Here is a 41,110-nt window from a genome sequence, read left to right on the forward strand (position 1 = left end):
GAACCGGATCGCCCTGACCCTCGTCGCGCTGCTGTTGCCCGCCGCTGCGTCGGCGCAGACCCTGCAATGCTCGGTCCCCGCGCAAATCGAACGTCCGCGTCCCGACCTGCCGACAACGTCGCAGCCGCGCCGCATCCTTCCGATCGGCAGCTACACGCTGGCCATCACGTGGAGCCCCGAATATTGCCGGACGCGGGGCGACGATGCACGCAACGCCTTCCAATGCGGCGGCGGCAACCGCTTCGGCTTTACTCTGCACGGCCTGTGGCCCGATGGCGAAGGCAAGGACTGGCCGCAATATTGCACCTCGACGCCGATCCTGCCCGAAGCGGTGATAGCGAAGAATTTGTGCGTCACCCCGTCGGCGCAACTGCTCCAGCATGAATATGCCAAGCACGGCACCTGCATGGGCGTGTCGCCCGCCGCCTATTTCGACGAATCACGCAGCCTGTTTCAGAAGCTGCGTTTTCCGAACATGATGGCGCTGTCGCGGCGGCCAAACCTGACCGCCGGGCAACTCGCCGCCGCCCTCGCCCGCGTCAATCCGGGGATCACGACGCAATCGATGCGGATCACCACCAACAAGCGCGGCTGGCTCGACGAAGTCTGGCTCTGCCTCGACAAGCGTCGCCGCTATACCGCCTGTCCGGCGCATCAGGGCGGGGTTACGCCGGGCACCCGGATCAAGATCTGGCGCGGCGGACGGCAGGCGGCGTAATCAGCCCTCGACCGTTGCCGTCGCCGGATGGTAGCGGTCGAGATGCTTGCGGATGATCCGCAGGTTGCGGGTGTTCGACCGGAAGAAGAAGTCGGGCACCGCGCCGACGATCGGGATCAACCCCAGCGCCCAGTCGGTGCCGACATTGCCCGCCATGCGCGCCATCTGCCACCGCGACATGCCGAGGTTGCGCGCTTCCCACAGCATATAGCTGCCCATTGCCGCGCCGATGAAGCTGCCGACCACGGGAATCAAGTTCAGGAGGAAGTCGAGCCCGACCGGATGGTTGGTGCCCGGAATGGTCATCGACCGTTCCATCAGTCGCTCGATCGCGACCACTCGGCGGCGTACGGCCTCCGGATTCTTGTCGAGATGTCCGGCGATCTGTTCGAACAGTTCGGGGGAGATGCGGGTCGGCTTTGCCATGCCCCCTATCTGGTATCGCCGCGCAGATGGTTCAACGGATGGACGCCACGCGGATTGGTCTGGAACCCGCGCAGCCGCGGCGCGACCAGCGACCAGCGCCACGGCCGTGCGACGGCCACGAACGCGACATCCGCCGCCAGCGCCGCATCCGCTGCCGCCAGCCGCTGCGCGCGTTCGGGAAGCGACGTCGCATTGCGGGCCGCTGCGATCAGCGTCATCGCATCCGGCGCGCATCCCCGACACGCCGTCGCCAGATACCAGCGTGCGCTGTCATAGGGCGCGACCCGGTCGACCAGCACCAGGTCGGAAGGCGCATCGATCCCGACCCGTTGCCCGCGCACCCCGATGCGCGCCAGCGCCGCCGCCGTCCGTCCCCAGAGCAGCGTCGCGCCGGGACCATCGGGCAACGCGACGCGCACCGTCACCGGCTGTCCCCATGCGGCGACCTGCGCACGGGCGGTCTGCCAGCGTTGCGCCTCGGTCAGATTGCGCCAGGGCGGCAGCGCCGGTGCGCCCGCTGAATCGAACGCTTCGGGCAGGACGGTATCGGCACCGCTCCAGTTCGCGTCGATCGCAGCGGGCAGGTCGGCGGTCTGGATCGCCATTGCCACCGCGGCGCGGTTGAGCGGCGCGGCGAGGAACCCCTCGCGACCGACGATCGCGAAACCGAACAGCCCGCGTGCTGGGTCGACGCGGATATCGGCCGGCCGTAGCCCTGCCGCCGCGACGATCGGCCAGTCGGCGAACGCGCCTCCCAGCACCAGATCTCTGCGTTTCTCACTGAAGCGCGCCACCGCCAGCGCCGCGCGCACTCCGTTCAGTCGCACCTCATCCGCCGGAACCGGCGCCGGCGCATCGGGGTCGACCGGCGCGCGTAGCCGCACCCCCTCACCTGCCAGCCGCCGCATCGGCCCGCTACCCTGCGCCCCGCGCATCACCGCCAGTTCGGGCTGGGCCAGCAGGGTCAGCAATTCGGTATTCGGGCGTTTCAGCCGGACCTCGATCACCTGCGGCGTCATCGCCACGATCTCGTCGATCGATCGCAGGAACGGGGTCAGCCGATGCCCCGCTTCGACCCGAACAGCGCGGCGCAGAGCGGCAACGACCTGATCGGCAGTGACCGGCCGCCCGTCGCTCCACGTCGCATCGCCCAGGCGGAAGATATAACTGCGACCGTCATCGACCATGTTCCAGCGCTCGGCGATCGCCGGCTCGACCTGTCCAGTCGCATCGAACCGGACCAGCCCCTGCGCTAAAGCGCTGCGCAACAGCACACGTTCGGTATTGCCGCTGCGGCCATCCTCGATCGCGTCGACCACCACGGGCCGCTCGTCCGTCCCACGATCGCACGCGCCAACCGCAAGGAGCAATGGAGCAAGGAGGAGCAACCGGGTCATGCCCGCCTCATGCCATGAAAAGCCGGCGGGCGGCCAGAGCGTGGTACGGACGGCGGGACTTGAACCCGCACTCCCGATGGGAAGCGGATTTTAAGTCGACGGCAGCAGAGTTGCAGAAAGCTACGAACATTACCGATTTGTTCGATATTACATATGCTTATACGGGTTGGCAGCAGCGTTACGCTTACGATGAATTGCGCGAAAGAACGAAGAATCGCAAAACACATTGCACCGGAATTACCATCATTCTGGATGCTCAACGGGTAGGAATCAGCGGGTTCAGCCTTTTCTGGGATAAAGCGCACGCAGGACGCACCGACTAAGAATTGGTTCGCTCCTTATTGACCTGATGAGTAAACATAAACAATATCTCGCGATTCATCGTTAGAACTTAGCGAATACAATACGTATAAAAGTAGTAAATATGTAAGTATGCCTCAATCATTACTAAACGCGGCCTTCTATCACCTTTTGTTTGTGATACAACCTACCAACATATCAATATTACATTTCAATTTGCTCACCTTCGCCTGCATCGTAATAGTTTAAACTCATCTTTTCCCTGATCGATTCTTTTATAGGAAACTTAGCATTCTCATTCCAAAAGTATTCTACCCGGTGTAACTTTGTATACGTATTATACTTATCTCTATGGGTTATAACGACAAGTCCGCTTAGCCAATTTAGCTTATCGTTTCGAAATATCCTTTCGATATTTGCTTGCAAAAACTTATTTAAATTGAAGAAATCTACGCCTGACCGTATAGATAGTAAAATTGGTACGTTACATTCTTTGACCTGACGATACTTTTGTTCGATGGCTCTTTTTAATGATTTGAAAATTTCATTGTTCAACTCTCTTGTGTGCAGCATTCTAGCTTCAATAGCAAACAGGCCCGCGTGTTCTTTGGTTGGATAATCGTACCCTAAACTTTCTACGCTTTCTCGATCTGCAAGTTTCCAACTGACCCTTAGTGGTATAGAAGCTTTGGCGTCTTTCGTAATTTGCCCGGACGGGTTTTCGGCAATTTTGTGCGCTATACGATTTACAGCCCAACTATCTAGTTGCAGATTTTTATCAGCAGGCAATTCAAACTTTACGTACCTAAGTAATTGATTTTGCTCTATTTGTTTACGTATTGCATGGTCAAGCGCATCAAATGTTTTAGAAATCGCGGTAAATTGGGAAGGTGAGAAGCTTGTCGCCTCGATCGCGATATCGCCCAATCCTGTTCTAATAGCAAAGTCCGGCGAAGGAGAGGGCTGCGACATTTTGCGCTCTTCCTCGCTTACTAGCGGCTCCCAGCTAACTAAATCGAATCTCTCGCCAAAAAGAAGACCCGTTTGTATTTCGTAGTAATGCTCGTAGAATGAACTTCTACTTTTTAGATTAATCAATTGCTCTATTTTACTAGAATATATTTGCAGGCTTCTTTTTGTAATGTGTCTATGCAGTATATAAGTAGTTTGAACAATGTCTATAAATTCTACGCGGCTGATATAATCAGCACTATCCCTCAAACCCAGTAAATATGATTTTGAAAAACCCGTGACATCTATTTCTAAGTTACTGACCAGTTCAGCCAAAGAAGAAACAGCTTCACTGTAATCCTTTTCGATATCGCCTTTCAAATCCACTTCTTTGATGAGTTCAATATCGTTTGTACCATTGCTATACGTCATTATTAGTCACCTAAAAATGATACATGCCTTTTGCTTGTGAAATCATTATTCAATTCGTATAAGTATATTTACTGTTCAGCTGGCTATGATGTCACCCTGCCTTGCAAGCGATGCAATATGTTTCGGATCATCAGTTCTACCAAAAACCCGTGTTCGTGCGAGGTACTATTGATCAAACGTCATTGGTGTTCGCCCGCCCAACAGGTCGGATTTTGTAAAGAAAACGGTCGATTCCGATACAGTGGGTAATCCTGTATCGTAAAATAGACTCGACACGGTTTCGATACGCTGACAGTATCGATGCAGGAAATCGATACGGAGTCGGGTCATGGCGCGGGTGTTTGGGTACTGCCGGGTAAGCACGGTCGATCAAACGACGGATAATCAGGTTCGCGAGATTGAAGCTGCTGGGTTCAGCATGGATACCCGTAGGATTATAACCGAAACCATATCGGGATCGGTCGCTGCCATGGAGCGCAAGGGCTTTGCCAAGCTGGTTGATCGGTTGGAAGCCGGTGACGTGCTTGTCGTAACTAAGTTGGATCGCCTAGGCCGCAATGCGACGGACGTTAGACAGACCGTTGATAGCCTTTGCGCGATTGGGGTCCGCGTACATTGCCTCGCGCTTGGTGGCGTTGACCTGTGCAGCCCCGCCGGTCGCATGACGATGCAGGTTATTGCCGCCGTGGCGGAGTTTGAACGCGATCTACTGATTGAGCGTACCCAAGCCGGGTTGCAACGCGCCAAAATGGAAGGGAAGTCCCTAGGACGCCCTAGGAGCCTTAATGATGTACAACACAAGGAAATCCTAGCGCAACGTGCCGAAGGTGTCTCCTTAGGCGTCCTAGCCGGTCGGTATGGGGTTACGCGGGCGGCGATTCAAAGGGTCGAAAAGCGGGGAAGCTAAAGGCCCATTGCGCTTATGGCGATCCTACCGCACTCATAGGGCGTAACCTTCTAAGTTGAAACGCAGATTGTTCATACGATCGTAAGAAAGGTTGGCTGCTAAGTGAGGAAACCGTTTTGCATTGTGATGGCGGCTTTGGTCGTCGGCTGTTCACCGCCTACCGTCGTGTTCGAGAACACAACGACTGTACCGGAAGTCGACGATGGGGTCGCAGCCTGTGTAAAGCGCGGAGTAGCCTATTTTAAAGAGATTGGATCGTATCCAACTTTAAAAAGTGCGCCCAATGCGGGAAAGTCGGCGGATGACGTTGCTTTGGAGCGGTGTGTTCGAACCACAACCGCATTCTAGAGGACGCAAGGGTTTATCCTTGGGAGAAGCAGTTACAAGGGTTTAGATATGTGCAACCGCTATTCCCTTTCCGTCCCTGCCGCTTCCCTGTTCCCTAGATACAACGCCAAGGAAGCCGCTAACCCGGTAGCGTTGCCAACCCCCGAACTATTCCCCCGCAAACCGGCTTATGTAATCCGCAACGCCGATGGCGTTCGCACCCTCGACGTTATGGCTTGGGGTTTCCCGATGATGACGAAGGGCAAGAGCGGTAAGGACGTTCGAAAGGACGTGACAAACGTTCGCAACTACACGTCGCCCTTTTGGCGTTCGACCTTGGCAAACCCATTGCGACGGTGCCTTGTGCCCTTCTCTGCCTTCTCCGAGTACGGTCAAATTCGTGGCGACGACGGCAAGCTACCCTTGCATTGGTTTGACGTACCATCGCAGCCAATAACCAGTTTTGCAGGGATATGGCGTCCGACCGACGAAGGCGCGGTGTTTGCTTTCCTGACAACTGAACCGAATGCGATCGTAGCCCCTATCCATCCAAAAGCGATGCCGGTGCTATTGCATCCAGAAGACGAAGAGCGTTGGCTAACGGCTCCGATGGAAGACGCGCTATCGTTGGCCGAGCCATTCCCGACGCAGCTTATGCGCGCGTTATCCTGATTTCTCGCATAAATTGCTACTCCGCAACGGCTCGATCGTACCGCCAGTGACAAAGGCTCATTGAAGCATGATTCTGAAATTAGCGGCACTAGCAAGCGCTTTGCTTGTTGCAGAAGCAGAAGAAGCGCAAACACGCTCACCACCGGTTGGATTTGGCGATTTTCGGCTTGGGGATGATTTCACAGCCGTGATTAGAACGGCCAAGCCCTCAACGTTGAACTCGTATTCTCTCGCAATTTGCGAACGCGATATGGCGATTACCGGATGTCTTTTGGGACCATCATCAAGAGAAGCCCCCGCCTACGTTCGCGACGCAATTCCTTACACTTACACGTTTAGCTTTAACAAATTGGGTAAGCTGACTGATATCGCCATCACGTTTCGACGCGAAGGTAAAATTACTGGCAATCAGTGTCTCAATATTCTTTCGACAACTGTTGATTGGGCGTCGAGTGATTTTGGTGAATTGCGGCGTCGGGGGCTACCGAGCAAAGAGACCGAAGATAGCGACCGACTTATCAAACTTACGACACGGGAAGGACGATCTTTCTGGAAAACCAAAACTGATAAGGATGGAAACTTCCTTTCAGAGTTTCTTTTTTCTAATGCTGATAGTTGGCTGAAACGCGTAGCTAACGGTAAGGAGGAACTGTACAGCCCGACTGCCTATACAAGCATTTTGGCATCATATATTGTTGTAAACAGCAAGCCGTACTGCGACGTTTCGCTTACTATAGCAGATGCTGATACCATCGAGCGCCGCGACATGAACCCGTATGACGAGTAACGCTATCGTTGAACCGTCAACGAAGCGTAGCGCTGAAACGTCGCGCTAAGGGAGGCTGGCCCGCGCCTGCAATTCGACGTCGGAGCGGACCGCGTGAACTCGGGACACCATTCCTATCACAGCAGATGCGGGTCAGGCTTTGAACCCAAATCACCTTGCGAATTGTTCCCCTTTCGTTCTACCTCGCTGTAGGAGGAAACGCCATGTTGGATTCGCAGGAAATCGTTGCAGCCGCCATCCTATCGGCACCGGGTTGGGTGAAAGTCGGTATAACCGCACCCGATGCCAAGATGCGGGTACAAGCAGCGGAAACGCTTGCCGCGCATCTTGCCGAGTATGCTGGCGAACCGTTGCCCAAACAGGATCGCAACCAACTGCCGCTCCCGCTGTGAGCCATGGTCCAACCAATCAGGTATCTGACCGATCCCAAGGACGGGACCGTTCAAGCTGAATGCCGCGAATGTGGCCGCGTTGCCCTGTTCTCGCCCTACGATTTACAGCGACATTGGGCGCGGAAGGGCTGGCGGACGGATTGGCCCGAGTTCGCGCTACGGTTGAAATGCCAATGCGGCGTGCGAAACCCGAAAGTCACATGGTCGCCATCCGCTCCGCCGCCCGACGATGACCCGCCACCGCCACGGCCACGGCCACGGCTTGCGCGACCGAAGGCATCGCAGCATTGGAAGCCTGCGGGTATCGATCAAAGCGAATGGGATAGAGCAAAGGATGATCGGGAGCGTCGTCGGCTAGTTCGCCGCGCCCGTGGCTGAACTCGATATTTCAACAATATGCATCGTCGCAAAAGATGGATTCATCGGTATAAGCTACGCTCTCCGCGAGCAATTTGTTCGCTTATCAATGAAAGCGGTATGTTCGTTCATTTGCTCCTTCCATAGATCGAACGGCAAACCAGTTTCGGGTAGTCCAACGTCTAAGTATACTGCTTTAGTTCTGGGATCGTACAAGAAGTCTTGAAAACCGACATAACCACCAAGTCGGTTCTTGGCGTTTATCTCACCAGTAAGGCAATCACCAGCCGTTGAAAAGTTCCGGTACTGCGCAGAAGCGGGATCGGAAAGCTGTCGAGCAACTGCCGACTGACCGGCTTCGATTAGGCTGCTATCGACATACGACTTGGATTTGTCACCTTCATAAACTTGAAGGTATATAAGAACTGACACCACAAATCCAATTGCAATGACTGCCGCAACATTTTTCCAAACGTGAGCCTGCCTTGGACTATCCTTATCGACAGAGGAAGGGGCAGGCCCGCTCGTCGCCGCTTGGTCCGAAAGCCGTAACCCACAAAAGCGGCACACCTTTGCTTCTGCTTTGATCGTTTCCGCACAATCTGGACAAGCAATTTCATCTACCATGTGTACGCCCCCTGCTTTGGCGCTTTCCACACGGTTTCTGTGTAGCGGTCAATAGCTGCGACTGCCGCCGAATGGCGGCGAAACCATCATCCCGGAACAAAGGCTTTGCCGATACCCGCTATCGGGCGCTGGTCGCGCGGCTGGTCGACGCCCGGAAGGCAGCCGGGTTTAGTCAGACTGCGCTTGCCAAGCTTCTTGGCAGGCATCAGCAGTTCGTCAGCCGGTACGAAATCGGGGAGAGGCGGCTGGATGCGGTCGAATTCATTGACATCGCCCGAGCGTTAGACCTCGATGCCGGAACGCTATTATCGGAAGTACCGATATCGCGCTAATCAATAGTCGAACGTGACCTTATAGAAATGACGAACCCTTAGAAAAAAACGTCTTTTCAGTCATTGTAGTCCGACCTGACGACGGCACATTGATGCGATCCTCTCACCGGGCCGGATGTTCCATGGAGTACGGATCAAGTGCATCACCCTTACTATAGATACTATGGGATTGAATACCGCTAGAAGCCCCGTAGAAGCCCGTACAGCACACGCCGGAGTCATTGGCTACTTAGTAGCCAAAATTGCAACTTGGCTCTGTAGGTGCCATTTACGGGGCATAGCGGGCATATAACCCTGGCCCCCAACCTCACTTCGACTTAAGCTTCGGCTTTACGCCGATCCGTCGTTCAAAACAGCGGGACAGGACATCATAAGCGATCGCCGCATCGGATTGCTTACAAATAATCGAATCATGCACCGGTAACGCGACCACACCGTGGACAGTGCATAGTTCGTGGACAGCATCGACAACAGCTTGGCTTTCCTCAAACTGCAAAATGCCCCAATTGATGCCCTCGCTGCCGATCTTATCGAGTGCCGGAAAATACGGAAGCACTGACTTCTTCATCAGCTTGATGGGCCAGTCGCTACCGAGTTTTCCGGTATACGCGCCTCCCTCGGCGAGAACGCCATCTTTCAGCCTGTTAGGCTTTGCCTTCGTTCCGTCGCGAGCATAGTCCTTGATAGCGTCGCTAGGCCAATTACCCAGCGGCTTGCCGTTTCCCAACGACGCATTCACGTAAAGCTTTACGATCGCGCGCGGAACACCGGGGACCGCATACAGGTCACCAGTAGCGGGTACAGGCAAACCCAGCCTCGCCATGGCGATGGTTAGATGGCTTGACGAAATATCCAACTCAACGACGCGTTCACCGTCAATCGTCATCTTCGAACGCTCGTCGCCACTCAATTGTTGATAGCCGCCGCCGATCGAGAAAAGCCGCCCGCCCCTGTCGTAATCTACGCCAGCTAGGTCGCCTTGGTTGAAGATACGCCGGAAGCTGATGTGGACAGCACTGATAGTAGCACTGGCAATCACCGCGTTGATCTCGTCCACCTGTCGCGCAAACGCCGTGACCTTTGGATTTTCGTGATCAACCTTCATCTTTTTACCGACGATCTTGTGTCCGAATACTCCGGGTCGCCGCTTTGTCGATGCGCGCAGTTGAATTAAGTGACCGATATCCGAACAGAGCGGAGCATGACGGAAGTGCGCCTGGAAATCGCTACCATCAATCCCGTAGGCCTTCGCCAGATCAAAGAACGCCTTCGTCGGGTGGAAGCGAGTAGCCTTGCCCTTGAAGCCAATAGCAAAATCCATCCGCCCCGGCTCGACAGTTAGCATCCCTTGCTCGACTAACGCCCTATATGCCTTCTTGAACGGTCCATAGCGCACGACGCCGTCAGCAAACGTCGTAGCCCCAATAGACCGGTAAAGGTATGCATCGGGGCTTTCATTCGCTGCACGCATCAAATCGGCAACGATGATGCCGAGCGCCCTTTGCGCCGGACCTTTTGCCCCACGGTTCGACTGCTGAAAGCCTGCGACTAGCTTTCCGACAAAGGCCTTAGCAGCATCCGAGTAAGGTTCATGCATTAGCGCCATAAATAGGCCGTCGTCATCGCTCCTGCCTTTGCCGGGGGAGGCATCGTCATCGGTCGTGCGCTCCACACCGGGACGAACGCTAGGCACGCCCTTGCCAAGATTAGCCATCATCGAAAGTACGCGCGCCTTAAGCTTTTCGCTTTCAGTCTCTTTCATTCTTCGATCCAACGCGAGCAGCATCGCTTTGAGGTCGGCATGAATGAACCGTTCTCAAATCGATACTATAATGGGAAAAGGGAAAAGGGTTGAGCGGGGGGGGGTGTTGTGACTGGTTGGTGTTTTTTTCTATGTATACTAATTAAGTTTGTCTTTGCTATCGAGCCATAGGAAAAGACAATCCAATAATAACTAACTACCCATATCTTAAATTATATTTACTGTTGTGAACCTATTATAATGCATTCGTTAACATAAGCAGCCATTTTATCACTATTTTACATATATAAAGATTTGTGATAATCCGCACGACAAGTAACTTAATAAAAAAATCAAATATAGGACGGAGCAAGGCACTTTACCGTTACTATTTCTAAAGACATATGGCGTCAGAAACATACCTTACGCAGTTTCGGTCAAGGGAACATACAAACTCACGCTGTGAATTTTTCAATCACCTTGAACGATACTTATGACCATTCAGCATATTCTAATCTGCAATAGAAAGTTCATTCCCGCTGTCCGATGAACGCTTTAAGCGCGGATAGCCGGTAAAAGCGCCGCCCTCCGACCTTAAGGCTCGCTGGACCAATGCCTCGCCGATGCCAGTCAGCTAACGTCGATTGGGCGACGCCAAGATATTGTGCAGCCTCCGCTCGCGTCAGGCGACCTTCGACGCCCTTTACAGCGTCTCCCAGACCGATTTTAGGCATACCCCGCTCCTCCGTTAATCGAGAGCAACAAAATATGCTCAATCCTTGCCTCGTCAAGCACTTGCTGGATTCTAATTTGCTGTCCTGCAAGAATTTAGAAAGTCTAAAATTTATGAATTTGAAATTACTGTGATTTTCACGCTTCGCCGAGTCAAATTTATTTGTTTTCGTACCAGAAAGTAATTTACGAGAAGTACGGTGTATTCGAATCATTGACTCCCCAAGCACCATCGACATCATGGCCTACGAAAGGAGCATGGTGTGTCTCTCAAATTTACTCGCCTCACACGACCGGAAATCAAACGGCTGACGGCAGGTGCATCCATCAACGAACACGGCATCACAGTGACCGGGTTGAGGGGCGGCGATGTCCGGTTCGCCGTAAATATCATGGTGGACGGGCGTCGGATTCACCACGCCATTGGGAAGGCAAGCGAGGGGGTCACTCGTAAGCAGGCGGAGGACGCTATCGAAGTGTTTCGCACCCGCGCCCGGGAAGATCGCCTTCGTTTGCCGACAGGTCGAAAGACGCACCGCATGTTTGAGGAAGCCGCCACGGGCTACCTTCAACGGTTGGAACAAGGCACCGGGAAGAACCTGCCTGCGAAGCGCCGACAGCTTGTCACGCATTTGATCCCAGCATTCCGCAAGCACCGGGCGGACAAGATCACCACGCAAATGGTGCAAAGCTATGTGCGGGATCGCACGTCCACTGGTGCTGCACAGGCGACGGTGAACCGCGAACTTGCCACCCTTTCACACCTCTTCAAACGCATGATTGAATGGAAGTGGATCAAGGCGGAGGATGCTCCGGTAGTGTCCAAGGGTGCGGAGCCGCCCAAGGCAATTACTGTCCTTAGCGACGCGGATGCAGCGTCCCTACGGAATGCCGCGATCGGGGATCAAGACGGACTGCTCCACCTGTTTGTTGAATTTGGCTTGGGCGCAGCAATGCGACACGGCGAAATTCTACGCGTCCGGTACGATCAGATCGATTTTGACGCTCGGCGAATTTACCTTGCGAGGGCAAAAGCAGGAGCGCGCGTACAACCCATTACGCCAAACCTCGCCGCCCATATTGCCGCTGCACGCGAGCGAGCGACGGACAAGGCAGGATGGGTCTTCCCGTCGCAGCGCAAGGGCGCAGACGCAACGCATCGCCTTAGTATGGCAAAGCAGTTCAAACGGGCCGTGGAGCGCGCGGGCCTATCCCCGCGACGGGTCACACCGCACGTCATGCGACATACGGCTATCACCCGGGTGGTGCAGGCAGGCGTTGACCTACCGACGATCCAAAAAATTAGCGGACACAAAACGCTGCTTATGGTCATGCGCTACGTTCACATCCACGGTACCCACATCGACAACGCCATCAGTGCGCTCGACGCTTGCCTCTCCGAGTCGATTACACCGGAATTACCACTGGTTACCCAAACCACCCTCCACGATCGAGCCGCTTAACGCCAAAAATGGCTGAAAAGCGGGCCTACGGACGGCGGGGGTCGAACCCGCACTCCCAAAGGGAAGCGGATTTTAAGTCCGCTGCGTCTACCGATTTCGCCACGTCCGCGTGGGGGAAGGCGCGTTCCAAGCGGATCGACGCTTCCCCGTCAAGCCGCTGCTATCGCAACGTCTGGATGATTCCCGAGAAATCGGTCGCGGCATGGCCTTCCTCGACGAAGCGGGCATAGAGTTCCGCCGCCCGTGCGCCCATCGGGGTGTCGGCCCCCGCCGCGGCCGCCGCCTGCATGGCGAGGCGGAGGTCCTTGAGCATCAGCGCGGCGGCGAACCCGCCCTGGAACCCGCGATCGGCGGGCGTTTCCGGGCCGACGCCCGCCACCGGGCAATAGCTGGTCATCGACCAGCATTGCCCCGAACTGACCGACGAGATGTCGTAAAAGGTCTGCGCGTCCAGGCCCAGCTTCTCGGCCAGCGCAAAGACTTCACAGGTCGCGATCATCGATGCACCGAGCAGCATGTTGTTGCACATCTTCGCCGCCTGCCCCGCACCGTTCGCACCGGCATGGATCACCGCCTTGCCCATATCCTCGAGGAACGGCGCAGCCTTGGCGAACGCCGCCGCGCTGCCACCGACCATGAAGGTCAATGCGCCGGCATTGGCGGCGGCGATCCCGCCCGATACCGGTGCGTCGACCGCCTGCAACCCTTTCGCACGGGCGGCTTCGGCCACCTGTCTTGCGGTATCGACGTCGATCGTCGAACAATCGATCAGCACCGCGCCGGTATCGACGACATCGAACAATGCCTCGGCATAGATTTGCGCGACATGCGTGCCGGCGGGCAGCATCGTCACGACTGCCTGTGCGCCGCTCGCCGCCTCGATCGCATCGGCGACCGGCAGGCACCCCGCCGCCTTCGCCCGCGCCAGCGCGTCGGCGGACAGGTCGAAGGCGCGGACGTCATGCCCCGCCTTCGCCAGATTGGCCGCCATGCCGCCGCCCATATTGCCGAGACCGATGAAGCCGATCCGTGCCATGCTGGTCTCTCCTACCGCCCGGCCCAGTTGCCGGGCCGCTTTTCGACGAAGGCGGTCATGCCTTCCTTCTGGTCGGCCGTGCCGAACAGGCCGTGGAATAGGCGCCTTTCGAACTGGACCCCTTGCGCCAAGGTCGTATCGAACGCGGCGTTGACCATTTCCTTGTTCGCCTTGACCGCCAGCGGCGCCATGGCGGCGATGGTCGCGGCAGTCTTCACCGCCTCCTCGACCAGAGCGTCGGCGGGGACGATCCGCGCGACTAGGCCGCAGCGCTCGGCCTCCTCAGCGCCGATCATGCGACCGGTCAGGCACATCTCCATCGCCTTGGCCTTGCCCACCGCGCGCGCCAGCCGTTGCGATCCGCCCATGCCCGGCGTCACGCCCAGCTTGATCTCGGGCTGACCGAACTTCGCGGTATCGGCGGCCAAGATGAAGTCGCACATCATCGCCAGCTCGCAGCCACCGCCCAGCGCGAAACCGGCAACGGCGGCGATGACCGGCTTGCGGGTGCGGGTGAAGGCGTCCCAGCCGCTGAAATGGTCGCCGCCATACATGGCGGCGAAGTCCATTTCCTGCATCTCCTTGATATCCGCCCCGGCGGCGAACGCCTTGGCCGATCCGGTGATGACCACGCAGCCCTGCCCCGCATCGGCATCGAACGCCCGCATCGCATCGAGCAATTCGGACAGGATCTGCGCATTCAGCGCGTTCAACGCCTGCGGCCGGTTGAGCGTCACCAGCGTCACCGCGTCGCGCTTCTCGACCAGGATGGTTTGATAGTCGGGCATGCTATTCCCCAATCAATATGGCTGCCATTCGTCCGCTTCGCCGAGCGGTGCGAAGATCCGGTCGATCATATGATCGCTGACCGCGTCCGGCGTTGCCGGGTTCCATTTCGGCGCGTGATCCTTGTCGACGATCACCGCGCGGACCCCCTCGACGATGTCGGGCCGCTGGACGATGCGGGTGACGACCGCATATTCCTGCCGCATCTCGTCTTCGAAGGTCGGCATGGTCTTGCCGTCGAGCAGCAGTTTCAACGACACCTTGCACGACAGCGGCGAACGCTGGTGCAGCGTCGCCAGTTGCGTGCTCGCCCAGTCCGATCCGTCGGCTTCCAACGCCGACAGGATTTCCTCGAAATCGTCGCTTGCGAACAGGCGGTCGATCGCCTCGCGCTGCGTCAGGATTGCCGCTTCGCCGGGCGTGGTCGCGTGGTCGGCCAGGATCGTCTCGGTCGCGAGCGGATCGGCGGCGATGGCACGCTTGATGTCGTCCAGCGCGCCGGCCGGCAACAGATGCGTCGCGAGGCCGAGCGCCAGCATCTCGCTCCCGTCCAGCCGCGCGCCGGTCAGCGCCAGATATTGCCCGATCCGGCCCGGCAGCCGCGACAAATACCAGCCGCCGCCGACATCGGGGAACAGGCCGATCGCGGTTTCGGGCATGGCGAAACGGGTGTTCTCGGTCGCAACGCGGACCTTGCACGGCTGCGAAATGCCGACGCCGCCGCCCATCGTCACCCCGTCCATGACCGCGATGGTCGGCTTGGCATAGGTGAACAGCCGGTGGTTCAGCCGATATTCGGTCGCGAAGAAGGCGCGTGCCGCCGCGCCGTCACCGGCGCTGCTGTCGGCGATCAGGCGGATGTCGCCGCCCGCGCAAAAGCCGCGTCCCTGGGCGTGATCGATCAGGATCGCATGGACCGACAGGTCGTCGCGCCATGCCTCCAGCGCGGCGAGCATCGCCTCGCACATGTCGAGGTTGAGCGCATGGAGGGCTTTGGGTCGGTCGAGCCGAATGCGACCGAGATGGTTGTCGACAGAGGTAAGGATCACCCCAAATCCTCCCCGCTGGCGGGGAGGGGGACCAGCGAAGCTGGTGGAGGGGGCGTGCCGCAATCGTAGCCTTGGCGGAGCAGGACGCCCCCCTCCACCATGCTGCGCATGGTCCCCCTCCCCGTGCCCGGGAGGATCTTCACTTCACCAGCTCCCGCCCCACGATCATCCGCATCACCTGGTTCGTTCCTTCCAGAATCGAATGCACCCGCAGGTCGCGCCAGAAGCGTTCGATCGGATAGTCCATCAGATAGCCATAGCCGCCATGCAGCTGCAGCGCCTGATCGACCACCTTCGATCCGGTGTCGGTGGCGAAGCGTTTCGCCATCGCGGCGAAGCGCGTCTTGTCGGGGGCGTTCGCGGTCACCTTGGCAGCGGCGGTGTAGAGCAGCGCGCGTGCCGCCTCCAATTCGGTCGCCATGTCGGCCAACGTGAACTGCGTGTTCTGGAAAACGGCTACGGCCTTGCCGAACTGCTGGCGCGCCTTGGTATAAGTGATCGCCTCGTCGAGGCAGCGCTGCGCCCCGCCTAGCGAACAGGCGCCGATGTTCAAGCGCCCGCCGTCCAGCCCCTGCATCGCGATCGAAAAGCCCTGCCCCTCGGCCCCGACCAAATTGGCGGCGGGCACGCGGACGGAATCGAGGATGACCGCCCGCGTCGGCTGCGAATGCCAGCCCAGCTTGCGTTCGTTCGCGCCGAACGAGACGCCGGGCATGTCCCGCTCGATCAGCAGGCACGAAATGCCCTTCGGCCCGTCGCCGCCGGTGCGGACCATCACGAGGTAGACGTCGTTGTCGCCTGCGCCCGAAATGAACTGCTTGGTGCCGGTGACGATATAGTCGTCGCCGTCGCGCACCGCCTTGGTCTTCAGCGCCGCCGCGTCCGATCCCGAGGACGGCTCGGTCAGGCAGTAGCTGGCGAGCTTGTCCATCGTCACGAGGTCGGGGAGGAAGCGCGCCTTCAGTTCGGCCGAGCCGAATGCGTCGAGCATCCACGCCGCCATATTGTGGATCGAGATGAAGGCGGATGTCGACGGACAGCCATAGGCCATCGCCTCCATGATCAGCGCCGATTCCATGCGGCCGAGTCCGATCCCACCCGATTCCTCGGACACGTAGATGGCGGCAAAGCCCAGTTCCGCCGCCTGCTTGATCGTGTCGCGCGGGAAGATGTGCTTCTCGTCCCATTCGGCGGCATGGGGGGTGATCGCGTCGGCGGTAAAGCGACGCGCCAGTTCCTGAATCTCACGCTGGTCGTCGGTCAGATCGAACGGGTTCACGCTTCACTCTCCACTATCGCTTCGGCCTCGATCTCCACCCGCCATTCGGGACGGAGAAGTGCGGCCACCACCAGCATCGTCGCGGCGGGCCGCACGTTGCCGAACAATTTCCCATGTACCTGCCCCACCGCCTCGGCATCGGCCGGATCGATCAGGTACATGCGGGTGCGGACGACATCATCGATCCGGCCGCCCAGTTGCGCGATCGCCTGCGCAATGATGGCGAAGCAGCGCTGGGCCTGCGCGGCGGCGTCGCCTGGCGTGCTGCTGCCATCCGGTTCGACCGGCGCGGTGCCCGACACGAAGATCCGGTCGCCCACGCGCAAGGCGCGCGCGAAACCGATCGTCGCTTCGTAGGGGGACGCTGAAGCGCTATGCCGACGCACCATCATTTGCCCTCATGCAACACGCGCTGCCGGAACAGCGGATCGGCGATCGATAGCGTATTGCGTTCGTACCAGCGCGGTGCCGGCACCCCCTTCTCCCACGCAACCGCTTCCAGCAAATTGCCCTGTGCCGATAGCGTATCGGGATGCAGCTTCGCGATCGGATCGCGATAGGCGGCATCGGCGGTCACGATAGTCCAGCCCTTCGCCCGCAGCGCCGCGACCAGATCGGCGATCCAATAGGCGGCAAGGTCGGTTTCGTGCAGCAGCATCACCTGCACCGGCCGCCGTCCCAGTGCCTGTTCGGCCAGACGATCGGCGAATTCGGCGGACTCGACATGCGTCTCGACATACAGGTCGCGTAAGCCGGCCATGTCGATCGGCTTGCCGGCCTTGCGCGCTTGCGTGGTCAGGTTCTCGATATTCCAGTCCGATCCGTCGACCGTGACATAGCCGTTCGACAGCCCGCGTGCGGCCAGCCCGGTGCGGACCGCGTCGCGCTTCGTCTTGTCGGTGCCACCTTCGTCGAGGAACGGGAAGCGATACCATGGCCGCAGCCCGCGCCGCCCCTTCAGCCAATCCCCCGCCCGGTCGATATCGGCCAGATAGGCTTGCGCCGTCATCGATTTCAGCGCCGGATGGGTGAAGCTGTGATTGGCGATCACATGGCCGGCGGCGACATAGGCGGCAATCCGCTGCTCCCCGCCCGCGCCGTCGGGAGCGGCAAGGTTACCGGGCACGACGAAGAATGCCGCCTGCCGCACCTTCGCCTTGCGCAAGCCCGCGATGATGCGGGCCGTACGCTCCTCGGGCGTCAGGAACGGCCCGCGCGCACGCGGCGCGTCGTCGAACGTCAGAGCGATCCGTTTCTGGGCTTCGGCCGGCATCGCCACCAGCAACGCCGCCAGAACCGCCACCAGCCACCGCTTCATACCGATCACCCCATCGTCGGAATGACGAACGCGTCCTGCATTCGGGCAGCACCACCATCCTCGGCCTGGGTGCCCAGCGCCGATCCGTCGGGCCAGCGTTGGGTGATCGTCTTCACCTTGGTCCAGAAGCGCACGCCTTCCTCGCCATGCTGGTTCACGTCGCCGAACGCGCTGCGCTTCCACCCGCCGAAACTGTGATAGGCGACCGGCACGGGGATCGGCACGTTGATGCCGACCATACCCACGTTGACGCGCGCGGCGAATTCGCGCGCGGCATGGCCGTTGCGCGTGAAGATCGCGACGCCGTTGCCGTATTGATGTTCGCTCGGCAGGCGGACGGCGCTTTCGAAATCGGGCGCGCGGACGATCTGGAGCACGGGACCGAAGATTTCCTCGCGATAGGATTCCATCTGCGGCGTCACATGATCGAACAGCGTCGGGCCGATGAAGAAGCCGCGCTCATGCCCCTGTAGGCTGAACCCGCGCCCGTCGACGACCAGTTCGGCACCTTCGTCGACACCCTTGGCGATCCAGCCCTCGACCCGCGCCTTGTGCTGAGCATTTACCACCGGGCCGTAATGCGCATCGGGATCGGTCGATACGCCGACACGTAGCGCCTCGATCGCGGGGATCAGCTTTTCGCGCAAGCGGTCGGCGGTCTTGTCGCCGACCGGCACCACCACCGGCAGCGCCATGCAGCGCTCGCCCGCCGAACCGAAGGCCGCACCGGCAAGGTCGGCGACGACCTGATCGAGATCGGCGTCGGGCATGACGATGCCGTGGTTCTTGGCCCCGCCCATTGCCTGCACGCGCTTGCCGGCCGCGACGCCGCGTTTGTAGACATAATGCGCGATGTCGCTCGACCCGACGAAGCTGACCGCGCCGATCGCCGGATGGTCGAGGATCGCATCGACCACCGTCTTGTCGCCATGCACGACCTGCAGGATGCCGTCGGGAGCGCCCGCTTCGAGCAGCAGTTCGGCAAGGCGCACCGGCACCGACGGATCGCGTTCGCTGGGCTTCAGGATGAAGGCGTTGCCGCAGGCGATGGCGACGCCGAACATCCACATCGGGATCATCGCCGGGAAATTGAACGGGGTGATGCCCGCGCCGATGCCGATGGGTTGCCGCATCGAATAGACGTCGATGCCGGGGCCGGCGCCCTGCGTGTAATCGCCCTTGAGCAGATGCGGTACGCCGCAGGCGAATTCGATGACGTCGAGGCCGCGCTGGATATCGCCCCGGGCATCGGCGACGACCTTGCCATGCTCGCTCGACAGGAGTTCGGCGAGCGAGTCCATGTTGGACTCGACCAGTTGCTTGAACGCGAACAGGACGCGGGCGCGCTTCTGGGGATTGGTCGCGGCCCAGCCGGGTTGCGCCGCCTGTGCGGCCATGACCGCGCGGTCGAGATCGGCCGCCGTGCCGAGGCGAACATGCGCCTGTACCTCGCCGCGATTGGGGTCGAAGACGGCGCCGGTCGCACCGTCCGCATTGGCCGAACCGCCCGCGATCACATGATCGATGACCCGCATATGCTCTCCTGTCGGTCGCGGCGGCCGGTCTGATGCCGACTCATCCGCGTGTAATTTTATTGCTTTTGGCATAGGCGCACAGAGGGGGCAATCGTCGGAAGTTGGCGAAGGTGCCACGTAGCGGTTGACTCCAACCAATAATTAATATGACAAATAGCGAAATTATTATTGGGAGGTTGGGAATGGTATGGCGGATCGTCGCACTGCTGCTTGCGGCGCTGTTTGCGGTGCAGCCGGCCGTGGCGCAGGAGGTGCTGGATACCGATCCCAATTTCCTGGCGCCGTCCAAGGATCCGAAGCGGATGGCCAACGGACTGGCGGTGACGCCGCCAATGGGTTGGAACAGCTGGAATAAATTCGCCTGCAACGTCAACGAACAGGTGATCCGCGCCACCGCCGATGCGATCGCGGCGAACGGAATGCGACAAGCGGGCTACGAATATGTCGTCATCGACGATTGCTGGCATGGCAGCCGCGACGCCAATGGCTTCATCACCGAGGACCGGCAGCGCTTCCCGAGCGGGTTGAAGGCGCTGGGCGACTATATCCATGCCAAGGGATTAAAGTTCGGCATCTATTCGGACGCGGGCACCAAGACGTGCGGCGGGCGGCCGGGCAGCCAGGGGCATGAATATCAGGACGCGATCCAATATGCGCGCTGGGGCGTCGATTATTTGAAATATGACTGGTGCTCGACCGGCGTGCGCAATGCCGAGGAAGCCTATGCCACCATGGCGGACGCGTTGAAGGCGAGCGGACGCAACATCTTGTTTTCGCTGTGCGAATGGGGGAATTCGCGGCCATGGCTATGGGCGTCGAAGATCGGCAACATGTGGCGCACGACCGGCGACATCACCGACAAATGGGTCGGCCGGCACGGCCATAGCTGGGGCGTGGCGTCGATCGTCGACATGAACGAACCGCTCTGGCCCTATGCCGGTCCGGGGCATTGGAACGACCCCGACATGCTCGAAGTTGGCAATGGCGGGCTGACCGACGCCGAATATCGGGCGCATTTCTCGCTCTGGGCCTTGATGGCGGCGCCACTTATCGCCGGCAACGACGTCGCCACCATGTCACAGGCCACGCGCGACATCCTGCTCAATCGCGAGGTGATCGCGGTCGATCAGGATACGCTTGGCCAGCAGGGTCACCGGGTGTCGCGCGACGGCACCAGCGAGGTGTGGGTCAAGCCGATGGCCGATGGCGGGCGGGTGTTGCTGTTGTGGAACCGCGGCGAGGCGCCGGCGCGGATCACGGCGGAGTGGACCGCGCTGGGCTTGCCCGCGTCGGTGCGGCTGAAGGCGCGCGACCTTTGGGCGCATCGCGATCTGGGGCGGCTGGCTGGGCGCTATGCGGCGGAGGTCGCGCCGCATGGGGTGGTGATGGTACGTTTGCTGCCCTGATTTGGCCGGTTCGATCGAGCCTCGCGAGGCCCCAGCCTTCGCTGGGGCGACGATTGGGTCAGCGACGTTTCCATACATCCGGCCGCGCATCGATCGCGCTGCCGATCGCGGCGGCGATCTTGGCGTCATCGGTGAGGTCGGGGTGATAGTGGCAGCCGCCGAAATTGAGGCCGGTGACCGGCACGACCGCGAGGCGGGTTTCGCCGGTGGCGCGGAGCTTGGTCGCGACCTGCTGTACTTCGCGGGTGATTTCGCCATCGGCGAGGTCGGTTGCCCATAGCACGAAGAAGGCGTTCGGGTCGCGACGGCGCAGGCTTTGGACGAAGGCGACATAGCGCGCCTCGTAATCGGCGTGCAGCGCGGCGCGGTCGGCCCAGCGTTCGCCGGGTTTGAGCGGGGTCGAGAAGTCGTTGGTGCCGAGCGCGATGACGATGACCTGCGGACGCCAGTTCGCGTCATCGGCGGGCGTCTTCGCGTCGAACAGCGCATAGGGATAGGCCTGCGGCACGGTCGGCGCGGCGAAACCGCCATAGTTGCGGACGATGCCGCGCCCGGAAATGGCGTTGACGCAGGTGTCGGCGGCGTAGCGTTGGCCGAGACGGCCGGCGATCCCCTGCGACGTGTCGGTGGTTTCCCACACCTGCGCCTCGGTACAGTCGCGGCTGGTCGAGGTGTTGCCATAGCCGACGGTGTGCGAGTCGCCGATGAACTCGATGCGGCGGGCGGCGGCTTTCGGGGCCGGCAGGGGCGTGGTGCCGGTCGGGGCGAAGAGGCCGCCGAGGGTGGTCGCGCCGGCCTGCGATTCGCTGACCACGGCGATGCGCAGGCGGTGGCGGCCGGCGGTCGGCGCGGTGATGCGGTAGCGGTCGGGTTTGGGGCGGACCAGTGCGACCGGGGCGCCGCCGTCGAGGATGATGCGCAGCGATACGTCGCCGGGGCCGATATTCAGGTCGACGGCGCGCCCCCTGAACGCGGCGTCGAGATAGGTGCCGGGCCATTGGCGTTGGTAGCCGGCGCCGGTGGGGACGACGCGGCCGCCGATGTGGAGCGGGACCGGCCGGGTTGCGGTTTCGGTGGTGGGGGTAATGGTCTGGGCCGGAGCAGTGGCGGGGAGGGTCAGTAGCAAAGCGGCGATCAGGGGGCGGGACATGGTGGCATCCTCGTAGCTTGGCGTACCCCGGTATAGGCAGGGGTTCAGGGTTTCTTACAAAGACCGTTGTTTTGCTTGGCTCTGGGCCCCCGCCTGCGCGGGGGCACGGGTCGCATGGAAGACCGAGGTTATGGCAGGAGCCGGTTGATGCCCCAGCCTTCGCTGGGGCGACGTAACAGTGCAGGGTTCGGGCGGATTTTAGGCCATCCGCGCGAGCACCGCGCCATGTTGCGGCAGCGTCGCGACCGCCGCTGCCGTCGCGCTGCGCATCTGGCGGATGGCGGGCAGCAGGCGTTCCTCGTCGAGCGCGTCGGCGATCGGGTCATAGCCGACCGGTTCGACCCCCTGCCCCAGCAGCACCGCGACCCAGCTGGGCATGGCGAACAGTTCGTCCTCGTAGCGGAAGATGCGGCCCTTTTGCCGGAACAGGTCGATCTTGCGCGTCAGGCTGTCGGGCACGTCCATGGTGCGGACATGGTTCCAGAAGGGGGAATCGTCGCGCGCGGTGGCGTGATAGTGAAGGATGATGAAGTCGCGGATCGACCGGTAATTGTCGGCCATCTGCCGGTTATATTCGTCGCGCTCGACGGGGGAGAAGCCGCGATCGGGGAACAGCGCGAACAGCTTGGATATCCCCTGCTGGATCAGGTGGATGCTAGTCGATTCGAGCGGTTCGAGGAAGCCGCCCGATAGGCCGATCGCGACGACATTGCCCGCCCACATCGCATCGCGCCGCCCGGCGGTGAACGACAGGCGGCGGGGCGCGGCGGTGGGCGCGGCGTCGAGGCGGCTTAGCAGCAGCGCTTCCGCCGCATCGTCGTCCAGATAGCGGCTGGCATAGACCACGCCGTTGCCGGTGCGATGCTGGAGCGGAATGCGCCATTGCCAGCCGGCGGGATGCGCGGTGGCGCGGGTATAGGGCAGGACCGGTTCGGCGCGTTCGGTGGGGACGGCGATGGCGCGGTCGCAGGGCAGCCAGTGCGACCAGTCCTCGAACCCCACGCCCATCGCTTCGCCCAGCAACAGGCTGCGGAACCCGGAGCAGTCGATGAACAGGTCGCCTTCGACCAAGCGGCCATCGTCCAACCGGACGGCGGCGACATGGCCGTTGTCGTGATGGTCGACGGCGACGATGCGCCCCTCGATCCGGGCGACGCCGTCCGCCTCCGCCCGGCGGCGCAGGAAGCGGGCGTAGAGCGTGGCATCGATATGATAGGCATAGGCCATGCCCGACAGCGGCGAGCGCGGATCGGGGTGCGGCGGGCCGAAGGCATTGGCGCGCGCCGCGACCGTGGTCGGCGAATAGTCGCCGATCGGGCCGATCCCCTCCTGTCGCTTCAGCTTGGCCCAGAGCTGGTGGAAATTGACCCCTTCGATATCGCGGCCGAAATTGCCGAAGGGGTGGAAATAACCGCTATCGGCGCTGTGCCATCCGGCGAATTCGATGCCGAGTTTGAAGCTGCCGCGGGTTTCACGCAGGAATTCGGCTTCGTCGATGCCGAGCAGCTTGTTGAAGTTCAGGATCGACGGGATCGTCGCCTCACCCACGCCGACCGTGCCGATTGCGTCGGATTCGACCAGGGTGATGCGGCGCCGGCCATCGTCGAGATAACGGCCACAGGCGGCGGCGGTCATCCAGCCGGCGGTGCCGCCGCCGATGATGACGACATGGGCGATGGGATCGGTCATGATGGAAACTCCAGCGCGGCGAGGCGCTTGGCAAGCGTGTCGATCGCGCGGGCGGCTTCGGCGGGCGAAAGCGACTGCGCGACCGGATCGGGACGTTCGGGGCGTATGCCCTGACCCAGCAGCAGCGCAAGCCATGCGTCGCGGGGGACCGTTTCCTCGTCGGCCGTGACGACATGGCCGCGCCGGGCGAACTGGGCGAGCAGGGTTTCGAGCGAGGGCGGGCGGACGGCGTGGCGTATGCCGTGCCAGAAGGGGCCGGTGGTGCGCCCGCCGGCGTGATAGTGCGCGGCGAGGAAGTCGCGCAGCCGGTCGGCGCGTTCGTTGGCGCGGCGGTTCACCTCAGCGATCAGCAGCGGCTCGGGGGTGCGCGCGGGCAGCAGTTCGCGGATCAGCGCGATCTGGGTGAGCGCGAGGGTGAAGCCGAGCAGGCCGAGCGGGCCGGGCTGGGCCGCGGCGTCGCCAATGGCGAGGATGCGGCCGGCAAAGGGCGCGGTCAGGCGGCCGGGGGCGATGGCGATGCCCTCTCCGCCCGCCTGCGCCTGTGCGGTGACGCCGGGCCAATGCGCGCTCCAGCCGGTCGGGGTGGCGCGGTAGCGGTCGAGCGGGCCGGGATCGGCGGTGGCTGGCGACAGGGTCAGGCGGGTGGCCGGTAGCGCTTCGCGCCAGTCTTCGAACGCGGTGTCCTGGCGAAGCAGGCGCGGCGGGCCGCTGGCATCGATCAACAGGTCGGCCGTCAGGTGCGTGCCGTCCTGACAATGCAGCGTGTCGGCGGCAAAACCGGCAAAGGGGGCGGTCAGGCGGATGCCGGCCTGACCGGCGATCGCCGCCAGTGCCTGGGTCAGGCGGGCGGGGTCGATGTGGAGCGCGGGTTCGACACGCGGGTCGGCGATGCCGGCGCCGGCGGCGACGCAGGCGGGGATCAGGTCGTGGAAACGATGCGGGCTGCGGGCGCGGAGCCACAGCGCGTGGAGGCGGCCTTCGGGCAGGGTCGCGGCGCTGTCGTCGCCGATCAGCCAGGGACGTCCGTCGCGGCTCCAGTCGTCGAAGCGGGTGGCGAGGCGGGCTCGGGCGACGCCCTTGGCGAGCAGCCGGTCCGGAGCGAGGCCGAGCGTGGCGAGCAGGTCATGGGTAGCGGGGAGCGCGAGGGGGAAGCGATCGGCGAGCGCATCGGGCGCGACCGATGCCGGGGTCAGGGTGACGCTGGCGTCGGGCAGCGCCTGCGCCAGCGCGATGGCGGCGAGCAGCGCGACCGGGCCGCCGCCGACGACCGCGACCGAGCGCAGCGCTTCGCGGGTGTTGCCGGTCACCGGCCGAGTGCCCGGTCGTGGCTTGGCATCGCCGCGACCCGGTCGGCGATCGCCTGCGCCAGCGATCCCAGCGCGCGGTCGAGGCCGGCGGCGTCGGGGCGGTCGGCGCGCGGATCCCAGCCGGTCGGCAGCACGCGCTGGCCGAGATAGACCGCGACCCAGCTGGGTTCAAGGAACAGGCCGTGGCCGTATTTCGCGACTTGGGCACTGGAGCGCCACAAAGCGAGCTTGTCGGCGAGGGTGTCGGGGACGGTCATCGTGCGGACATGGTTCCAGAAAGTGGAATCGTCGCGCTCGGTGGCGTGGTAATGCAGGATCAGGAAGTCGCGGATGCGGTCATATTCGGCATCGATCGCGGCGTTGAAGCCGTCGCGATCGGCATCAGCGACGCGGCCGTCGGGGAAATGCTCGATCAGCGACGTGATCGCCGCCTGCACCAGATAGATGCTGGTCGACTCGAGGGGTTCGAGGAACCCGGAGGCGAGGCCGACCGCGACGACATTGCCCGCCCAGCTCCGCCGCCTGCGCCCTGCCCTGAACCGCAACATGCGCGGGTCGGCAAGGGGTTCGCCGTCGAGATTGGCGAGCAGCGTGGCGGCGGCTTCGTCGTCGGACACATGGCCGCTGGCATAGACATAGCCGTTGCCGACCCGGTGGCGCAGCGGAATGCGCCAGCGCCAGCCGGCGGGCATGGCGGTGGCGCGGGTGAACGGCTCGATCGTCTCCGTCGGGCTGTTGCACGGCACCGCCACCGCGCGGTCGCAGGGCAGCCAGTGCGACCAGTCCTCCCATGGTTCTGCTAGCGCATCGCCCAGCAGCAGCGAGCGGAAGCCCGAACAGTCGACGAACAGGTCGCCCTCGATCCGGCGGCCATCGTCGAGGGTGACGGCGGTGACCGTATTGCCCTGCCGGTCGGTGGCGACGATGCGCCCTTCGATCCGCTGCACGCCGCGTGCTTCCGACCAGTCGCGCAGGAACGGGGCGAAGCGGGTCGCGTCGAACTGATAGGCATAGCCGAACGAGGTCGTCGGGTCGGTGGGATCGCTGCCCGGCCGTTCGAAACGGCGGCGTTCGGCGGCGACCACCCCGGCGGAGAAGGCGCCGATCGGCGGCACCGCCCTGGCTCGCGCACGGCGGAGCCAGTAATGGTGGAAGGCGACCCCGGACAGCGGGCGACCATAGGTGCCGAACGGATGGATGTAGCGGTCGCCGATCCGGGCGAAGTCGCGAAACTCGATGCCGAGCTTGTAGGTCGCCTCGGTCGCGGCCATGAATTCGGCTTCGTCGATGCCGAGCCGTTCGAGATACAGGCGCAGATGCGGCAGGGTCGCCTCACCCACGCCGACGATGCCGATCGCTTCGGATTCGATCAGCGTCACCTGGCACGCGGCGGGCAACAGTCCCGCAAGGCCGGCGGCGGTCATCCAGCCGGCGGTACCACCGCCGACGATCACCACCCGAACCTTGCCTCCTTCGCCCGAATCCATGCTGTCCTGCCTTCGCAACTGTCGCCGTCGTGCCACAGTGGCTTGCGGATTGTCCTTAATTAAAGCAACTTGCAATATTTCTATTGTGTTGCTGAAATCCGGCAACTAGCGAGAGCAATCGTTCACGATTGTCGAACGTATAAGGTCGAGTCCCGCGGACGGGACATTCGGGGAGAGGAAGCGTGATGGGGAAGCAATTCGCCATGGATGGTTTGAATACGCGCAAGCGGCTGGGCACGACGGCGTCGCTGCTGGCGCTAACGGTCGCGGTGCAACTGGCAGCGACGGGCGCGATGGCGCAGACGACGGTCGCACCGGCATCGCGCGACGACCAGTCCAAGCCGCAGACCGACGCGCCGCAAACCGACAATTCGGTGCCCGCCGGTGCCAGCGCGGGCAAGCGCCCGGTGTCGGGCAGCATGTCGATCGACAACCAAGTCGCCCCCGACCAGTCGAACGTTACGGTAGCCGATACCCAGACCCCGGCAGCCGATGATGCGGGCGGCGATGACATCGTTGTCACCGGTCTTCGCCAGTCGCTCGCCAATGCGCAAAGCATTAAGCGCAACGCTGACACCGTTGTCGACGCGATCACCGCCGAGGATATCGGCGCGCTGCCCGACCGGTCGGTCAACGAAGCGCTGCAGCGCGTGCCGGGCGTCGCGATCACTCGCTTCGCCGCCGCCACCGACACCGCGCACTTCTCGGTCGAGGGATCGGGCGTCACCATCCGCGGCCTGTCGTACGTCCGTGGCGAATTCAACGGCCGCGACAGCTTCGGCGTCAGCGGCGGTCGCGAGATCGGCTTCAACGACGTGCCGACCGAACTGGTCGGATCGGTCGAAGTCTACAAGAACCTGACCGCCGACATGATCGAAGGCGGCATTTCGGGTTCGGTCAACATCAATACCCGCAAGCCGTTCGATACCAAGGAAACACTGGTCTATCTGTCGGCCAGCGTGAACTATGGCGACTATAACGGTCGCAGCGAGCCGGCGTTCGTCGGCCTGTTCTCCAAGCAATGGGACATCCCGAGCGGCGGCCGGTTCGGCATTATGGCCAGCGCCAGCTACAACCGCCAGCGCAGCCGGTCGGACTCGGTATTCTATTCGGCGTTCCTGCCGCGCTACAACGACGACAAGAACGGCAACGGCGTACAGGACGCGGGCGAGGGCCGCATCCTGAACGCGGGCACGCCGTACCAGTCGACGCTGTTCGACCGCTATCCGGTCCCCTCGGGGCGCGAGCTGGTCTATGTGCCGCTGGGCGCGGGCATGCGCATGCAGGAATTCGACCGCAAGCGCGTCGGCTATTCGGCGGCGGCGCAGTATGAGAATGCGGCACGCAACCTGCTGGTCACCGCGCAGTTCCTCCGCGCGGAATCGGCGCAGACCTGGCTCGACCGCACCGTCGAACCCAACGTCTATTACGCCGATGCGAACGCCATCTTCCCGCAGGCCGGCACCCAGCCGACCTATGACGATGACGGCCTGTTCACCAGCGGCACGCTGATCCGTCAGGGCGGCGGGCAGTACACCACGCTCGGCAACCGCTATTTCTAGACCGACGGCTTCACCCAGGACCAGTCGCTGAACGTCAAGTTCGACCCGACCGATCGCCTGCACCTGAATTTCGACGGACAGTATGTCTATTCGAAGGCGCGCGATTCCGACGACGTGGTCGAACTGGCCAACTTCAACGGCGTGTCGATCGACGGGCGCGGCGACGTGCCGCAGATCAACCTGATCCCGGGGAACGGCCAGTCGGTGCGCGATTATTTCGCCAGCCAGACCAACACCTATATCCGCGACGCGATGAACAACCGCACGCATTCGGATGGCGACGAATGGGCGTTCCGCGCCGACGCGCAATATGACGTGTCGGACGATTCGTTCCTGCGCAAGGTCCGCGTCGGCGGTCGCTATTCGACCCGCGACCAGACGGTGAAGGCCAACGACTACAATAACTGGGGCGCGGTGTCGGACACCTGGACCTCGGCGCTGGCGACCGTCGACAAGTATCGCGACAGCATGACGCCGGTGAACTTCGCCGACTTCTATCGTGGCGAGGCGGTGCAGCCGCCGACGGCATGGGGCATCCAAGACGGCATCCTGACCGACCATGACGCCCTGACCGCGCTGCTGCGGGCGGCCACCAAGCAGGGCGGCGGCGGCTACACCCCGCTGGAGGATCGCGGTACCGCCGCGGCCCCGCTGGTCGACGGCTATTTCCGTCCGAACGAAGTCTATCGCATCACCGAAAAGACCTATTCGGGCTATGCGCGGCTCGACTTCGGCGTCGACAACATCGGCGGCGGCGAAGCCAATCTGTCGGGTAATATCGGCCTGCGCTTCGTCCATACCGAGGACCAGTCGTTCGGCGGCGTCGCGTTCCCGAACATCGCCAACACGATCGGCAGTTCGGCGAACGTCGCGGCCTATTGCGCCTCGGCCAACCCGAACAACACGATCCGCCCGATCTGTACGCTGACCGCGGCCCAGCAGGCGGCGATCGTCGCCTTTTCGAACAACGGGTCGACGACCGACGTCGCCGCCCAGAAGTTCGACAAGTGGCTGCCGAGCCTGAACATCAAGTTCCAGCCGAACAACCAGCTGCTGTTCCGTCTGGCGGCGTCGAAGGCGATTTCGCGCCCGGGCTTCACCGATCTGCGCAACTTCGTCGGCCTCGCCCCGTCGTCGTCGAACACGACCAGCATCTACGGCTTCAGCGCCAATTCGCGGAACCCGTTCCTGCGGCCGATCGACGCGAAGCAGGTCGACCTGACCGCCGAATGGTATTTCGCCAAGGTCGGATCGCTGACCGCCGCGGTCTTCTACAAGCAGTTGTCGAACATCATCCTCGACAATTTCGGGTATAGCCGCAGCTTCACCAACAACGGCCAGACCTTTGCCGCGACGATCAACGGCCCGGTCAACGTGCCCGGCAACGCCAATATCAAGGGCGCCGAACTGTCGTACCAGCAGACCTACGACTTCCTGCCGGGCGCGCTGCGCGGGCTGGGGACGCAGGCGACCTTCACCTATATCGAGCCGGGCAAGGTCCCGAACGCGGTGCCGGACAACCGGCCCGAGGACGGCAATCGTCCGCCGCTCGACGTCGCCGGTCTGTATGACGGCCTGCCGCTCGCGCAGTTGTCGAAGTACAATTTCAACGTCTCGGCCTTTTACGATCTGGTCGGGGTCTATGCGCGTATCGCGTATAGCTGGCGGTCGAAGTACCTGCTGACCAACCGCGACTGCTGCTTCCCGTTCCTGCCGGTATATGCCCAGGCGACGGGTCAGGCGGACGCATCGCTGTTCTACACCGTCAACCCGCAGTTCAAGATCGGCGTGCAGGTCCAGAACCTGTTCGACGCGACGACGCGGACGACGTTCGTGCTGAACGACGAAGGGCAGGAAGCGCCGCGTTCGTACTTCAAGAGCGATCGTCAGTTTCAGATCTCGGCCCGCCTGACGCTCTGATCCGGTTTTCCTTCCTTCGGGAAAGCACCTCAAGGGCCGCGACCGGTGTCGCGGCCCTTTTTGTTTGGGGAGGTTGCCGCTTGCTGCGTTGTTCCGGTGAAGGCCGGACCTTCGCGAAAGTCCGCTACCCGTCCCCGCACCCTGCCGTACCCCCGCGCAGGCGGGGGTCCAGAGCCGAGCAAAACAACGGCTTGCGCATGTCGCCCTGGGTCCCCGCCTGCGCGGGGACACGGAAGGGCGGGCGCTCGCGGCGGTCTTGCGCAACAAGCATGACGAAACGGCCATTCCCTCCCGAATAAACAAAAACGATATTCATTTATTGACAGCGCCGTACCGGCCCCGCAGTCTGACAAGGATCGACAAGAGGCGCGCGGCACGACCGGCGCCGGGGATGAGGGAAAGACATGACGACGATCGCACGGCGCGGATTCATCGGATCGGGCGCATTGCTCGCCGGCTGTACCATGGCCCCGCCCCTGTCGCGGCCGATTGGCGCGCGCGCGACCGGCTTCGTCCGGCGCAACGGCATGCGGCTGACGCTGGAGGACCGGCCCTATCGCTTCGTCGGCGGCAATATGTGGTATGCCGCCTATCTGGGCGCCGATGCGCTCTATGGCGATCGCGCGCGGCTCGAGCGCGAGCTCGATGCGCTGGCGGCGATGGGGGTGACCAACCTGCGCGTGCTGGCGTCGAGCGAGGAAGGGCCGCTGAAGAACTCGATCAAGCCGGGGTTCCGCGGACCGGGCAAGGAGTACAATCAGACGCTGCTGGCGGGTCTTGATTACGCGCTGGCGGAGATGGGCAGGCGCGGCATTCGCGCGGTGCTGTACCTGACCAATTTCTGGGAATGGTCGGGCGGCATGATGACGTATCTGTCCTACGTCAATGGCGGCAAGTATCTGGATATGAACGATCCGGCGCATCCGTGGCCGGCATTCGCGAACTTCAACGCGCAATTCTATGGCAATCGCGCGGCGATGGACCTGTATCGCGACTGGATCCGCACCGTCGTCGGCCGCACCAACAGCGTGACGGGCAAGCCCTATGCCGACGACCCGACGATCATGGCGTGGCAGCTGTCGAACGAGCCGCGTCCGTCAGGTGACAAGGCGCATGCGAACCTGTCGCAATTCTACGCCTGGGTCCGCGACAGCGCGCAGCTCATCAAGTCGATCGATCGCAACCATCTGGTGTCGACCGGCAGCGAAGGGTTGAAGGGCTGCCTGGAAAGCGCGGAGATCGTGCTGGCCGAACATGCTATTCCCGAAATCGATTATCTGACCGTCCATATCTGGCCCAACAACTGGGACTGGGTGAAGCAGACCGATCTTGCCAGCACCGCCGCGCGCGGCGAGACGCTGACCGACCAGTATATCGCCGACCATGTCGCGCTCGCCCGGCAGCTGGACAAGCCGATGGTGATCGAGGAATTCGGCTATCCGCGCGACGGCGGCAGCAACGATCCGGCGGTGGCGACGACCTATAAGGACCGCTTCTACGGTCGCATCTATTCGGCCGCGATCAAGGACATGCGGGACGGCGGGCCGATCGCGGGCACCAATTTCTGGGCATGGAATGGCGAGGCGCGCGCCGTCCATCCCGACTATCGGTTCCAGGACGGCGACCGCCAATATATGGGCGACCCGCCGCACGAACCGCAGGGCTGGTACGGCATCTTCACCGGCGACAGCACGATCCGGCTGGTGTCCGACCATGCGAAGGCGATCGCCGCACTGCCGGCGTGATGGCGGCGGGGCGGTCTTGCACACCGCCCCTTCCCCGGCGCAGACTGGCGACGTTCCTGTCGGAGAAGTCCATGCGCCACCTGTTCGTTGTCCTTGCCGCGTCCGCCCTGCTCCCCGCCGCCGCATTGGCGCAGGATGCACCGACCTCGCCTGCGGGTAAGGAGGCGCTGGGGCTGCTCACGCGCGGCATCGCGTTCAAGACGGTGCAGGGCGAAGGGCAGGTGCCGGCCTATGCCGCCTATCTGAAGCAGCAACTGGTGTCGGCGGGCTTTGCCGATGGCGACGTGACCTTCGTGCCGATCGGCGAAACCGGCTATTTGACCGCGCGTATCGCCGGGCGCGACCGCAAGGCGAAGCCGACGGTGGTGCTGGGCCATATGGACGTGGTCGCGGCGGACGCGAAGGACTGGACCCGCGATCCGTTCACCCCGGTGGTCGAGGACGGCTATGTCTTCGGGCGCGGCAGTCTCGACAACAAGGCGAATGTGTCGCTGGTCGTCGCGACGCTGATGAAGCTGAAGCGCGAGAAATGGGTGCCAAAGCGCGACCTCGTGCTGGTGCTGACCGGTGACGAAGAGACCGAGATGAAGACGACGCAGGCGGCGGCCGACGCCTTCGCCAATGCCGGCCTCGTGCTCAACGCCGATGCCGGTGGCGGGGCGCTGGGCGAAGATGGCAAGCCGATCGCGTACGGCCTGCAAGCGGCGGAGAAGGTCTATGGCGACTGGCACCTGACCGTCACCGATCCCGGCGGCCATTCGAGCCGACCGGGGCCGCGCAACGCGATCGCGGTGCTGGCGAATGCCGTGGTGCGGATCGCCAATTACCGCTTCCCGCCGCAGCAGAACGAGATCACCAAGGCATCGCTGGCCGGCACCGCCGCCGCGACGCCGGGCGAACTGGGCGCGGCGATGAAGGCGTTCGCCGCCAACCCCGCCGACACCGCCGCCGCCGACATCCTGTCCGCCGACAAACGCTATGTCGGGCAGGTGCGCACGACCTGCGTGCCCACTATGTTCAACGGCGGCCATGCGCCCAACGCCCTGCCGCAGCGCGCGATGGCGAACATCAACTGCCGCATCTTCCCCGGCACGCCCCGCGCGGAAATCGAGAAGAAGCTGGTCGAACTGGTCGCCGATCCGACCGTGCAGGTGACGTTCCGCGACAATGGCACGATCGAGGCTGGCGCCTCCCCGCTCGACCCGAAGGTGGTCGGCGCGGTGAAGGCGGTGGTCGCCAAACGCGCGCCGGGCACGCCGGTCCTGCCGATGCAGGAAGCGGGCGCGACCGATTCGATGCATTTCCGGGCGAAGGGGATACCGAGCTTCGGCGTGGGCGGCCTGTTCATGAAGCCGGGCGAAATCTTCGCCCACGGGCTGAACGAACGCGTGCCGGTGGCGACGATCGATCCGGGCGTGGTGTGGTGGGAGGAATTGCTGAAGACGCTGGGATAGGTTCACCCCTTGGCGGGGCCCTACCGGACCCCGTCCAGCCCCGGCCCGACCTCCGCCCGCTCCGGATAGCGCGGCGCGACCCGTGCCCTGGCGCGCTGTTCATAGGCATAGCCGGCGTTCAGCACCTGCTGGTCCGCGCCCGCCGTGCCGATGAACGACAGCCCGACCGGCAGCCCCTGCGCCAGCCCCATCGGCACGGTCAGATGCGGATAGCCCGCGACCGCCGGCAGCTCCGACGCCGACGGCCCGCCATATTGGTCGCCATGGACCGGATCGCTGAGCCACGCCGCGCCATAGGTCGGCTCGACCAGCAGATCGACCTTTGCCGCCTTCAGCATCGCGTCGATCCCCTCTGCGCCTGCCAGCCGCAGCGACTTGGCCCGCGCCGCGCGATAGGCGGGGTCGTCGAGCCCCTTGGTCTTTGCCGCCGCCTCGAACGTTTCCTGTTCGAAGAACGGCATTTCAATCGCGGCGTTGGCGCGGTTGAAGGCGATGACCTGATCGAGCGTGCGCGTCTTCACCGCCGGCGGGGTGGTGGCGAGATAGGCGTTCAGGTCGGCCTTCAACTCGGTCTGGAGCACCAGCAATTCGGCCTCGCCCAGCCCGTCGAGCTTCGGCGGCGTCACGTCGACCAGCATCGCGCCGCCCGCGCGCAGCACCGCCAGCGCTGCGTCGAACCGCTCCGTCAGCGGCGGCGTCATGCCCTTGGGCCGGATCACGCCGATCCGCCGGCCGGTCAGCGCGTCGGCCGACAGGGCGGCAGCATAGTCGCGAACCTGCGTCCGTGCGGTCGCGGCATCGGTCGGATCGGGCACGGCCATCGCCGACAGCAGCAGCGCCGCGTCGCGTACCGACCGCGCCATCGGCCCGGGCGTGTCCTGGCTATGGCTGATCGGCACCACCCGGCTGCGGCTGATAAGGCCTAATGTCGGCTTGAACCCGACCAGCCCGTTGATCGACGACGGGCAGACGACCGAACCGTCGGTCTCGGTCCCGACCGCCGCCGCCGCAAGGCTCGCCGCGATCGCCGCGCCCGACCCCGATGACGACCCGCAGGCGGTGCGATCGAGCGCATAGGGATTGCGCACCAGCCCGCCGACCGCGCTCCACCCGCTCATCGATCGAGTCGATCGGATATTGGCCCATTCGGACAAATTGGTCTTGCCGAGGATCACCGCCCCCGCCCGCCGCAGATACGCCACCAGCGGCGCATCGCGCCCGGTGACGTTGTCGCGCAGCGCCAGGCTGCCGGCGGTGGTCGCGATCCGGTCCGCCGTCTCGATATTGTCCTTGATGAGGATGGGCACGCCGTGCAGAAGCCCCCGCACCCGCCCGGCGCGCCGCTCGTCATCCAGCGCCGCGGCCTGTTGCAGCGCATCGGGATTGACCGCGATGACGCTGCGCAGCGTTGGCCCCGTGCGATCCAACGCCGCGATCCGCGCGAGATAGGCACGGGTCACCGCGACGCTGCTGGTGGTGCGCGACTGCATTTGCGCCTGCAACCGGTCGATCGAGGCTTCCTCGACTTGCGGCTGGGCCCAAGCCGGCGCCGCGACTGCCAGCGCCGCAGCAAGACCGATCCATCCGTACCCGCGCATCCTAAACCTTTCCCTGAATCGGATCGATGCTAGCGTGCCGTAGCCATGGCGAAAAGCGAGGGTTTCGGACATTCGGTGCGATCAAAGACGAACGCCCCGACTGCCCCCTTCGTCCGGATCGTTCCGGCACCGCGGAACGATCAAAAATCAAACTGGTCTCGGACCGCTGATGGTACTTCCGCGCCGGCAACGAACCGGCAGTCAGGCACTTGCAGGCCGCGCCCTCGACGCCGTTGAGATTTTCGGCGCTGCAAAGAGTAGTTTGGCCAACGAAATCTTCTCCGACGCAACCGATAGAACCATGCCAGTAATCAACGCGAAGCATATGCTTACCACAACCAACAAATCGACCTCCCTAAAACCCAGCCGCACTGCGATTTTGTCGAAAAGATAGATTGCGGGGAAATGACTTACATAGAATTTCAGTGAGTTCCGGCCGACGAAGTTCGGCATATTGGCCCACAAATGGTTCCCTACCTTGCGCGAAAGATGGCAGGCGGCGATGATGAAAATCGAGGCGAGCACGCCGAAGGCAGGGCCGGATTTCAGATCGAAATAGGCCGCAGCAAATCCGCCGACGATCGCAACGGCCACAGCCAGCAGGCAAGCCTTGCTGTCGACCAACGCCAGAAATCTTTCCCAATGGCGCCCGGCAAAACCGCCAAAGAAGAAAAACGCCATCAAATATGACATACGGATCGCGATCCTCGCATCCGGGAATGCAATCGCAATAACGACCGATATTGCGAACAATGCCGCCCCGATTAGCGCAAAATTGAACGATTTTACAAAATACGCTACAATGTAGAATATGCCGATAAAATATAAGAACCAGAGATAGCTGCCAGCGTTCAACAGCGAGAGGATTGCGCTCAGGCTACCGACGTCACGTCGGAGTATGATTGCAGCAATCCCCGACCAGATTAGATAAGGCCACCACACATTACGTAGCTTGCCGGAAAAATAGGGCTTTGGACCTTTCCCAAAAGATTGCGGCAAAAGTAAACCCGACAGGAACATCAATGTCGGCATACGGTACAGACCGAAAAAGTCCGCGATCTCCTTCAACCAAAGCGGCGGCGGCAGGTCCACGCGCTTGAGAATGGTGACCGAATGAAAAATGATGACCAGAAGGATGGCGAGGCCGCGAAGGAAGTCCATTCAAGAGTGCCGTGGACCCGCCTGCAATTTGGATTGCTGTACAATCGTCATACTCGCCCCCTCGCGATCGTCATAGGACGGTAGTCGACCGATTCACAGTTCCATGTCCAGTATGTTTGGCGACAGCCCTGTCCCGAACTTGCCGGGCCTACTGCCGAGCAGTATACATTCGACGCTTCGCTGACGCCCCGTCACAAGACTATCCTGCGTTCGTTGAACATCGCGCCCCTCCGCAAAGAGCGCGACTACCCACGACCAGATCAACGACCGCCAACCGACTCGAAACACCTGTGGCCGGTCCCGGTCGGAAGATGACAATGTCGATAAACAAAAGCCCGCCAGGTTGTTCACCTGACGGGCTTTCTAAATGGTGGGCGCGGCAAGGATTGAACTTGCGACCCCTGCGATGTCAACACACCGTGACACCACAGCAACCATTCTCAAACACCGCAAACAACTGCAATCGTATGGCTTTTTCGATCCTGTGCCCGCTTTCATACATTGCTTCCAGACCCAAATCTACCGTCCGATGTGTCACCAGTGTGTCAGCGGTTCAACGAAAGGACGCAACGGCAAAGATGCATCGTTACGGTCGCGCCTTCCGAACATGGTCCACGATCATACCGAAGCGGCAAGGCGTACATTGCAAGCGAGCGACAAGGACGCTGACTTACGCGATTTGCAAACAAACAACACAAACGTTGAACCGGGCTGCGGTGCACCAGCAGCGCCTATTATATTATTAGATGAAGATCATTCTAGGGTAATACCTTCGAGCAAATTTACTAGTTCTGCGCGTTTCGACATGGCAAATGGCCACGTCTTGTGTTATTACCATTTTACCCGTCCACTTACACGGAGTATCAAGAAAGTATTTAACTAAATGTCTTATAAGAATCGAATTAAACTAAAATGTTATGATTGCAGTGCCGACGAAGCCGCTCCCGGAACTACATTAGAAAAGGTTGCAGACTGCCCTGTGCTAAGCTGCCCCTTGCACGACGTGCGCCCTTTGCCCCGGCATTGCAGGAAAGGTGGCAAGATCGATCCTAGCGCAGTCGCAGCTATCAGCGCTAAGCTTCGCGCCATAGATCGACGCTGGGCAGAAGAAGGCCGCTAACCGCCGTTTAGCAGCAAAACCTGACAATCTGCGCACAGTATGCCCATAGGGGCAAGGAACGTTCCCTACGCCTCGACCTGTGCGGAGATTGCCGGATTTTAGTGAAACCGTTCGCAAGAATGTGATCGGTCCCGGTCGTTCCAGTTGGCGTGTAACTGGCGGCTTTGCCGAAAGTTTATTGTCCGGTTCTGATGTACTCATCCCTGCGCAATGTTTACTATAACGGTAGATGGTTAACTAGAATCGACCGCAGTTCGCGACTTTTTGAAGGTTATTCATTCGAATTCTTTGTTTCTAATTTGTATGTAAACCCTGATAAAGACATATTAAACGTCTTTCATTACATTCTGCCAGCGATCCCTGCGCGCTTTGCCGTCTATAGTTATATCATTTTCACCAGCCGGCATACGAGCAAATGCGCCCTTGTCAAAACTTACGCCATATTGATCGCTGTTCGATCTAAAGTTAAGCATTTCTTGGGTTATAATCTGTTCGGTAAGCGTTTTCTTGGTTCCGTTGAAAATGACATGTCTCACTAGGAAGAAAGGTAGCGTATCACAGTTTTCGGAGATATGCTTTCCTATTGAAACATCATAAGGTACGTGATTCGTAGATACTCCAAAAAGACCCTCATACTCGAAATCTATCAAAGTACTTCCATTCACAATTACTGATATCTTTGTTGTTATTTGATCTGTAAGTAATATATCCACCATTAGAACTGTATTTTCATTAGCTTTTACACATGGTATAGTTTCAAATGAAATATACGACCCATCTATACTTGTGAAATCGAGGTAGATTGAACCATCTTGCCTGATAATAACGGTATATGCGGAGGAATTCTCGCTGCTGTTCGCGTTAATAAGGCAGAATGCATCGGTCGGCAATTCCATCATTGCAAAATGCAGCATTGCTTGAAACCCGAACACCTCCGCCAAAATTTTATAGCCAACTTTCTGAACTGCATTACCCAGCGTCGCAACCGATTGCTGCATTGGGTTCATGCCGCCTACGTTGAATACCATTTGCTCAATGAAGAATTTTGGTAGATTTTTTGAATAGTGCGCTCCACCAGCCCTATTCGCGTATTTTTCTATAATATTCCTGTAGTTCAAATTTGAACCATTAAACGAAAAATATGGAAGACCTAAAAGTTGGGGAAAATCTACTTGAACTTGGTTTGGAAGTTCCTGCTCGAAAGATATCATTGGGTTCATATAGTGCATTGCCGGCGTCGCGTGGAGCGGCAACAACTTGCTCGGAAGCATTGCGTACACTTTGAGATTTTGTCGCAGTTCCTTCGCAATATCCAAGAGAAGGGGCCCAGAGTGCGCCTGATCGTCAAACAAGAGCGCTCTAAGTTGCCCTGATAATACTATAACGAGGTGGTGGCGACCAGCACTTATTCCTTGATTAGCATCTTTTATTATTTGCAATGATAACATCAAATCAATTAAGCGATCGCCAAATTGTTTTGCCACTTCCGTGTGATTTTCATTTCCTTCAAACTTTTTATCCTTATCAAGGATTCGTTTCTTATTTCTAGGCATGTGACTTTTCCACTTCGTCCATCAGATACGGGCATAGGTAGTACAGCCAATACTGTTCTGTATAACAACATGTTGATCGATCCGAATGAGGCGATCCCAGCCATTAGACACGGTCCTTACTTCATCGTTTGGATAGATAGCGCTGCGCGTTGCAGGGGTACAAAAGTTCATCCTTTTGAGCCGTGCTTAGACAGTAAGTTCGGCTGGGTGCAAAAGGTACATTGACAGATTGGGCGCTAGGCTCAAATTAGTAGAGTATCTTTTGAGCGAGCCGCTGTCCTATGAGCCGAATCTGCTACCTCCGCGTATCCACCGCCGACCAATCAATTGAGGCGCAACGGACAGCATTGGGCGGCAGTTTCGATCGCGAGTTCGTTGACGAGGGGGTCAGCGGCGCGACGAAGGCAATGGATCGTCCGGGCTTCGCGGCACTTATGAATTACGTCCGCGATGGGGATACCGTCTATCTATACGCGATTGACCGTCTTGGGCGGGACGCCCTCGATATTCAGACGGTGATCCGAAGCCTCATTGCGAAGGGCGTTACGGTTGATGTTGTCGGACTAGGACCGATTGGGAAAGGTGTCGGTGAGTTGGTCGTCGCCGTACTAGCGCAGATTGCAGATATGGAACGCGAGCGTATCAAAGAACGGTGTAGCGCCGGTCGCGCTGCTGCGAGAGCCAGCCTCGCTATTACCGGAAAGACACATCGGGGGAAAGCTAGCCTTGGCAGGCCAGTCGCAGCAGATAGCCGTGCAGTAAGAGAATGGCGGACGGCAAACCGGGCCAGCATTGCCGCGACGGCAGCACACTTCGACGTGTCGCCTGCAACCGTGAAGCGTTACTGTTCTGTCGCGTAGGTCCGTACTAGGTCTTCACTCAACCAAGAAGGCCTACCAACCCCGCACACCAGAATCACGCTCGACCTGCCTACGGTGTTTCCTTGGGCGTTCTTGCCGCTGAAGATGGCGTTACCCACGCTGCCATCCAAAGGGTTGAGAAGCGCCAACGCGCCTAGGTTCTTCAATCCCGAGAATGGGGGCAACCGGAGTCGCCCCCAAGCGATCGCTAGAACCCCAAGGTCAAACCAGCCGCGAAGTAGCGTTCACCGGCATTGCCCTTGATCTTGAATTGCGGCGATACGGCGAAGGCAGCGGTTGCATACGGACGAACCTTCTCATCCGAGAAGCGCGCACCGCCACCGAGTTCGAAGCCAGTCGCAGTTTCGTAAACGAGTTCGCCCTTCGCGTACCAGTCGATCGCGATGTTGACGCACTCTTCATCGCTTGCGAACTGCCCGTTCGGGGCGCGGCAACGGCTCTGCCCATTCGAGAACGTATCGCGCGAGTAGCCGTTGTCTTCGCCTTCGTGAAGGAACATGCCGACGATCGGACGCGCCACGATCGGTCCAAGCTTGGCTGCATATCCGACGCCAAGTTCAACACCCCATTCGGATTGAGCACGCGCACCGGTCAGTTCGGCGCCAAAACCGCCCCGGCTGGTAGCCCGCTCTTGTGCTTGCGCCGACGTAACACCGGCGAACGCAATCGCAGCGCAGAGCGCCGTCTTTATCAACGTATTCATTTAACCCCCAAAAATGGCGTTCAGCCCCCCGGCTGAATGCAGCGCCCTTTCATCGCACGGCGGCACCTTGTCAAATTCGCATACAGCCATATCGGCTGCATCGGATCATTTCTAAGCTTGCAGCGCCGTCAACCGACGACCTGAACGCGGCGTGTTTCGCAGATACCGCGTTCGGCGACATACAGCTTACCGATGGCGGTACCCACGACATATCCGCCGAACGAGTTCTTCGACCGGAACCGCATCAAGGCGTCATATTCGCCGTTCTTTGCCGGGGTCAGGACGGTACCCAGATGCTCGAAACTATCAGGGTCTTTGAGTTCGCGCATGACGTTCATTTGGAACGATGTGTTAAGACCGTTCGGACCGTCCTCGCATACCTTCCCGGTGCGAACGCTCTCTTGATAGGCAGCCTCGTCGGCAGCACGTTGAACCGCTTCCGCCTGTGCCGCCGCCCGGTTGGATTCTGCCGACCGGTACGAGCAATATCCCAATAGGAGCACCGGGATCAGCAAAGGCGACATACAGCCTAGCTTCCCGGAAACGCTGGTTATGCCAAATACCCGTTCGAGGAAGCCCGCGTTCGGCGACAGCTTGGGTTCGTTGACCGAACCCTTTGCGTCCATGTCCTGTTTGGAATCATTCTGGTCCATTATCAGCCCCCGTTCGATTCAGAGGCTACCCGGCGAAAAGCCGGGCGTTGGAATCCTTGCACGTCGCACAAGGCCCGCCGCTTGTGGGTTAGCTGCTGCCCAGGCGATGGTGAGAGGCTATCCTTTTTCGGTCAACGGTGACGGGAAAGGAGCAGGT

The 41,110-nt window shown here is 60.9% G+C and carries 37 protein-coding genes and 1 tRNA gene (2 of these 38 running past the window's edge); 15 read left to right on the top strand and 23 right to left on the bottom strand.

Annotation, left to right across the window (positions count from 1 at the left end; genetic code table 11):
• Positions 1–2 carry a 2-nt sliver of a hypothetical protein gene (locus tag ACTHQV_RS17650; RefSeq protein ID WP_440492050.1) on the top strand. Its footprint begins 433 nt before the window's first position, so just 2 of its 435 coding nucleotides fall inside the window; its start codon lies beyond the left edge, outside the window; the stop codon is cut by the window's left edge — 2 of its three bases fall inside, at positions 1–2.
• On the top strand, positions 1–718 hold the 3' portion of the coding sequence (locus tag ACTHQV_RS17655) for a ribonuclease T2 family protein (protein WP_440492051.1). Its footprint begins 2 nt before the window's first position; the window shows 718 of its 720 coding nt (coding positions 3–720); the start codon is cut by the window's left edge — 1 of its three bases falls inside, at position 1; it ends in the stop codon at positions 716–718. The genes ACTHQV_RS17650 and ACTHQV_RS17655 overlap by 4 nt, the downstream gene beginning before the upstream one ends.
• Here ACTHQV_RS17655 and ACTHQV_RS17660 read toward each other — a convergent pair whose 3' ends face one another.
• Entirely contained in the window at positions 719–1,144 is a 426-nt protein-coding gene (locus ACTHQV_RS17660; protein WP_440492052.1) for a DUF4112 domain-containing protein, read from the bottom strand.
• Positions 1,145–1,149: 5 nt separating this feature from the next.
• On the bottom strand, positions 1,150–2,463 hold the full coding sequence (locus ACTHQV_RS17665) for an ABC transporter substrate-binding protein (protein ID WP_440492053.1): 1,314 nt from the start codon (positions 2,461–2,463) through the stop codon (positions 1,150–1,152).
• Between the two features lie 137 nt (positions 2,464–2,600).
• Here ACTHQV_RS17665 and ACTHQV_RS17670 point away from each other — a divergent pair, with 137 nt between their 5' ends.
• Positions 2,601–2,864 carry a hypothetical protein gene (locus ACTHQV_RS17670; RefSeq protein WP_440492054.1) on the top strand — a complete coding sequence of 88 codons (264 nt, stop codon included), beginning with the start codon at positions 2,601–2,603 and terminating at the stop codon, positions 2,862–2,864.
• 181 nt (positions 2,865–3,045) lie between these two features.
• On the opposite strand, the gene ACTHQV_RS17675 is transcribed toward ACTHQV_RS17670, so the two are convergent.
• Positions 3,046–4,224 (bottom strand): hypothetical protein, encoded by a 1,179-nt coding sequence (locus ACTHQV_RS17675; RefSeq protein ID WP_440492055.1) that lies wholly within the window; start codon positions 4,222–4,224, stop codon positions 3,046–3,048.
• A 328-nt stretch (positions 4,225–4,552) separates the two neighbouring features.
• Here ACTHQV_RS17675 and ACTHQV_RS17680 point away from each other — a divergent pair, with 328 nt between their 5' ends.
• The 4 genes from ACTHQV_RS17680 to ACTHQV_RS17695 all read left to right on the top strand — a co-directional run bounded on the left by ACTHQV_RS17680 (position 4,553) and on the right by ACTHQV_RS17695 (position 7,309).
• Complete coding sequence (locus ACTHQV_RS17680; RefSeq protein ID WP_440492056.1) at positions 4,553–5,131, top strand: recombinase family protein; 579 nt, start codon at positions 4,553–4,555, stop codon at positions 5,129–5,131.
• Between the two features lie 396 nt (positions 5,132–5,527).
• Positions 5,528–6,130 (top strand): SOS response-associated peptidase, encoded by a 603-nt coding sequence (locus ACTHQV_RS17685; protein ID WP_440492057.1) that lies wholly within the window; start codon positions 5,528–5,530, stop codon positions 6,128–6,130.
• 67 nt (positions 6,131–6,197) lie between these two features.
• Entirely contained in the window at positions 6,198–6,917 is a 720-nt protein-coding gene (locus ACTHQV_RS17690; protein ID WP_440492058.1) for a hypothetical protein, read from the top strand.
• Between the two features lie 203 nt (positions 6,918–7,120).
• Positions 7,121–7,309 (top strand): DUF6771 family protein, encoded by a 189-nt coding sequence (locus ACTHQV_RS17695; protein ID WP_440492059.1) that lies wholly within the window; start codon positions 7,121–7,123, stop codon positions 7,307–7,309.
• Positions 7,310–7,741: 432 nt separating this feature from the next.
• Here ACTHQV_RS17695 and ACTHQV_RS17700 read toward each other — a convergent pair whose 3' ends face one another.
• A complete protein-coding gene (locus ACTHQV_RS17700) occupies positions 7,742–8,323 on the bottom strand; it encodes a hypothetical protein (protein ID WP_440492060.1) in 582 nt (193 codons plus the stop codon).
• A gap of 41 nt (positions 8,324–8,364) precedes the next feature.
• Between ACTHQV_RS17700 and ACTHQV_RS17705 the strand changes: the two genes are divergently transcribed.
• Positions 8,365–8,625, top strand: coding sequence for a helix-turn-helix domain-containing protein (locus ACTHQV_RS17705; RefSeq protein ID WP_440492061.1), 261 nt, complete (start codon positions 8,365–8,367; stop codon positions 8,623–8,625).
• Positions 8,626–8,932: 307 nt separating this feature from the next.
• Here ACTHQV_RS17705 and ACTHQV_RS17710 read toward each other — a convergent pair whose 3' ends face one another.
• Positions 8,933–10,411, bottom strand: a complete 1,479-nt coding sequence (locus tag ACTHQV_RS17710) for a hypothetical protein (RefSeq protein WP_440492062.1) — start codon at positions 10,409–10,411, stop codon at positions 8,933–8,935.
• 485 nt (positions 10,412–10,896) lie between these two features.
• A complete protein-coding gene (locus tag ACTHQV_RS17715) occupies positions 10,897–11,340 on the bottom strand; it encodes a helix-turn-helix transcriptional regulator (protein ID WP_440492063.1) in 444 nt (147 codons plus the stop codon).
• Between the two features lie 21 nt (positions 11,341–11,361).
• Between ACTHQV_RS17715 and ACTHQV_RS17720 the strand changes: the two genes are divergently transcribed.
• Positions 11,362–12,561 (top strand): tyrosine-type recombinase/integrase, encoded by a 1,200-nt coding sequence (locus ACTHQV_RS17720; protein WP_440492064.1) that lies wholly within the window; start codon positions 11,362–11,364, stop codon positions 12,559–12,561.
• Positions 12,562–12,587: 26 nt separating this feature from the next.
• Here ACTHQV_RS17720 and ACTHQV_RS17725 read toward each other — a convergent pair.
• The 8 genes from ACTHQV_RS17725 to ACTHQV_RS17760 form a co-directional block, all read right to left on the bottom strand.
• Positions 12,588–12,670 (bottom strand) — tRNA-Leu (locus tag ACTHQV_RS17725).
• A gap of 51 nt (positions 12,671–12,721) precedes the next feature.
• Positions 12,722–13,597 carry a 3-hydroxyisobutyrate dehydrogenase gene (gene mmsB, locus ACTHQV_RS17730; protein ID WP_440492065.1) on the bottom strand — a complete coding sequence of 292 codons (876 nt, stop codon included), beginning with the start codon at positions 13,595–13,597 and terminating at the stop codon, positions 12,722–12,724.
• A gap of 11 nt (positions 13,598–13,608) precedes the next feature.
• Entirely contained in the window at positions 13,609–14,385 is a 777-nt protein-coding gene (locus ACTHQV_RS17735; RefSeq protein WP_440492066.1) for an enoyl-CoA hydratase, read from the bottom strand.
• Positions 14,386–14,397: 12 nt separating this feature from the next.
• On the bottom strand, positions 14,398–15,432 hold the full coding sequence (locus ACTHQV_RS17740; RefSeq protein ID WP_440492067.1) for an enoyl-CoA hydratase/isomerase family protein: 1,035 nt from the start codon (positions 15,430–15,432) through the stop codon (positions 14,398–14,400).
• Between the two features lie 139 nt (positions 15,433–15,571).
• Positions 15,572–16,711 carry an acyl-CoA dehydrogenase family protein gene (locus tag ACTHQV_RS17745; protein ID WP_440492068.1) on the bottom strand — a complete coding sequence of 380 codons (1,140 nt, stop codon included), beginning with the start codon at positions 16,709–16,711 and terminating at the stop codon, positions 15,572–15,574.
• Positions 16,708–17,100, bottom strand: a complete 393-nt coding sequence (locus ACTHQV_RS17750) for a RidA family protein (RefSeq protein ID WP_440492069.1) — start codon at positions 17,098–17,100, stop codon at positions 16,708–16,710. The genes ACTHQV_RS17745 and ACTHQV_RS17750 overlap by 4 nt, the downstream gene beginning before the upstream one ends.
• On the bottom strand, positions 17,100–18,029 hold the full coding sequence (locus ACTHQV_RS17755) for a polysaccharide deacetylase family protein (protein ID WP_440492070.1): 930 nt from the start codon (positions 18,027–18,029) through the stop codon (positions 17,100–17,102). The genes ACTHQV_RS17750 and ACTHQV_RS17755 overlap by 1 nt, the downstream gene beginning before the upstream one ends.
• A 5-nt stretch (positions 18,030–18,034) precedes the next feature.
• On the bottom strand, positions 18,035–19,564 hold the full coding sequence (locus ACTHQV_RS17760) for a CoA-acylating methylmalonate-semialdehyde dehydrogenase (RefSeq protein WP_440492071.1): 1,530 nt from the start codon (positions 19,562–19,564) through the stop codon (positions 18,035–18,037).
• 182 nt (positions 19,565–19,746) lie between these two features.
• Between ACTHQV_RS17760 and ACTHQV_RS17765 the strand changes: the two genes are divergently transcribed.
• On the top strand, positions 19,747–20,970 hold the full coding sequence (locus tag ACTHQV_RS17765; protein ID WP_440492072.1) for a glycoside hydrolase family 27 protein: 1,224 nt from the start codon (positions 19,747–19,749) through the stop codon (positions 20,968–20,970).
• Between the two features lie 58 nt (positions 20,971–21,028).
• Here ACTHQV_RS17765 and ACTHQV_RS17770 read toward each other — a convergent pair whose 3' ends face one another.
• From ACTHQV_RS17770 to ACTHQV_RS17785, 4 genes are all read right to left on the bottom strand, one after another.
• Positions 21,029–22,120: a GDSL-type esterase/lipase family protein gene (locus ACTHQV_RS17770; protein WP_440492073.1), complete on the bottom strand. Its 1,092-nt coding sequence runs from the start codon at positions 22,118–22,120 to the stop codon at positions 21,029–21,031.
• A gap of 198 nt (positions 22,121–22,318) precedes the next feature.
• Complete coding sequence (locus ACTHQV_RS17775) at positions 22,319–23,809, bottom strand: tryptophan halogenase family protein (RefSeq protein ID WP_440492074.1); 1,491 nt, start codon at positions 23,807–23,809, stop codon at positions 22,319–22,321.
• Positions 23,806–25,116 carry a tryptophan 7-halogenase gene (locus ACTHQV_RS17780; RefSeq protein WP_440492075.1) on the bottom strand — a complete coding sequence of 437 codons (1,311 nt, stop codon included), beginning with the start codon at positions 25,114–25,116 and terminating at the stop codon, positions 23,806–23,808. Before ACTHQV_RS17780 ends, ACTHQV_RS17775 begins: the two co-directional genes overlap by 4 nt.
• On the bottom strand, positions 25,113–26,603 hold the full coding sequence (locus ACTHQV_RS17785; RefSeq protein WP_440492076.1) for a tryptophan halogenase family protein: 1,491 nt from the start codon (positions 26,601–26,603) through the stop codon (positions 25,113–25,115). Before ACTHQV_RS17785 ends, ACTHQV_RS17780 begins: the two co-directional genes overlap by 4 nt.
• Before the next feature lie 185 nt (positions 26,604–26,788).
• Here ACTHQV_RS17785 and ACTHQV_RS17790 point away from each other — a divergent pair, with 185 nt between their 5' ends.
• From ACTHQV_RS17790 to ACTHQV_RS17805, 4 genes are all read left to right on the top strand, one after another.
• Entirely contained in the window at positions 26,789–28,165 is a 1,377-nt protein-coding gene (locus ACTHQV_RS17790; RefSeq protein ID WP_440492077.1) for a TonB-dependent receptor plug domain-containing protein, read from the top strand.
• Positions 28,166–28,192: 27 nt separating this feature from the next.
• On the top strand, positions 28,193–30,085 hold the full coding sequence (locus ACTHQV_RS17795) for a TonB-dependent receptor (protein WP_440492088.1): 1,893 nt from the start codon (positions 28,193–28,195) through the stop codon (positions 30,083–30,085).
• A 404-nt stretch (positions 30,086–30,489) separates the two neighbouring features.
• A complete protein-coding gene (locus ACTHQV_RS17800) occupies positions 30,490–31,830 on the top strand; it encodes a glycoside hydrolase 5 family protein (RefSeq protein WP_440492078.1) in 1,341 nt (446 codons plus the stop codon).
• Between the two features lie 71 nt (positions 31,831–31,901).
• Entirely contained in the window at positions 31,902–33,284 is a 1,383-nt protein-coding gene (locus ACTHQV_RS17805) for a M20/M25/M40 family metallo-hydrolase (RefSeq protein ID WP_440492079.1), read from the top strand.
• 20 nt (positions 33,285–33,304) lie between these two features.
• On the opposite strand, the gene ACTHQV_RS17810 is transcribed toward ACTHQV_RS17805, so the two are convergent.
• The 3 genes from ACTHQV_RS17810 to ACTHQV_RS17820 form a co-directional block, all read right to left on the bottom strand.
• Complete coding sequence (locus ACTHQV_RS17810; RefSeq protein ID WP_440492080.1) at positions 33,305–34,882, bottom strand: amidase; 1,578 nt, start codon at positions 34,880–34,882, stop codon at positions 33,305–33,307.
• 201 nt (positions 34,883–35,083) lie between these two features.
• Positions 35,084–36,043, bottom strand: a complete 960-nt coding sequence (locus tag ACTHQV_RS17815) for an acyltransferase family protein (protein WP_440492081.1) — start codon at positions 36,041–36,043, stop codon at positions 35,084–35,086.
• 1,446 nt (positions 36,044–37,489) lie between these two features.
• On the bottom strand, positions 37,490–38,716 hold the full coding sequence (locus ACTHQV_RS17820; RefSeq protein ID WP_440492082.1) for a hypothetical protein: 1,227 nt from the start codon (positions 38,714–38,716) through the stop codon (positions 37,490–37,492).
• Between the two features lie 281 nt (positions 38,717–38,997).
• Here ACTHQV_RS17820 and ACTHQV_RS17825 point away from each other — a divergent pair, with 281 nt between their 5' ends.
• Positions 38,998–39,576 (top strand): recombinase family protein, encoded by a 579-nt coding sequence (locus ACTHQV_RS17825; RefSeq protein WP_440492083.1) that lies wholly within the window; start codon positions 38,998–39,000, stop codon positions 39,574–39,576.
• A 208-nt stretch (positions 39,577–39,784) separates the two neighbouring features.
• Here ACTHQV_RS17825 and ACTHQV_RS17830 read toward each other — a convergent pair whose 3' ends face one another.
• Both ACTHQV_RS17830 and ACTHQV_RS17835 read right to left on the bottom strand, forming a co-directional pair.
• Positions 39,785–40,300, bottom strand: a complete 516-nt coding sequence (locus ACTHQV_RS17830) for a hypothetical protein (protein ID WP_440492084.1) — start codon at positions 40,298–40,300, stop codon at positions 39,785–39,787.
• 128 nt (positions 40,301–40,428) lie between these two features.
• On the bottom strand, positions 40,429–40,953 hold the full coding sequence (locus tag ACTHQV_RS17835; protein ID WP_440492085.1) for a hypothetical protein: 525 nt from the start codon (positions 40,951–40,953) through the stop codon (positions 40,429–40,431).
• Positions 40,954–41,110 lie beyond the last annotated feature (157 nt).

The organism is Sphingomonas sp. SAFR-052 (genome assembly GCF_051965015.1).
Lineage (GTDB): Bacteria > Pseudomonadota > Alphaproteobacteria > Sphingomonadales > Sphingomonadaceae > Sphingomonas.

Bases quoted from the DNA above. Each gene is read 5' to 3' on its own strand.
- ACTHQV_RS17760 (WP_440492071.1), bottom strand. From the start codon at position 19,564: ATGCGGGTCATCGATCATGTGATCGCGGGCGGTTCGGCCAATGCGGAC.
- ACTHQV_RS17735 (WP_440492066.1), bottom strand. From the start codon at position 14,385: ATGCCCGACTATCAAACCATCCTGGTCGAGAAGCGCGACGCGGTGACG.
- ACTHQV_RS17705 (WP_440492061.1), top strand. From the start codon at position 8,365: ATGGCGGCGAAACCATCATCCCGGAACAAAGGCTTTGCCGATACCCGC.
- ACTHQV_RS17765 (WP_440492072.1), top strand. From the start codon at position 19,747: ATGGTATGGCGGATCGTCGCACTGCTGCTTGCGGCGCTGTTTGCGGTG.
- ACTHQV_RS17825 (WP_440492083.1), top strand. From the start codon at position 38,998: ATGAGCCGAATCTGCTACCTCCGCGTATCCACCGCCGACCAATCAATT.
- ACTHQV_RS17775 (WP_440492074.1), bottom strand. From the start codon at position 23,809: ATGACCGATCCCATCGCCCATGTCGTCATCATCGGCGGCGGCACCGCC.
- ACTHQV_RS17695 (WP_440492059.1), top strand. From the start codon at position 7,121: ATGTTGGATTCGCAGGAAATCGTTGCAGCCGCCATCCTATCGGCACCG.
- ACTHQV_RS17830 (WP_440492084.1), bottom strand. From the start codon at position 40,300: ATGAATACGTTGATAAAGACGGCGCTCTGCGCTGCGATTGCGTTCGCC.
- ACTHQV_RS17675 (WP_440492055.1), bottom strand. From the start codon at position 4,224: ATGACGTATAGCAATGGTACAAACGATATTGAACTCATCAAAGAAGTG.
- ACTHQV_RS17820 (WP_440492082.1), bottom strand. From the start codon at position 38,716: ATGCCTAGAAATAAGAAACGAATCCTTGATAAGGATAAAAAGTTTGAA.
- ACTHQV_RS17715 (WP_440492063.1), bottom strand. From the start codon at position 11,340: ATGATGTCGATGGTGCTTGGGGAGTCAATGATTCGAATACACCGTACT.
- ACTHQV_RS17800 (WP_440492078.1), top strand. From the start codon at position 30,490: ATGACGACGATCGCACGGCGCGGATTCATCGGATCGGGCGCATTGCTC.
- ACTHQV_RS17690 (WP_440492058.1), top strand. From the start codon at position 6,198: ATGATTCTGAAATTAGCGGCACTAGCAAGCGCTTTGCTTGTTGCAGAA.
- ACTHQV_RS17805 (WP_440492079.1), top strand. From the start codon at position 31,902: ATGCGCCACCTGTTCGTTGTCCTTGCCGCGTCCGCCCTGCTCCCCGCC.
- ACTHQV_RS17755 (WP_440492070.1), bottom strand. From the start codon at position 18,029: ATGAAGCGGTGGCTGGTGGCGGTTCTGGCGGCGTTGCTGGTGGCGATG.
- ACTHQV_RS17785 (WP_440492076.1), bottom strand. From the start codon at position 26,603: ATGGATTCGGGCGAAGGAGGCAAGGTTCGGGTGGTGATCGTCGGCGGT.
- ACTHQV_RS17685 (WP_440492057.1), top strand. From the start codon at position 5,528: ATGTGCAACCGCTATTCCCTTTCCGTCCCTGCCGCTTCCCTGTTCCCT.
- ACTHQV_RS17790 (WP_440492077.1), top strand. From the start codon at position 26,789: ATGGGGAAGCAATTCGCCATGGATGGTTTGAATACGCGCAAGCGGCTG.
- ACTHQV_RS17810 (WP_440492080.1), bottom strand. From the start codon at position 34,882: ATGCGCGGGTACGGATGGATCGGTCTTGCTGCGGCGCTGGCAGTCGCG.
- ACTHQV_RS17710 (WP_440492062.1), bottom strand. From the start codon at position 10,411: ATGCTGCTCGCGTTGGATCGAAGAATGAAAGAGACTGAAAGCGAAAAG.
- ACTHQV_RS17680 (WP_440492056.1), top strand. From the start codon at position 4,553: ATGGCGCGGGTGTTTGGGTACTGCCGGGTAAGCACGGTCGATCAAACG.
- mmsB (WP_440492065.1), bottom strand. From the start codon at position 13,597: ATGGCACGGATCGGCTTCATCGGTCTCGGCAATATGGGCGGCGGCATG.
- ACTHQV_RS17750 (WP_440492069.1), bottom strand. From the start codon at position 17,100: ATGGTGCGTCGGCATAGCGCTTCAGCGTCCCCCTACGAAGCGACGATC.
- ACTHQV_RS17835 (WP_440492085.1), bottom strand. From the start codon at position 40,953: ATGGACCAGAATGATTCCAAACAGGACATGGACGCAAAGGGTTCGGTC.
- ACTHQV_RS17770 (WP_440492073.1), bottom strand. From the start codon at position 22,120: ATGTCCCGCCCCCTGATCGCCGCTTTGCTACTGACCCTCCCCGCCACT.
- ACTHQV_RS17660 (WP_440492052.1), bottom strand. From the start codon at position 1,144: ATGGCAAAGCCGACCCGCATCTCCCCCGAACTGTTCGAACAGATCGCC.
- ACTHQV_RS17815 (WP_440492081.1), bottom strand. From the start codon at position 36,043: ATGGACTTCCTTCGCGGCCTCGCCATCCTTCTGGTCATCATTTTTCAT.